The sequence below is a fragment of the Flavobacterium sp. ZT3R18 genome, assembly GCF_007097385.1.
Classification (GTDB): domain Bacteria; phylum Bacteroidota; class Bacteroidia; order Flavobacteriales; family Flavobacteriaceae; genus Flavobacterium.
Genome location: NZ_VJZS01000027.1, coordinates 1 through 50824, shown reverse-complemented (window position 1 = coordinate 50824; position 50824 = coordinate 1). Strand labels below are relative to the sequence as shown.

Sequence of the window (50824 nt, the reverse complement as noted above, 5' to 3'; positions counted from 1 at the left end):
TCCGTTTCTAAACTCTATCCTTCATTCAAATTTTTAGGCTATTTATCAGGTTTTGAACGCTCAATTGCGCACAACGTTCTCGCGCTCTTGCGATGGTGGGGATTCGAGAAGCCTTGTTTTCGGTTATTCACTAATTTTTCAAGTACAAAACCATCTTTAAATTCAGCCTTAAACCCCACTATTGCAAAGCGTGTGTTAGGCGATCGGCAAAATAGGTGTGATTTGAATCAAGTTCATTTTTTGTTTAGATCTTTTCAAGCTTAATTTCTGTTGTGTCTTTTAAACTTATTCTATAAAAAAATAAATTTCTATAATTTTCATATAAATCAGTGTTTAAGATTTTGTGTAATTTTTGAGGCTGTTTTTTTCTTAAAATTTTTATAATATTAATTTCATATTTTCCTTTTATAAATTCAATTGAATCCATCAAAAGATTATTTTCATAATTGCAATAGCATTTTATTGACATAGTGTCTTTATTTTGATAAAAAGTGTAAGTTTTTGGCGAGGGGATAATGCTTTTTTCTTGATTTAAAACAAGTTTTCCATCAATATTCAGGTACTCACTTTTTGCAAGAACGTTTTTATCCGTAAAACTAAATATTCTGACATCATTATTGTTTGTTGACTTTTTTATGTCTTGAGATTTACAAGATTGTGTAAACCAAATGATAAATATATATATAAATGCTTTTTTCATATTTAAATTCCTTTTATGCCTTCTTCAATACCTTTTTTAACAATATTCAATAATCGTTTAATTTCACTATCCTTCAAATCTTGTTTTGCTTCTTGTAGTTTTTCAATGTGAAAATGACCAGTTGCTAAAGTAGGTCTTATTTCACTGCGCATTTTTCCAACTCTATAAAAGATTTCATTGGAAAGATAATCTCCACCCGAACCTTCGTTTAATATTTGTTCGCTTTTAGGAATTGTATTTTCTGGATGTGAAACATTATCAAATTTCCAGTTAAATTTTACAAACGGAGCATTAGCAAATGTTTTTGGTAAAGTTGTTTGTATCCATTCAAACTTAGTAGAAACGGCTTGCGAACCATTTTCTCTTATAAAATTTTCATTATCGTTGAAACCTCCTCTTCTTGAGGTTCCAAACATATCAATAACATTTTCCTTAGGACGATATTGACTAACAGTAATAATCATATCAACTTGATTAATCCAAGGTTTTATATATTTTTCAATAATTCCTTCTCCTTGTCCTTTTGCATTATCTTGGTTTCCATCAAAATCTGTATACCTGACTGGTACAATCATAGTTTGAATATAACAATTTCCAATATTTATGTCATTTAAACTCAATGCAACACAACCGGAAGGGTTGGATTGTAAAATATTTCCAATAAAATTAGGATTGTCAAATTGATTTAGAATAAACGGGTCAAATCCAGTAATTAAAACTTTTTTCTTACCACCAGCTTTTGAGAAATCTATTCCGTTATAGTTTCTGCTTTTTTCTTCAAAAACCTGAATTATTTTCTCGAGTTCAGTTCCTTTTTTGACTGTACTTTTTTCAAAATCAATATCTTTCTCAAAAATAGGATGACGTTTCAAGATAACTTGCATAGTAAGTCTAGCCCAATACAAAGGACGGTCGTCCAAAAGTGCTGGCACTTTTGTTACTATCGTTTTTTCTTCTCCTGTTTTTGGGTCTTTGTTTTTTGTTGTAAGATCATGACCTTGAACTTGCCAAAGGGCTTCGTCCCAAAGTTTTTTTGCGCTTGATAGCACTTCTGTTCTAATTTGGTCAACGGTTAAATCTCGATTGTCTTCGTGAATGTATTCTGAAAAGCCATCGACAATGGTTTTAAAATCTTTTACGCTATCGATGAATTTGTTTTCATAGTTGGTAAGTAAGTCTTTTGTTCCAGGATTATCAGTATTGAATAATCCGATTAGTTCTTCGTAGTTCCGTTTGTATGCGATTGGTTTTAATCGTTGTCCTTCAAGTGGTAAATAAACTGGTTTTGCTTCAAAACTTATTTTAACATAAAATTCGTTTAAATCTTCTTCTTTTATTTTGGTTGTTTGCTCGTCATAATCGTAATATTCAAAATCATCGCTATACCAATTTGGGTTGAGTTCAAAAAGAGATGTTTCATATTGGTTATCTTTGACAGGAACAAAACCCCAACGAAACCCGCTACCGTTCATCATATCAAATTTTTGATTTTTACTTTTCGATTTGCCTTGTAGCGTGAGATAAATCATTGCTCCATCTTTAGCGTCTTTGGTAGTAACTTTTATTTTAAGCTTTTTGCCGTACCAAAAATCTTTTGTGTTTTGATTGAGTAATTTATTATTTTCGTCAAAGAATTCTACTTTTTCAACTTTTGGGTGTGTTGTGTAATGTTTTTCAGGTGGTACATAATCTCCAAAAATAAGTCCATTTTCTACCCCTGTCTCCGTAATTGTCCCACCAGCATTGTCTGTAATACTTTCGCCCCAAATATTATGGTTCCCTACAGTAGTTTTTGTGATTTTACCCCCTACAATTGTAGTCTTGCTTCCTCCTACAAATTCTTTTGTCGTTTCTCTCATTTTTTCTGCGGTTTCTGTTGTTATTGCTGTCGCCTAACTAGTATATATGCGAAACAAACCTTCGTGTATATATCCACCAGTTGGGTAGATTGGCGAAGGTTTCTTTCGCTTTATTTATTTTCCAAAAGTAATTAAAAAAGATTACAAATCATCGAATGGGCTTTTAATTTGTTGAATACTTTTCGTACTTACATGGGTGTAAATTTCGGTGGTTTTACTGCTGCTATGTCCGAGTAATTCTTGTATATAACGTAAATCAGTGCCGCTTTCTAGCAAATGTGTTGCAAAACTGTGGCGAAGCCAGTGCAATGTAACGGGTTTTAAAATTCCAGTTTTTTGCAATGCTTGTTTTAATATGAGTTGTAAACTCCTGGCGTCATAAGGCATTCCAGCTGTTTGTCCTTCAAATAAATAGGTAGTTGGTTTGTAATCTTTATAGTAATTCCGCAGCATTTCCAATATTTTGGGGCTTAACGGCGCAATTCTGTCTTTCTTTCCTTTTGCATTTTTTAACATAACCAGATTTCTTTTGGAATCAATATGTACCGGTTTTAGGGCTAGTAGCTCTCCACAGCGCAATCCACAGGCATAAATTAAACTCAACATGGTTTTGTGTTTGGTATTGCTGTGTGCATTCAGTATCAATTTTACTTCTTCCTTGCTCAAAACATTGGGTAATAATTTAGCGCGTTTGGGACGATGAATTTTATCGAGTTCTATTTTGGTTTCTCTTACGGTTGCGAAAAACAACTTAATCGCGTTAACGATTTGGTTTTGATAGGATGCTGATAAATTGTTATTTAATATGTATTCGTTGTTGTACCGTATGACATCGTCATTGTTGATTTCGGCTACTGGTTTTTCGTTGTAAAAGGTCAGAAAGGATTTTAAAGCTTCGGTATAGGTTTTTATGGTGCTGTCACTGTAGCGTTTAGATAATAACCAGTATTTGAATTTTTCTATTTGTGCGATTCCTTCTGCCGAAGGGTGCTTGATCGGGGTTTCGACAATCTGAAACTTCATTCGGTTCTCGAAGGTGTCGGGCAAATGCCAAACGCCAAGAGTTTGGCTCCATTGGGATCCTGCTTGTTGCTTGATTCGGTCTGTCCAATCGGGATTTTTTTCGAAATAAATGGCGATTCGGCTTTCGCCACGGCGTTTGATGAGTTGTGCTTTCCAGTTCATAAGGCGTATAGTTGAAGTGTAAATATAAGAAAAATATTTCAGAAGATGGGAAATGAAAGATGGAAGTTGGAAAATTGAAGTTGGAAGTTGGAAGAGGGAAGAGGGAAGAAGGAAGTTGGAAGACAGATGAGAGAGGGTAGAATTTATATGAAAATAAACGTAAAGTTTTCCACGAAATTATCATCTCAACGAAGGACAATATTGAGGGATTTCTTGAGACGATTCTTTCCTAATACTGATGATTTTGTTCTTGTATTCAAATAAAACTACATTTATCTCATTTCAAATTGTACCCAAAAAAACAAGCTGCAATCCCAAATTTTCTGGAATTGCAGCTTATATGATTTTTGAAAAGCAAAGCTTCTTATGAAAACGGATGCCCTAGCCCTGATGGAAGGGAAAATCCTTGTTTGCCGGGGTTCGGCAAACAAGATTGGAATGACAGCAGGAAATAGCTCCTTCCTTCGACACTTCGACTTCGCTCAGTGCATGCACAGCTCAGGATTCGAATAACGGAATTGTTTAATTTACTCTTTATTGCTATAATATTTTTTTCTGAACCAAAAGGCGACATTGACCAAGGCGATTAAAGCGGGAACTTCGACTAGTGGGCCTATGACACCCGCAAAGGCTTGGCCGCTATTGATGCCGAAAACACCAATGGCTACTGCTATGGCCAACTCAAAATTGTTCCCGGTGGCGGTAAAGGCAATGGCGGTTGACTTGGAATAATCGGCGCCAAAGTACTTACCGATGAAGAAACTCACGACAAACATAACGACGAAATAAATCACTAGCGGAATGGCGATGCGTACGACGTCCATTGGGATTTGGATGATTAATTCCCCTTTGAGGCTGAACATTAATACGATGGTGAACAGTAAGGAAATTAAGGTAATAGGGGAGATGAAAGGGACGTATTTGGTCTCGAACCATTCGGCTCCTTTGGTGGCAATTAAGGCGTAGCGACTGATGATACCCAAGGCAAAGGGGATACCGAGGTAGATGCCCACACTTTCGGCAATTTGTCCAATGCTGATGTTGACTTCAAACCCGTGATACCCAAAATAGGGCGGGAGTATGGTAATGAAAACATAAGCATAAACGCTGAACATTAGTACTTGGAAGATGCTGTTGAGGGCGATTAAACCCGCGGCATATTCTCGGTCTCCGTCGGCTAGGTCGTTCCAGACTACGACCATGGCGATGCAACGCGCGAGTCCGATGAGGATAACGCCAATCATGTATTCGGGATAACCGTTTAGGAATAATAACGCTAAGGCAAACATTAAAATTGGACCGACAATCCAGTTGAGAAACAGGGAGGCGCCCAGTACTTTGGTGTTTTTGAAGACTTCTCCCATTTGTTCGTACTTGACTTTGGCTAGTGGCGGATACATCATCAGGATTAACCCAATGGCCAATGGAATATTGGTGGTTCCGCTCGAAAACGAGTTGATAAATCCACTACTCGATGGAATAAAATATCCGATGGAAACGCCCATAGCCATGGCTAGAAATATCCAAAGGGTAAGGTTGCGGTCTAGGAACCCTAATTTTTTTCGCTCTAAAGCGGGAGCACAATTATTTGCTGACATAATTTATTTGGTTTATACGAAATCTAAAATTAGACACGAATTTCACTAATTTTCACTAATTAATTCGTGCCAATTCGTGAAATTCGTGTTTATAATTGACAGTTTTAATTCTTTATTTGTGAAAAAACATAAAACAGTTCGGTTGCAATTTGGATGCTTCGTTCCTGATATTTCTCGGCTTGTTGTGGGGTGTTGTCAAAGGCTTTTGGGTCTTCGAAGGTGATGGGGATTCGTTTTTCGGCTCCTGCTATGAATGGGCAACCTCCATCGGCGGATGAACAAGTTAGTATCGCTGCAAATTCACTTTGTGGGTTGAAAGTGTCATCGTATGTTTTGGAAAAGCAAATCAATGGATGATCGTTTTCGTTGTATTTTACACTATACACAGGATTGTTACCGTTGGAAAGGGTTTTGATTTGGAAACCGGTATTCGTTAATGTTTGGGCTACCATGGGGAATAAAGCGGTGGCTTCGGTTCCGCCCGAATAGCTAAACATGTTTTTTATGTTGTAATGAGCCGCTGCGGTTTGCGCCCATATTTGGGACAAATGGCTTCTTCGGGAATTGTGGGTGCAAATGAAATTGAGACGGATGTCTTGGTTTGTCGTTACTTTCGATTGGATGAAATCTACAAGCGGTTGCAAAATGGTTTTGCGTTCGGCTGAAATGCTTGCAAAATTAAAAGCGTCGATGGTACTGCTGATGTCAGTAAATAATGTGTTTTTGGTTTGTGTCATTTAGAATGTGTTTTTGGTTGGTATGCTAAAGGGCAGACTTCAATTATTTTTATCTTTTAAAATCTGCTGAATCTGAGTGAAAATATAGGCACGCAGATTAGACAGATTTTTTAAACTAGTGTAACTATTCAGCCTAACAAAAATTTTACACGAATTTCACGAATTAACACGAATTCAGGATCAAAATTGAATCTAATTTCACAAAAAATAAACAATCTCACAATGCAATTTGTGCAAATTTGTGTAATTCGTGTCTGTTTTTCTTTAAATCCTACGCTAATTTGGTGTAAGCTGAATAGTAATAAATTAGATTATTAGCAGCATCCTCCACCAGGAGTGCAACAACTGGATTCGGTTGCTATTTCGGACAGTTGTGTTTTTTGTTTTTCTTGCGGGGGACAGCATTGGTCTACTGCCAAACAGGCGGTTTGTTTGTTCAGTAATAAAAACGTCTCACCATTATAACCCAAATCGTATTTTCCGATGGTGGTGTCTTGGTATTCGACCTCGATTTCAAGATCTTCAAGCTCCAATGTTTTTTCGGATAAGGCGATAATGTTGATTAATTTTTGGGCTTTCAATCGGTGTTCAAAATCATTGGCATCCCACAATTGAAAATTCACAACGGATTCCTTGCGAACAGTTCCGCCGCAGTCAATAAAATTTTTGGTAATCATTCCAACCTCGGTTACATGGAAATGTTCCGGTACGAATGTGCCGTTTGGCAACTGAAAAGTTACTCCTGTTGCAGTACTTAAGTGTTTTTTAATTTCTGATAGTTTCATGTGGAGAGAGTTTAAGAGTTTAAGAGTTTAAAAGTTTAAGAGTTTAAAAGTTTAAGAGTTTAAAAGTTTAAGAGTTTAAAAGTTTAAAAGTTTAGGGGTTTAGATGTTTAAGGGTTTAGATGTTTAAGGGTTTTAGATTTTAGTACTTTTTTATTTTCTACTTTCTACTTCATCTTCCATCTTCGTGCTTCCATCTTCGTTCTTCGTTCTTCCATCTTCCATCTTCCATCTTCCATCTTTTCAACAACAATTATTTTTCTTTTTATCGATATATGAACTGATCAACTGAAAAAAGTCTTTGATTTTCTCAAAGCCCGCTTCGTTGATGCAATAGCAGGCTGTGTTACCCTCGACATTGCCTTTTATTAAACCGGCGTTTTTTAGTTCTTTCAGGTGTTGAGAAACGGTAGGCTGGGCCAAAGGCAATATATTTACGATATCTCCGCAAATGCAACTATCCATTTTTAATAGATATTCGATAATGGCAATACGGGCAGGATGACCAATGGCTTTTGCCAAAATAGCTAATTCGTTTTGCTCGTCTGTAAAGTGTTCTGTTTTGGTAATTCCCATTGTTATATATTTATATTGCAATATTACGATATACTTTTGAGATAAAAAAGTAAAATAGATTAAATTTTGCTTTTAAGGAATTGTTTGGTTAGTTTTCAGTCGCAGTTTTCAGTCCAACAAGGCGGGTACTCTGTGAGAGATTCGCTTTGATTCATATTGTTAAGAAAGAGAATTACAATTTTTGCAGACAACTCTGGAAACTGTGACTGTGACTGAAAACTGCATTGTTAAGAAAGCGAATTACAATGTTTACAGACAACTCTGAAAACTGCGACTGCGACTGAAAACTTTTACCTAAATAGTTACGAATTTTCAGTTTGTGTTAATACAACATTTGCACTAGTGGCGTTACTGCAGAAGCCGATTTTGGCAGTAAAGCAGTAAGTGCAGTAAATTGTGTTGGACTAATCAAATTCTTCATTTTTGAAGAGAAATCAGCTCTGTTTTCAGTCATTTTTGAAGCGTAACCCGCCTTATCGGTTGTCATAGTTGGCAAAATATTTTTCTTTTTGTTTAATGTTTCATTTACCAATGAATTTACAGCTGGTTTTTGCGCGTCGGTTAATTTTAATTTTGGAGACAATATTCCCATTACTTGGTTAGAAATACCCGCCACATCAAATGAAGTTGACGAGGCAGTTGCTGCTGTTTTACTCACGGTGTTGGCTGCTTTTGTAAGGTCTCCCATACTTTGTGCATTGGCAAATGAAATAGTTCCTAGAAGTAGTGTTGCGATAATAAGTTTCTTTTTCATGTTTTTTTTGTTTACATTTTGTCTTTGAATAAGTTGTTTTTTGTTTTAGGTTTCGAAAATCAATTTGGTTAGATAAAGATAGGAATTTTTGTGGTTTTTTTATGTTTTATTCTGTGGTTGAATTGCTATGAATCCATCTGTATTTTTATTCGACTTTAGATTGTTAAAGTTTGAAAATATATTCTATATTTGTTTTGTAAGTTATTTTACGATAATCAAAAAAATAATAATTAATGAAAAAATTTTTAGCATTCCCGGTATTGTTCATTTTATTGACTAGTACAAATTTTTTATCGGCTCAGGAGTCCGCTGACACAAAAAAAGCAGATGAAAAAGCTGCTAAAGTGGCAGAAAAGCAAAAGAAAGCTGCTATGGAGAAAGAATTATTTGACCAAGTATTTAGTAGTGTTTCTTCTAAAAAAGCATCCACCGTAGTATTGAAAAATGGTGAAACCCATATTGGTTATTGTGATGGTGTGAATAGAAAGAAAGGATTGATTTCTTCTTTTGAAATAAAAGATAGTATTACTGGTAAAAAAGACGAATTTGTAGCTGACCAAATAGCTGAAATATATTTGTATCCAACAGGATATGAGTCTGCAATGAAAATGGATAAATTATTGGGTAATACAAGTAATTGGGGAGGTAAAAAAGATCTAAGTAAAGTTAGTAATAAAGGAAGTATTCGTTTAAAAAATCAATTGGTTTCTTTGAATAATAAAAAAGAACCAAAAGAATATATAATGCAATTAATCAATTCTGATTTCAGTAGCGTAATTGAAGTATACGGAGATCCTGTAGCTAAAGAAACTGGAGGTTTTAGTGTTGGAGGAAGCCCACAGTTTGGAGGAGGCGTAATTAAATCATATTATGTAAAAAAAGGGGATAAAATAATTTGGTTAGAAAAATCGGAATTTAAGGATCGCTATAATGAATTATTTGGAGATAATGCTGATTTTATAGCACTGTATCCAGCGGATAAAATGAATTGGGACTATTTTAGTTTTTTGGTTTTGGAATATACTAAAGCAGTAGAAAAAGCTTAATTAAGATTCGATTTATTCTATAGAAAAAGCTCCATTTTGGGGCTTTTTTTTATGATAACTTGCTCTGAATTTTAAGTAAAAATAAACAAGAAAATATTTAATTTTTTTGGTTTTAAATAGAAATAGAATACTTAGTTTTACCAAAATTAAATTTTAAAAATATGAGAAAAATATTCTGCTTTTTATTTGTTATTTCTATTTCTTTAAACACTTATTCACAAATGAATATTGCTAAAGAGAAATCCTTTAAAGTAAGTGAGCCTTACAGAGTTTTTGATGCAAAAACTAAACTTTATTTTGCAAAAGGAAAGGAAGCTATGGCTTTAAAGTTTGATGGAGATAATATTGTGATCCAGAAATTTGAAATAGAGAAACCTTCTTTTGTAAAAGAAAAAAAATATGAAAAGTTCTTTCCAAAAAATTATGCTGTTGAAGAGATAACAGAACTAAATAATAAATATTACTTTTTCTTTTCGTCATGGGATGGAGATAATGAAAAAGAACAATGTTTTTCAATAGAAATAGATTTTGAAAAAGGAGAGTTTGTTGGGTCTCCAAAATTAATGTTTCAAGTTAATGGTAAGATTGCGGGAAATACTGTCATTTCTATGACTAGTGCCTATGGATATGCTATTAAACCCGGTTATAAGTTTAAGTTTTTAAAATCGAATGACAATAAAAATATTTTAATTGAATATAGAAAAAAACCCGAGGTAAAAAGGGATGTGAATAGTTTTGATATTATTGGGTTATATACTTATGATAGTAATTTGAATAAGATGACTAATAATGAATATACAATGCCATATACAGAAAGAAGAATGGATAACCTAGATTATCGTATAGATAATAAAGGGAATTTGTATGTTTTGGTAAAAGTTTTTCATGATGACAGTTATGATGATAAGAAAAAAAAGAAAGATACTGAATCAAATTATCACATTGAATTATTTGTGATTAAATCGGGTTCTAATAAAATTGAAATTTCAAAATTTGAAAATAAAGATAAGTTTATAAATAAAATTTGGTTATTTGATACCGATAAAAATTTTCTTGTTTGTGCTGGATTTTATAGTAAAGGTGGAGATGTGGATTCTTTAAAAGATATAGATGATATTGATGGAATAGTTACATTTAAACTAAAATCAGATGGAGTGATATATGATAAATCTTTTATTGAAATTCCTACCGAGATTTTGAATCAGTATGAAACCGAAAGAACAAAGAAAAAGAATGAGAAAAAAGAAAGAAAAGGGGAAGGAGCTCAGTTTAATGATTTGGAATTAAGTGAGTTAATTGTGAATAAAGACGGTAGTGTTCTTATTGTTGGAGAACAACATTTTAAAGTTAAAAGAGGATCTCGTTCAATAGGTCCTGGGGTGAGTATGGATTATTATTCCTATCATTATTGTGATTTGTTAGTGACTAAGATTACTTCAGATGGAAAAATTGATTGGATGAAAAAAATCCCTAAAAATCAAAAAGGAATGTTTGAATTAGGTGGTTTGTCTTTTAAATATTTTAACGCAAATAATAATCACTATTTTGTATTTCTTGATAATGTTAAAAATATCGATTTGCCTTTGGATAAAGCACCAGAACAACATAGTGATGGTCAAGGAGGGTATTTAACTGCCGTGAAAATTGCTGATTCAGATGGGACGTTAGTAAAAGAAACTATTTTAAATGCTAGAGAAGTAGAGGATTTTGAAATTTTTCAATATGCAACGAATAGAGTCTTTAAAACCGGTGAAAATTCATTTATGTTTGAAGCTTATAAAAAGAAGAAAGAAGATGTTATGATTAAAGTCAATTTGAATTAATAAATATAGAAATAAAATCAAATCATGATAATGTATAAAGCTCCATTATTGGAGCTTTTTTTTATAATGATATTTCTAAATTGAATTATTAAAATTTTAATTAACCATGAAAAAATACATTGTTTTATTGTTTTTGTTTTCTTTTTCGTTTGTTTCAGCACAACGATTTGATATTATTTGGGGAAAGATGAGTAATCTCAAAGGAATTCCAGCCTTCAATGTTATTTTTGATTATACGAATTTGCAAGTAGAAGGTTTTGAAACTGAAGAAGCTTTTCTTGCTGATAAAATGGAAAAAAGGAAAGATTTTGAAGGGAAACCGGAAAAATTCAAAAAGGATTGGTTTGAAAATAGGGAAAATAAGTATGAACCTAAGTTTATCGAATCCTTCAATAAGAGATTTGATAAAGGAGAAATAAAATGTGACAAGGACCGTGATTTAAAATACACGATGAACATTAAAACCACATGGATTTATCCAGGTTATAATCTCGTTGAATTTAGTCAACCAGCAAAAATTAGCGCTACAATAACAGTTATAGAAACAGCTAATCCGGATAATATCCTACTTGTAATTAAATTTGATAAATCAATTGGTTTGGCACAAGGTATATTTGAGTTTGATGAAGGATACAGAATTGCTGGCGCTTATGAAAAACTGGCAAAAAATATGACGATGCAATTAAAAAGATTTTTATAATAAAAAACCCTAGCAATGCGCTAGGGTTTTTTTGCTTTATGCTTTTTCCATATCTATAACATGAGCCATGTTTTTTATTAAGTTGTCATGTTTTTTGACAAAAGGATTTTCTTCATCCCAAACATAACCTGCTAGGACGGCACAAATTTTTCGTTTTACGTCTAAGTCAGCTGGTTGATGAAAAAAGAGTGTTTGTAGGTTCCCCGTGTACCATTCTTTTACATAAGTGGTAAAAACAGCAATTCCTCTTCTCATATACCCTGTAAATTCGGTTTCCCAATCGACAGTTAAGCCTTGTGATTCTTTTAAGAAAAGTTTGGCGGCAAGCATCCCTGATTCCGTAGCAAATGCAACACCTGATGAGAATACGGGATCCAAAAATTCTGAACTGTTTCCAGTAAGAGCGAAACCATCTCCGTACATTTGTTTTACAGAGCGAGAATAATTTTCTAATTTTACAGGCTCAAATAAGAAATCTACTCCAGCAAAACGTTTTATATAATAGTCTGATAATTGAATTGCATTTTTCAATGCTTCGGCATTGTCTTTGTTTTGGGAAAGCGAATTGATAAATGAAGTTGGTCCAACTACACCAAGACTTGTATTACCGTTTGAAAAAGGAATAACCCATAACCAAACTTCGGTTTCTAGAATGTCAAAAGAAATCATTGTTCCTTCTTCCCCTTGCGGACGATTGATGTCAACAACGTGGGTAAATATAGAGGAATGCGGATCTAGTTTTGAAGGAGTATCTAAGTCTAATAATCTTGGTAAAACTCTTCCGTAACCACTAGAATCAATTATGAATTTAGCATGTATTTCTTTTAAATTTCCGTTGATGTCTTTTACAACGGTAATTGAATTTTTTCCTTCAAAAGAAACAGAAATCACTTCCGATTCAAATTCTAAATCAATCCCTTTTCGGATCACTTCCTGAGCCATAGTGTTGTCAAAATCGGCTCTGGGTACTTGCCAAGTCCAATCCCAGCCTTCTGAAAATTTATCGCTAAAATCAAAAACGCAAATTTCTTCTCCTCTTATAAATCGGGCGCCCAATTTTTTTTCAAAATTCATGGCATCCAAGCAGTCAAATAATTCTGCTTCCGCAAAATGATCCATCACTCTCGGGATAAGGCTTTCGCCAACAACAATTCTAGGAAATTTTGTTTTCTCTACTACTTTTATTTTTATTCCGTTTTTATGAAGATAAGAGGCCGATACACATCCAGATGGCCCTGCTCCTATAATTAAAACATCTACGAATTCTTGTAACATTTTTTATTAAAATTAAATTTTTGTATTATTTTTATGTAAATTTTTTTAAAGTTTCTATCAAATATAGAATCCAGCAAATTCAAAAGAATTCTAAACTACGAAACTCTTTTTTTACACTTTATCAATGTGTGGCTCATTCCTATTATGTCATGCATTTCATCAACGACAAATCCAGCTTTTTCAATCACTTTTAAAATGTCTTCAGAATGAAACATTTGGCTGTTACCATTGGCAACTGCCGTAAAATATAATGAAGTGGCATGTAAGCTATATGTTGATGCTTGAAATTTTTGCAAATCCCAAAAAGTCTCCAAGATGTAAAAACTAGCGTCATTTGTCATAGCCTCATATGCTCTTCTAAAAAGACCGTAAATTTCTTCTAAAGAAAAACAATCAATAAATTGACTCATCCAGATAATGTCATTCCCTTTTGGAAACGGAATAGAATTGTCTAATAAATTGGTGTCAATTGCCGAAATTCTATCTTCAAATCCAGCATCGGCAATGTTTTTTCGCGCAACATTGGCTTGTCCAGGTAAATCTAAAATGGTAATTTTTACCGTAGGGTCATATTTTGCACATTGCATAGAGAATTTCCCCGTATTACCTCCTACATCCAAAAATGATTTTGGATTATTGCCAAATAAAATAGGCATTATTTCTGGAAAAGTATAATCTGAATAAAAATGATCAAAGTCAAACCAGCTTTTTTTAATTTTTTCGGGTAATTCAGAAAGTCCAATATAAACGGTATCCCAATCTCCTAATTCTTTTAATCCAGCAGGTTTTCCATTTACAATAGATTCTTCAAGATGATTAATAGCAAGATAATTTACATCTTGAGTAAAATCCATATTGATATTGGTCATTTTGTCTCTTAAAATAAAATAACCTGTTTTTGTTAATATGAATTCATTGTCTTTCAAATAAACCATTTCTAAACTTAATCCGGCTTCAAGCAAAACTTTTACACCATATATTGACAAATTCAATTCGGCAGCAATGGTTTCTATACTTGCTTTGTTTTTGTTAAATAGGTATTCTAATATACCTAAATTGCGTAATGATTTTGCCGCTTGAAACATAATTGGGGCAAAAGCAATCTTTTGTGCATCTAAATTTGCTTGAACGACATTCTTTTTATCTGAACCAAAATCTTTCATTATTGTTAATTTTTTTTGTTTTTTTTTAGAGGAATTTTATTTAAGTTATTGATTGTGTAGCTATTAAAAGAATAAATAAAATATTACGCAAAAAAGTGTTGTCATATACTATTGTAAGTGATATTATGTTACATTTGCGTCCGTCAAATTAACCACAATATATTCTAAATAAAAATTAATTTTGAATTTATTTAGTTATAAATAATACTTGTTAGTAATGAATACAATTAATGAATATTTAAGTTTAAAAGAATTCGAAGCTGTAATTTTTAAAAACGGCAAAATAGACATCAGTCAAGTTGTTCTTGATAGAGTAAATGAAAGCTTTGATTTCTTGAAAAATTTTTCGGTAAATAAAGTTATCTATGGTGTAAATACCGGTTTTGGACCAATGGCACAATACCGTATCAAAGATGAAGACCGTATACAATTGCAATACAACTTAATTAGGAGTCATGCTTCGGGTACCGGAAAACCTTTAAACGCGATATGTGTAAAAGCTGCAATTTTGGCCCGATTAAATACGCTTTCATTAGGTAATTCAGGTGTTCATCCTTCTTTAATTCAATTAATGAAGGAATTAATAAATAGAGATATTACCCCTTTGATTTTTGAACATGGTGGAGTAGGTGCTAGTGGAGATTTAGTGCAACTAGCCCATTTAGCTTTGGTCTTAATTGGTGAAGGTGAGGTTTTTTATAAAGGAGAAAGAAGACCTACTCAAGAGGTTTTCAAAATAGAAAAATTAGAGCCAATTCAAGTAGAAATTAGAGAAGGTCTGGCTTTAATGAACGGAACTTCGGTAATGACTGGGATAGGTGTAGTAAATGTGCATCATGCCAATAAATTATTAGATTGGTCTCTTAAGTTTTCTTGTGCTATAAATGAGATAGTTCAAGCGTATGATGACCATTTTTCAGAAGAATTAAACGCGACGAAACGCCATAAAGGACAACAAGAAATAGCATCAAGAATGCGTGCTAATCTTGCTGATAGTAGTTTAATAAGAAAAAGAGAAGACCATTTGTATTCGGGAGAAAATACCGAAAATATTTTTAAAGAAAAAGTTCAGGAATATTATTCTTTACGTTGTGTACCTCAAATTTTAGGACCCGTTTTAGAGACAATTAATAATGTAGCTTCTATTCTTGAAGAGGAATTTAACTCTGCAAATGATAATCCGATTATAGATGTAAAAAACAAGCATGTCTATCATGGTGGTAATTTTCATGGGGATTACATTTCTTTGGAAATGGATAAATTAAAAATTGTAATTACAAAATTAACGATGTTGGCAGAACGTCAATTGAATTATTTATTGAATTCAAAAATAAACGAAATACTTCCTCCATTTGTAAATCTTGGAACTTTAGGGTTTAATTTTGGTATGCAAGGGGTACAGTTTACAGCCACTTCTACCACTGCCGAGAATCAAATGTTGTCGAATCCTATGTATATTCACAGTATTCCAAACAACAATGACAATCAGGATATTGTAAGTATGGGAACTAATGCAGCGGTTATAACTGCAAAAGTAATTGAGAATTCTTTTGAAGTTTTGGCTATTGAATTGATAACTATAGTTCAAGCGATTGACTATTTGGAACAAAACGATAAAATTTCATCGGTTACCAGAAAAATCTACGATGACGTTAGAAAAATCATTCCAGTATTCAAAGAGGATCAAGTAATGTATCCTTTTGTGCAAAAAGTAAAAGACTATTTGATAAATAATTAGTAATTTGCTCGTTTTTTAATCCTTTAAATTATAAAACATGAAGAAATTAGTATTGTTTTTTGTAATATTTTCTCAGTATATCAATGCGCAAGAATTAGCATTAGTTAGAAAAGAAGGTAAGTTTGGTTATATCTCAAATGTGGGTGAATTTGTAATTCAGCCTAAATATAAGACAGCCAAAAACTTTTCGGATGGATTAGCAGCTGTTGAGGATAATGGAAAATGGGGTTTTATCAATGCCAAAGGAGAATTGGTGATACCAGCTACTCTAGACGATGCGAAATATTTTCATGATGGAATTTGCGTAGTTGCCAAAGATAAAAAATGGTTTTATATCAATAAAAAGGGAGAGGTTCAAACGTCGCCAAGTTCTGATAAAGTCTATGATTTTGAAAACGGAGTTGCTTTTATCAAACAAGGAGAAAAAATTGGATTGATAAACAATAAAATGGAGGTTGTTCTAAAACCAAAATATGATGTTATCAAGTCTTTTGAAAACGGTTATGCCAGAGTGAAAAACAATAATCAATGGGGAATAATTGATAGTACAGGTAAAGTTGTTGTAGAAGTAATTTACGATGAAGTTGGAAATTATTTTAAAAACACAACTTGGGCAAAAAACGGAAGAGGTTTTGGTATAGTTGTAGCTGGAAAATTCATTGATGTTGATGGAGCAGACAAAATTTGGGATTTCTTGGTTCAAGACGTTACTTATGCCAGGAAATATGACAAAGTAGGTTTTATCGATTTAAAAGGGAAATGGATAATTGAACCCAAATTTGATAAAGTAAAAGCATTTAATAAAAATTTAGCGCCAGTATTAGTTGGAAAAAAATGGGGTTTTGTTGATGTGAAAGGAGTTGTAGTTATTGAGCCTATATATAATGATGTAGAGGTTTTTAGTGCAGATGGATTAGCTCCTGTAAAAGATAAAAACTGGGGGTTCATTAATACTACGGGAAAATTAGTAATTCCAACTCAGTATATAATTTCGGCAGGAGGGCTTTTTTCTATTTTAAAGGATGATGAAAAAGGTTTCGTAAATGGTTTAGCAAGAGTAAAGAACGAAAATAAATGGGGTTTTATCAAACCAGACGGTTCTGTTTTAGGAAACCAATGGTTTGAAAATGCAGAACCTTTTCAAAAATAGCTTCGGCACGCTCAGCTACCGGCATCAAGTTTCGGCTATGCTCAGCTGCCGATGACCGAAGCAATTCGAAAATTAAGCTTCGGCTGCGCTCAGCTGCCGATGACCGAAGTATTCTGATAATCGAAGCATTTCGGTAGCTGAGCGTAGCCGAAGCTAAAATCTAAAATTATAATATGAAGTGTGTTTTAGTTACAGGAGGTTCAAGAGGAATTGGTAGTGCTATTTGTCAAAAATTAGCATTAGATGCCGATTACCATATTCTTATAAATTATCAATCTAATAAAGAAGCTGCCGAGAAAACACTTGAAGAAGTGATTAAAAATGGCGCTACTGGAGAGATTATTCAATTTAATGTAACCCATTTTGAAGAAGTAAAAGAAGCTTTAACACAATGGCAAGAGGCTAATCCTACTGCTATTGTAGAGGCAATAGTGAATAATGCTGGAATTACAAAAGACGGATTGTTCATGTGGATGAGTCCAGATGATTGGTCAAGTGTTGTGAATACTAGTTTGAATGGTTTCTTTAATGTAACCAACTTTTTTATTCAAAAAATGTTACGCAATAAATACGGTCGTATTGTAAATATAGTGTCACTTTCTGGGGTGAAAGGAACTGCTGGACAAACCAACTATTCAGCTGCCAAAGGAGCTGTAGTGGCGGCAACAAAAGCCTTAGCTCAGGAAGTTGCTAAAAGAAATATTACTGTAAATGCAGTAGCTCCAGGTTTTATTAGAACCGATATGACAAGTCAACTCGATGAAAAAGAACTCATAAAAATGGTTCCTGTAAATCGTTTTGGTGAAGCCGAAGAAGTGGCTGATTTAGTTAGTTTCTTAGTTTCTAAGAAATCCAGTTATATAACGGGAGAAGTTATTAATATTAATGGCGGAATTTATTCATAAAAAATTACATTACAGCAAATGAACAAGAGAGTTGTCATTACAGGGATGGGAATATATTCCTGTATAGGAACGTCGTTAGACGAAGTAAAAGATTCTTTATATCAAGGAAAATCTGGTATTTCTATTGATCCAGAGCGTAAAGAATTTGGTTTTCGTTCTGCTTTAACGGGTATGGTTCCTAAACCAGATTTGAAAAAGTTACTTTCAAGAAGACAAAGAATTAGTTTAGGGGAAGAAACAGAATATGCGTATATGGCAACCATAGAAGCCTTAAAAAACGCTAATATAGACGATTCTTTTTTTGATCAAAATGAAGTGGGTATCATGTACGGTAATGATAGCGTTTCTAAAGCTATTATTGAAGCTACAGATGTTATACGCGAAAAAAAGGATACAGCTTTAATTGGTTCTGGTGCTATTTTTAAATCCATGAATTCTACAGTAACGATGAATCTCTCTACAATTTTCAAATTGAGAGGAATCAATCTTACTATTAGTGCTGCATGTGCCAGTGGTTCACACTCTATCGGATTGGCTTATTTTTTAATAAAAAGCGGTTTTCAAGACATGATTATTTGCGGAGGCGCACAAGAAATCAATAAATATGCCATGAGTAGTTTTGATGGTTTGGGTGTTTTTTCTCCTAGAGAAGATGATCCGGCCAAAGCTTCAAGACCTTTTGACTCTGGTCGTGATGGATTAATTCCTAGTGGCGGAGGGGCAACATTAATATTAGAATCGTATGAATCTGCTATAAAAAGGGGAGCAACTATTCTGGCAGAAGTGGTAGGTTACGGGTTTTCATCGAATGGTGGACATATCTCTACTCCAAACGTAGAAGGGCCTTCAATAGCCATGCAAAGAGCGTTGGATGAAGCAGGTGTAAAGCCAAGCGAAGTAGATTACATCAATGCTCATGCTACATCTACACCCGTAGGTGACGAAAATGAAGCCAAAGCTATTTATGCCGTTTTTGGAGAAAGTAATCCATATGTAAGTTCTACAAAGTCAATGACTGGGCATGAATGTTGGATGGCAGGAGCTAGTGAAGTTATTTATTCTATTTTGATGATGCAAAACGATTTTATCGCACCAAACATCAACTTAGAAAATCCTGATGAAGATGCCGCAAAATTAAATTTGGTTAAAACTACGATAAATAAAAAAATTGATATATTTTTGTCGAATTCCTTTGGCTTTGGAGGAACAAATTCAGCATTAGTTATCAAAAAGTATAAAGAAAACAGTGGAAATTAGCATGTTATAAAATTGGTTGTAAATCAAATCTGACATGCGAATCGAAAATAGAAACTCTAATAAAAGTTGATATACGATCGGTTAATGTAAATAATAAAAATATATAAATTAATTCATGAATAAAGAAGAAATAATAGAGAAGATTAATGGGTTCTTAATTGAAGAATTTGAAGTAGATGGAGACGACATTCAGTTAGACGCGAATTTAAAAGACACCTTGGGATTGGACAGTTTGGATTACGTAGATTTAGTAGTTTCTATTGAATCTAATTTTGGTGTAAAATTAGTCGAAGTTGATTTTGTTGGGATCGACACGTTTCAAAGTTTTTATGACTTAATTGAAAATAAATTAAAAGTTAAAGCCTAATTTATATTTTTTAGATGTATCAAACCATCTAAAATCTATTCCCGTCCCGAAACTTCGGGATCGGGACTAAAATCTAGAATCTAAAAATGAGCGAATGGGATGGAAAATCAAAAGGAACTGTTTTAGGGTACAAAATCTTTGTTTTTTTTATTAAAAAAATAGGGATTAAGTCGGCCTACCTTATTCTTTATTTTGTAGCTTCCTATTATTTTATTTTTCTCAAAAAAAACAATGCCTCTATCTTTTACTATTTTAGAAAAAGATTGGGGTATTCCTATTTTAAATCAAAGCAAATGGTTTTCAAAAGTTATTATACTTTTGGGCAAACCATCATTGATAAAATAGCTATTGGAGCTGGATTAAAAAGTAAGTTTACTTACGAACATGATGGTGGTGAGATAATTATCAAATTATTAGAGGAAAAAAAAGGGGGTGTTCTTATTAGTGCTCATATTGGTAATTTTGAAATAGCGGAACATTTTTTTAGTGAAATTGATGTGAATTTTCAAATAAATCTCGTTACTACAGATTTAGAACATTCTACAATAAAAAATTATCTTGAAAGTATTACACAGAAACCAACTATTAAATTTATAATCATAGCAGATGATTTGTCTCATATTTTTGAGATTAATGCTGCTTTGGCAAGAAACGAATTGGTTTGTTTTACGGGAGATCGATACTTTGAAGGCGTAAAGTCTTTAAGTGAAAATTTATTAGGTCAGGAAGCTCTTTTTCCTGCGGGGCCTTTTTTAATAGCCTCTCGATTAAAAGTTCCTGTTGTTTTTGTTTATGTAATGAAGGAGCCTAATTTGCATTACCATCTTTATACAAGAGAAGCCAAAGTAAAGCATCGAGATGATAAAGCGCTCTTGAGAGAATATACAGAAAGTGTTGAGAAAATGATTGAAAAATATCCATTGCAATGGTTTAATTATTTTGATTTTTGGAACCAATTAAAGAATAAATAATTTAATATTTTAGTTAGACTACAATTCAGTTTTTTCATTGATTTTGTATTTTATAAAACAGCATACAAACTATGGAAGAATTCGATTCGATCATTATAGGATCAGGTGTTGGAGGATTGGCAACTGCAATTTGTTTAGCACGTGCCGGTCAAAAAGTTTTGGTTTTAGAACAACATTACGTTCCCGGCGGTTGGAGTCATAGTTTTACTTTAAATGGACAACGATTTAGTCCAGGAGTCCATTATGTGGGACTTATAGACGCGGGTCAATCTACAAATGAATTGTATCGAGGACTAGGTATTGCAAATGACATGGTTTTTTTTCGAATGAATGAAAACGGATATGAGCATGCTATTATTGGTAATGAGACTTTTCGTTTTCCTTCGGGGGTCGAAAATTTATCTAAAACTCTTGTTGAACGTTTTCCAAAAGAAGAAAAAAACATAAAAGAATATTTGACTCTTGTGCAAAGAGTGAGTAGAGAGTTGCAATTAATACCTAAGTTAAAAGGATTTTGGCAAAATATTACAGTACCCTTTAGAACCAAACACTTTGGTAAATTTTCTTTATTTCCATTAAAAAGAGTAATCGGTTGGCATATCAAAGATCCTTTGTTGAAGGCGGTTTTGAATGTACAATGTGGAGACCATGGGCTTTCGCCAAAGAGAGCTTGTTTTCCTGTACACTGCTCTGTAATGAGTCACTATTTTGATGGCGGTTTTTATCCCATGGGCGGCGGCGGTGGTATCGTAAAAGCTATGACCAATGGTGTGAAGAAGCATGGGGGCGAAGTTCGAGTGAAACAAGATGTCGAAAAAATAATAATAGAAAACAAAAAAGCAATTGGTGTTCAGCTTAAAGATGGAACGATAATTTATGCAAAAAATATTGTTTCAAATGCAGATCCAACTATTACGTATTTGGACCTTATTGGAAAAACAAATCTTAGTAAAGGATTGGTGAAGAAATTAGAGAAAACAAAGTATTCGGTTACTTCTCTAATTTTATTCTTGACTTTGGATATGGATGTCACTCAATTTGGGATTGATTCGGGTAATATTTGGATGATGAAAGATGAAAACGATGATGCAAATTTTGATGATTTAATGAATAATGATATCACAGAAGGCGATTTATTTCCAGCGGTATTCATAAGTTGTACCACAATTAAAGATCCAGTGAGTTTCAATGGTAGGTATCATAACTTTGAAGTAGTAACTTATGTGAATTATGATAATCTAAATGATTTTAATGGATTAGCCGATTATCATAATGCAGCATATACTATTTTTAAAGACAAAGTGATCAATAAGTTGATGAATAATATCGAGAAAATTATTCCTGGGGCGAAAAATAATTGTGTTCAAGCAGAGTTGGGTACTCCTAAGACAAATGAATTCTATGTTAATTCAACAAGAGGGAATGTATATGGAACCGAAAAAACGTTAAATCAAGTTGGCCCTTTCTCCTATAAAAACAAATCCGAAATCGACAACCTTTTTCTTTGTGGAGCGAGTACTCTTTCTCATGGGGTTGGAGGCGCTACGCATTCGGGAATTGCAGCAGCTTCGGCAATTTTAGGGTGTAAACCTGATGATTTAATAATTGAAGATGCCAATCAAAAGCTACGAATTTATGATGCAGAAGATGCTACAACATGGCCGGATTGGGTTCATGTTAAGAGAGATCATAAATCAAGAAATTTTAAAGAAATAAATGTCTATTAGGCTTATCTGTTAATATAAGTTATATTCGCTTTTTTAAAAACCACATATGAAAAACGTTCTTGTAATCTATTATTCCCAATCAGGACAATTAGAGTCTATTGCTAGGAATATTGCAATGCCTCTTTTAAATTCGAGTGTAGTAAATGTATTGTTTCACGAAATCGAGCTTGTTAAACCATTTCCTTTTCCTTGGAATAATGATGCGTTTTTTGGTGCGTTCCCTGAATCATTTTTACAGATTCCAACACTATTGAAACCAGTTCCAGAAAATATAATGAATACAAAATTTGATTTGATTTTATTGCATTATCAAGTTTGGTATTTGACACCTTCTGTTCCTGTAAATTCTTTTTTGAAAAGTCCAGAAGCAAAAATTCTTTTGAATAATACACCAGTTGTTACTATAAATGGTTCCCGTAATATGTGGATTATGGCCCAAGAAAAAGTCAAAGTGTTATTAAAACAAAACAATGCGTTATTGAAAGGGAATATTGCTTTAGTAGATAGAGTTGGCAATTTGATAAGTGTTATTACTATTGTAGAATGGATGTTTTCGGGTGTAAAAAAGAGATATTTAGGTATTTTTCCTTTACCGGGAGTTTCGGAAAAAGATATTAATGAATCATCAAAATTTGGGGAAGTAATTCTTTCTTGTTTGCAAGAAAATAATTTGGATACTTTACAGGAAAAATTGCTTGACATTGATGCAGTAAGGGTAAGTTCTTATTTGGTTACAGTAGATAAAACGGCGAATAAAATCTTTACCAAGTGGTCTAATTTTATTGTAAATAAAGGAGAATCAAGAAAATCTTGGTTGAAAGTTTTTAAAGTGTATTTGTTGCTTGCTATTTGGTTAATCTCGCCAATAGTTTATATATTGCACGTTCTTTTGTATCCGTTCAAGATTAAAAAAATAAAGAAAGAAATAGAATATTATAAAGGAATAAAATAAGAATACTATGTTTGATGTTTATATTACAAGAGCGGCTAAGTTTTTGCCAAATGAAGCTATTTCTAATGACGAAATGGAAGATTATTTAGGACTCATAAATGAAACCGCTTCAAAGGCTAGACGATTAATATTAAGAAACAATAAAATCGTAAGCCGTTATTACGCTCTTGATAAAAATGGGAAAAGTACTCATAATAATGCGGAATTAACTAATAATGCTATTCAAGGATTATTTGATGAAAGTTTTACGGCATTAGATATGGAATTGCTTTCTTGTGGTACTACTACACCCGATGTTCTTGTTCCATCTCATGCGGCTATGGTACATGGATTATTAAAAAACAAAACGGTTGAATTGAATTCTTCTTCGGGAGTTTGTTGTGCGGGTATGAATGCCCTAAAATTTGGTTTTTTATCTATAAAATCAGGAAGTACTAAAAATGCTGTTTGTGTTGGATCCGAAAAATTATCGAGTTGGATGCAATCCGTTAAGTTTGAAAATGAAGTTGTGAATCTAAAAAATTTAGAGGAACAACCAATTTTGGCTTTCAAAAAAGATTTCCTTCGTTGGATGCTATCAGATGGTGCAGGAGCTTTTTTATTAGAGAATAAACCAAGTGGTGCTATTTCCTTAAAAGTAGAATGGATGGAAGCATACTCTTACGCTTTTGAATTAGAGACTTGTATGTATGCTGGTGGAGATAAATTAGAAAATGGAGAAATTAAACCTTGGAATGATTATAATCCAGATCAATGGTTAAAAGAATCTTTATTTGCATTCAAACAAGATGTTAAATTATTGGATGAATTTATTTTGGTTAAAGGTGCTCAAAGTATGAGCGATGCTTTGGCAAAAAATAATATTACTGCAGATCAAATTGACTATTTTTTGCCTCATGTTTCTTCTCATTATTTCGTTGAAGGATTGTATAAATCGTTGGCCGAAAAAGGAATGGATATTCCAATGGAAAAATGGTTTATGAACTTAGCAACTGTTGGTAATGTTGGTGCGGCTTCTATATATTTAGCATTAGAAGAGTTAATGAATTCGGGTACCCTCAAAAAAGGGGATAAAGTACTTTTATCGGTTCCAGAAAGTGGACGTTTTTCTTATGCTTACGCTTTTTTAACAGTTTGTTAATGGAGATAGATATCACAAATAAAATGGGGGATAAGGATTTTGTTCAAACTTTAATACCTCAAAGATTTCCATTTGTAATGGTAGATGCGTTGTATGATTATTCAGAGACCACATTAGTCTCGGGATTTACGATTCAAAGCGACGCTATTTTTTTTCAAAATGGTAATTTTATAGAGTCAGGTCTAATAGAACACATGGCGCAATCAGTAGCACTTCATACGGGGTATCAGTTTTATTTAAGAAAAGAAACTGCACCTACGGGTTATATTGGTTCTATAAAAGACATCATTATAAGTAAACTACCTAAACTTAACGACGAAATAAGAACGACAGTTTCTATTTTACAGGAATTTGGCGGAATTACTTTGGTCGATGTTGTTACAAAATTAAACGATGTTGAAATTGCCAAAGGTCAAATGAAGACCGTTTTGGCTAAATAATTTAGGTTTAGATAATGAAAAAAACATCAAATCTTGTTGATATAAAAAGATATTTGCCTCACCGATCACCAATGTTAATGGTTGATTTAATTTTAAAATTTGACGATGAAAATGTAGATACCATTTTTGAAATTAAAGAAGGTAATGTGTTTATTCAAAATAATTTTTTTGTTGAAGCTGGATTGATAGAAAACATGGCTCAAACCTGTTCTTCTATAGTAGCAAAAGATTATTTGGTCGATGAAAACAATCAAGATATTGTTGGCGTAGATGTGGTGGGCTTTATAAGCGCAATCAAAACATTGAAGATTCATGTGCTGCCAAAAGTTGGTGATAGCATAATTGCCAAAGCTTGCTTAGTTTCTAAGTTTGTTACAGATACGTATAGTTTATGTACCATGAGTTGCAGTACTTTTTCTGGAGATGAATTGCTTTTAGAGGGAGAAATTAATCTTTATATACAAGAAAATAATTCAAAGGGATAATTACCACATTCGCATTTATGAGTTGAATGCACCAAACAAATATTTTCTTCAAATGAAATCGCCAAGATAGCGTTTGTCGCAAAAACCAATGAAAATCTGGCGATACCATGTTTCCTAAATTTAAATAGTAGCTACACATGAAACAAGACGAAGTTCCACAAGACAAAGGCAATCTTTCTAATAAAAACATGAAAGAACTGGTGTATGCCACTGATGAGAAAGGCAATTATACCACAGCGTTAAGTACAGGTTGGGAGCCTAAAACCATTGCACTTTCTAATTCAATTGATGAAATAAGCGAAAGAATTGCTGTTGCAAAAGCCCAAGTTGATGCTAATCAAGCAAGTCCTATTTTGTATTTTATGGAAGTAAGTAGAATGGATGTTGGGGTGCTTTCTAGTTATGTAGGTATGTGGCAATGGAGAGTAAAGCGTCATTTTAAGCCCAAAGTTTTCGCTGGATTAAGCGATTCTATTTTGAGTAAATATGCAGCATCATTTAATATAACTATAGAAGAATTGAAAAATTTTAAAACAAATTAATGGAAACAAACTTTACACATCATCAATCAGCTCATTGTGAGAATGGGGTAGCTTCCAATTTGTTGAAACATAATGGTCTAGATATAAGTGAACCCATGGTTTTTGGAATCGGCTCAGGCCTTTTTTTTGTTTACTTGCCATTCTTAAAAGTAAATTATGCCCCGGCGATTAGCTACAGACCTATGCCAGGTTCTATTTTTAATAAATTAGCCAAACGTTTAGGGTTAAAGATAAAAAGACAAAAATTTTCTAGTGAAGCTAATGCTATAAAGGCATTAGATGAGAATCTAAAAAACAATATACCATCAGGATTGCAAGTAGGTGTTTACAATCTTACCTATTTTCCAGACGAATACCGTTTCCATTTCAATGCACACAACTTGGTGGTGTATGGAAAAACGGAAACCGATTATTTAATTAGTGATCCTGTGATGGAAAACGTAACCACTTTGACCCACGCCGAATTGAATAAAGTGCGTTTTGCCAAAGGTGCTTTTGCGCCAAGAGGTCAAATGTATTATCCAATTCAGGTTCCTGCTAATGTAGATTTGAAAGGGGCCATTATCAAAGGAATCAAAAATACGTGTAGGGATATGTTGGCGCCAATGCCAATTGTTGGTGTTCGTGGTATTCGATATGTAGCCAAGCTAATAAAAAAATGGCCAGTAAAAGAAGGGACTAAAAAAGCCAATCATTATTTGGCTCAAATCGTTCGTATGCAGGAAGAAATAGGTACAGGAGGCGGTGGTTTTCGTTTTATCTATGCCGCTTTTTTACAAGAAGCTTCGGTTATTTTAGAGAATGCAGCCCTGCAAGAATTGTCCTTAGAAATGACGGCTATAGGCGATTTATGGAGAGATTTTGCTGTTGAAGCTTCTCGAGTTTACAAAAACAGAAGTACCAAAGTCGATGTTTACAATGCACTTTCAGACGAGCTTTTGGCTATAGCTGATAAAGAAGAAGTGTTTTTTAAGAAATTGAAGAAAGCAATAAATTAAAGATTCTATTTTGCACCCCATCATTCAAATATCAAATTTATCCAAAATTTACAAAGATGCCGAAATGTATTCTTTGAGCGATTTTACTTTGGATATAAATGAAGGTCAGATTTTTGGTTTACTCGGTCCGAACGGCGCGGGGAAAACTACTTTGATTTCCATACTTTGCGGTTTGGTAAAACCAACATCAGGTACTTTTACCATTGATGGTTTAACCTATGCTAAAAATGCCAATGAAATCAAGAAAATTATTGGAGTAGTTCCTCAAGAATACGCCTTATACCCAACTTTAACCGCAAGGGAGAATTTATTGTATTTTGGAAGTATGTATGGTTTGAAAGGGGCAGATCTTAAAGAAAAAGTAATCGATAGTCTTGATTTTCTTGGGTTATTAAAATTTGCAGATAAGCGAATAGAAACTTTTTCGGGAGGGATGAAGCGTCGTGTCAATTTAATCGCTGGTATATTACATGATCCGAAAGTACTGTTTCTAGACGAACCAACAGTTGGTGTCGATGTACATTCGAAAAATGTGATTATCGAATACCTCAAAAAACTAAATGCAACAGGAACTACTATTATTTATACTTCGCATCACTTGTCTGAAGCTCAGGATTTTTGTACTACTATCGCAATTGTAGATAGAGGAGTGATTTATGCAGAGGGAACGCCAAACGAATTGATTGCTGCAACAAAAGAGGCTAGAAATCTAGAGGATGTTTTTATTTCGTTAACTGGAAAAGAATTGAGAGATGCTATATAAACTTCTTAGGTCTGTTTATAAGGAATTCTTGTTGCTAAAACGAGATATGGGTGGAGTAGTAACGCTGTTTTTGATGCCTTTGGTATTAATAATTACGGTGACCCTGATTCAAGATAGTACTTTTAAAGCCGTAAACGATTCAAAAATCCCCATTCTTTTGGTCGATTATGATAATGGAAACGTTTCTAAAACGGTTTATGATAATTTGCAAAAAAGTAACGTTTTTTCGGTTGTTACCAAAATAGATAACCAACCCATTACAGAAGCTGTTGCCAAAGAAGCGGTTTTTAAGGGAAAATACCAGTTGGCTATTATAATTCCATCTCATTTAAGCACGGATTTACAGGCTAAGATTGATCAGAATGTACAAAAAATTGTAAGCAGTTTAGGTTTTTCAGATTCATCGACTACGAAGAAAGTAGCTGAAATTGTTAACCAAAAAGAAGTGAAACTGTATTTTGATCCAGCAGTGCAATTGAGTTTTAAGAGCGGGGTCATGAATGCAATTGATAAAATGATTTCTCAAATAGAAACCAAATCAATTTATGCCACTTTTCAAGAGCAGTTGGGAGAAGGAGATACTAGTTTTGAGCAAAAAAGTTTTATCACTTTCAAAGAAATTGTGCCAAGAATAAACAACAAAGAAGTTACACCTAACTCAGTACAGCATAATGTTCCTGCTTGGACACTTTTTGCCATGTTTTTTATCGTAATTCCGTTGTCAATCAATATAGTAAAAGAGAAAACACAAGGAACTTTTATACGTTTAAGAACTAATCCAGTTTCTAATATAATTGTTTTGGTCGGTAAAACAGTGATGTATTTGATCATTTGTATGATTCAATTTTATATGATGATTGCCGTTGCGATATTTCTTTTTCCACATTTAGGTTTACCCGCACTCAATGCAGAGGGGAATCTAATGTTAATGAGTGTTGTGGCTTTATTTTCAGGATTAGCGGCTATAGGTTTCGGTATTTTATTAGGAACTATTGCTAAGACACAAGAGCAATCGGCTCCATTTGGAGCAACATCTGTCATTATTTTGGCTGCCATAGGTGGTGTTTGGGTTCCTGTATTTGCCATGCCCAAAATAATGCAAGTTATTGCACAATCCTCGCCCATGAATTGGGGATTAGAAGCATTTTATGATGTACTTTTGCGCAACGCTAGATTATTGGACTTAGTACCAGAATTAAGCTTGTTGTTTTTATTTTTTATTGTTACCACAACCATTGCATTGCTGTATGAAAAGAAAAAAAGAGCAGTTTAACGAAGCAACCGCTTTGACTATTACCCAAGAAATTCGAGTGCGATTCAATGAAACGGATCCTCTCGGAATCGTTTGGCATGGGTATTATATTACCTATTTTGAAGATGGAAGAGAAGCTTTCGGGCGTCATCATGGGATTTCCTATTTGGATGTTTTTGATAGTGGCTATACAACGCCTATCGTAAAATCGACCTGTGAGCATAAACTATCGTTGCGTTATGGCGATGTGTTTCGTATAGAAACAACGATTGTAGATACACCTGCGGCAAAAATGATTTATAGATTTAAAATATTTGATGCCAATAACGAAATTGCTTGTACTGGTGAAACCGTTCAAGTGTTTTTGGATAAAAAAGGAGAATTGATGCTAACTAATCCACCATTCTATGAGGAATGGAAGCGTAAAGTAGGGTTATTGTAGGATTGGTAAAAAGTAAAAAATGATTAAAGAAGTCTATATAACCGAAACGAATTGCATTACACCCATTGGGTTTGATGTCGCTGCCAATATAAAAAATATTGGCAATGAAGTTTCTGGTATTCAATTGCATCAAAATACAACTTTGATGCCTACCCCTTTTTATGCCTCAATTATTAAGGACGAAGATTTAAATTCGGCTTTCGCCAAAGTGACGCTTTCTGAGCATTACACAAGGTTAGAAAAAATGATGATTTTAGCATTAAATCCTATTGTTAAAAAGGCGGAATTAATTTTAAACGAAAAAACAGCTTTTATACTTTCTACTACAAAAGGTAATATTACAGGTTTAGAAAAAAATACAGACGGCAATGTTGAACAAGCCCATTTGCATCAATTAGCGAAAACAATTGCTGATTTTTTTGAATTTAAAACCGAACCTATTGTAGTTTCAAACGCCTGTGTTTCGGGTGTATTGGCGGTTTCTGTTGCCAAAAGATTAATTCAGAGTGGTTTGTATGACCATGTATTTGTAGTAGCTGGAGATGAAGTTTCGGAATTTGTTTTGTCTGGATTCAATTCCTTTCAAGCCATGAGCGATTTGCCTTGTAAGCCGTATTCTAAGAACAGAACAGGGGTTTCATTAGGCGAAGCGGCGGCTGCGGTTTTGGTTTCTTCAAATAAAGAAAATGCCAAAATTAAAATCATAGGAGATGGTTCTATAAATGATGCGAACCATATTTCGGGACCTTCCAGAACTGGGGAAGGACTTTTTAGAAGCATCCAAAGTGCTTTGGCGGAAGCCCAAATAAACAGCAATCAAATTGATTATATTTCGGCTCACGGTACTGCAACTCCTTTTAATGATGAGATGGAAGCCATTGCACTCAATAGATTAGGACTCGAAAACGTGCCTGTAAATAGTTTGAAAGGCTTTTATGGACATACTTTGGGGGCTTCGGGATTATTAGAAACGGTAATCGGAATTCATTCTGTACAAGAGAATAAGTTGTTTGTGTCATTGGGTTTTGATGAAATAGGGGTAAGTCAAACGATTGCTATTATTGAAAAAAGCGAAAACAAAAATATTCGTTATTTTCTAAAAACAGCGTCGGGTTTTGGAGGTTGTAATACGGCAGTTTTATTCGAAAAAGTAAATTAATGAGGACAAATAAAACCTATATTCAATCCTATTGTACGATTCAGAATAATGAAATTATTTTGAATGGAGATGCTGTTTTAAAACTAGAATCAATCCCTTTTTCTGATTTTTCAAAAAAAGCCTATCAAAATTTTGAAATGAATTATCCTAAGTTTTTTAAAATGGATAATTTGAGTAAACTCGCTTTTCTAGGAGCCGAATTGCTTTTGAAATCAGAAAATGATTCGGATAAAGAGAATAATACAGCATTAGTTTTTGCTAATAAATCATCGAGTTTAGATACCGATGTAAAGTACCAGAATTCAATTTCTGACAAAGAGGAATATTACCCAAGCCCTGCTGTTTTTGTGTACACTTTGCCTAATATTTGTTTAGGCGAAATAAGTATCAGACATCAATTGAAAAGCGAAAATTCTTTTTTTATATTTGCGGACTTCAATCCAGTATTTATGGAGCAGTATAGCAACATACTTTTAGAAACTAATAAAGCAGATAAAGTGCTGTGCGGGTGGGTAGAATATTATAATGAACAATACACCGCTTTCCTGTATTTGGTAGCTAAGGAAGGCGATTTTTTACATAACGAACAAACATTAATAAAACTATATAATAAGTAAACATGGAAGCATTAAAACAAGAATTAAAAAGTAAAATCATTGAAGTTTTAAATTTAGAAGATATTACAGTAGCAGATATAAATGACAATGATGCCTTATTTGGCGATGGATTAGGTCTTGATTCTATCGATGCATTAGAACTTATTGTGATGCTAGACAAAGATTATGGAATTAAATTAGTAGATCCTAAAGAAGGAAAAACTATTTTTCAATCTATAGAAACTATGGGGGCCTATATTGCTGAAAAAAGAGTTAAGTAATTTTAGATTTTAGATTAACGATTTTTGATTTCAGAATTATTGGATTCAGATTTTAAGTACATCAATTTTATCTTTTATTTAAAATTTTGAGCAAATCAAAAATCGTTAATCAACATTCAACATTCAAAAATCAATGTATAAAGGAGTTGCCATAACAGGAATGGGTATTATTTCTTCAATCGGGAATACGGTTGAGGAGAATTTTAATGCCTTGTTGAATAGTCAAGTAGCGATTACTACTATCGAAAATATTTCGACCGTGCATGCTGATGTAATTAAGGTTGGGGAAATTAAAAAAACCAATCAAGAATTAATTGAAGAATTGCAATTAGAAAAAGACAATAATTTTTCTAGAACAGCCCTGCTAGGAACAATTGCAGCTAAACAAGCCGTGAAAAATGCGGGAATAACTTCTATTAATGAATACAAGACTGGATTGATTTCGGCTACGAGTGTGGGCGGGATGGATATGACAGAACGTTTTTATTATGAATATTTTGAAAATCCTGAGATTACAAAATACATTAGCAGTCATAATGCGGGAGATATTACCGATAAAATAGCAAACGAACTAGGCCTGCAAGGTTTGGTAACCACCATTAGCACTGCTTGTTCTTCGGCTGCCAATGCCATTATGTTGGGAGCCCGTTTGATCAAATCAGGTAAATTAGATCGTGTTATAGTAGGAGGTACAGATGCATTATCTAAATTTACAATCAATGGATTTAAGACTTTAATGATTTTGTCTGATGGCTATAATATGCCTTTTGATAATGATCGTAAAGGATTGAATCTTGGTGAAGCGGCCGCTTATTTGGTTCTTGAATCAGATCAATTAGTAAAAAAAGAGAATAAAAAAGTACTGGCTCGTGTTTCTGGTTACGGGAATGCTAATGATGCTTTTCATCAAACTGCTTCTTCAGAGAATGGCGATGGGGCTTATTTAGCGATGGAAAAAGCTTTTCAAGTAGCCCAATTAAAACCAGAACAAATTGATTACATCAATGTTCACGGTACTGCAACACCCAATAATGATTTATCCGAAGGTCGTGCGATGGTGCGTATTTTTGGAGAAAACAAAGCGCCCGATTTTAGTTCAACCAAACCATTTACAGGGCATACGTTGGCTGCAGCAGCGGCCATTGAAGCGGTTTATAGTGTTTTGGCGATTCAGAATAATGTGGTTTTCCCAAATCTGAATTTTAAAACACCAATGCAAGAATTTAATTTGATTCCGCAAACGGTATTAAAAAATGCAACTATCGAACATGTACTTTCTAATTCCTTTGGTTTTGGAGGGAATTGTTCGACTCTTATATTTTCAAAAAGCGAATAGTTTACAATATGAAAAAGACATATATCAACGGATTAGGTTGTATTTCGGCTCAAAAAACATTCGATACTGTTTTCTTAGAAGAAGGGGAGGTAAACGAAAAGGATACTATTTTACCATTAAAATCTCCTGTTTACAAAGATTTTATACCTCCTGTGGCTATTAGAAGGATGGCAAAAGGAGTAAAAAATGGTATTGTAGCTTCGACTCTTGCTTTGAGAGAAGCCCAATTAGATACCGTTGATGCTATTATCACGGGTACTGGAATGGGATGTGTTGAAGATTCTGAGAAATTTTTGAAAGCCATTCTGGATAATGACGAGCAGTTTTTAACACCCACTTCGTTTATTCAATCGACACACAATACGGTTGGTGGTCAAATTGCATTGGGACTGCAATGCAAAGCCTATAATTTGACTTACGTAAACGGTTCGGTTTCGTTTGAATCGGCATTATTGGATGCAAAAATGAAAATTGAAGAAGGAGAAGCTTCTTCGGTTTTAGTAGGAGGAATTGAGGAAACAGGCGATTTTACTATGTCATTGCTTAAACTTATTGGATTTATAAAGCCAGAAAATCAAAGCCCATATTCCGTTTTAAACACCACTACAAAAGGTGCTGTTTTTGGTGAAGGTGCTACTTTTTTTGTTTTAGAAAATGAGAAAAAAGAAAATTCATTTGCAGCCATTTTGGATGTTGAAATTCTTAATAAATTGAATGTAAATGAAGTTGAAAATAAAATTACTACTTTTTTAGATTCAAATAGTTTGACAATTTTGGATATTGACGCTGTAGTTTTAGGGTATAATGGGGATGTTGAATCTGATTTGTATTATAAAAACCTATCCAATAGTACATTTGCAAATACGCCGCAAGTATATTACAAGCATTTGAGCGGAGAATATGATACCGCTTCGGCATTTGGATTGTGGGTAGGAGCAAAAATTATTAAAACTCAAGCTATTCCTGAAATTGTAAAGATAAATGCTGCAGAGAAATCAGTTTACAAAACAATCTTGTTGTACAATCAACGCAACGGTATTGACCATAGTTTTACTTTAATTTCAAAATGTTAAAACATAAAATAGCCGCTATTTTTTTTATTTCGATTTTAGTACTACTGGCTTTATTAAGCTTTTTTGTAGTGGTAGAAATCAAGTATTTTGTTATAGTAAGTTGTATTTGGTTTATGGTTGTTTTGTTTGGTTCTTCTTTTATTTTTTCAAATTATCACATCAAAGCGTATTGCAGCAATCCATTAGAAACCAATAAAAAGATTGCTATCACATTTGATGATGGTCCACACGAAATGTCGGTAATGGTTTTGGATGTTTTGCGACAATACAATGCTAAAGCGACTTTTTTTTGTATTGGAAAAAATATTGAAACACATCCCGAAATTTTCAAAAAAATTATTGAAGATGGACATCTTATTGGGAATCATTCGTATAGCCATGCTGAATTTTTTGATTTTTATAGAAAAAAACAAGTAATCGCCGAAATTGAAAAAACAGATGCGCTTATAACGTCATTTTTAGGAAAGAAAACAACACTGTTTAGACCACCCTATGGCGTTACCAACCCCTCTATTCGAAGGGCTTTGGCTGTTACAAAACATAAAACTATTGGTTGGAATATTAGGTCATTGGATGGCATAATTAAGAACGAAAAGTTTATTTTTAATAGAATTGTATCCAGAATATCGCCTGGTGGAATTGTACTTTTGCACGATACCTCTATTGCATCTGTAAATGTCTTGGAACAAGTTTTGCAGTTTTTACAAAATAATAACTATACCGTTGTTTCATTAGAACAACTGTTGAATATTGAAGCTTATGAAGATTAAAATTTTTATAGTAGTACTGTTTTTAATGGGTTCTCCATTTAATTCATTTTCGCAAGAGCAAAAAATGTCTGAAAGTGAGATAGCTGCTTTCAAACAATCGGTTGCAGTAATGGCAAAAAAAATCAAGACATTGAGTACTGATTTTATTCAATACAAACACATGGATTTTTTATCGAAAGATATTGAGACATCAGGAAAAATGATTTTCAAAGAACCAAATACTTTGCTTTGGCAATACAAAAAGCCATATAGCTATTCTATTATTTTTAAGAATGGAAAAATTCTAATTAATGATGAAGGAAAAAAGAGCACCATTGATGTTGGGAATAGTAAATTATTTGGTAAAATAAACAAGCTAATTGTAGGGAGTGTGAGTGGTGATCTATTTGATGACAAAGAGTTTTCAATAACTTATTTTAAAACAAAAGAACAAAATGTTACCAAGTTTATTCCAAAAGATGCCACTCTTAAAAAGTATATCAAGCAAATCGAATTGACTTTTGATAAAGACGAGGCTACCGTAGTCCAAGTAAAACTGATAGAATCATCAGCAGATTATACCCGAATTGTATTAAAAAACAAAGTAATCAATGCCAAAATCGATGAAACTTTATTTACGAATTAGTTCTTTAGTACTGCTTTTTTTTACTTCATGCGCTACAAATACGATGGTAAAGGATTGCACGGTTGTAGCGCTTGATGCTCCAACTTTTGAAGTCCCTTATTTTTCAAATCCAGAAATGGATTATGTTTACAAAGCCAATATTACGGCTTATGGAAATGAATTATCAGGAATTTTTATAGCCAAAAAAATTAATGACACCACGCATAGAATGGTGTTTACGACCGAGTTTGGAAATAAATTATTGGATTTTGAAATTACTGAGCATGATTTTAAAGTCAATTCAATTGTTGCAGAATTAGATCGAAAGATACTGATTAACACATTAGTAAAAGATTTCAGATTGCTTTTGCGAAGTCATTATCAGATTGCAGCACAATTTGAGAGTAAAGAAAGTAAAGTTTATCTCTCAGAGGATGGGAAGAGGTTGAATTATCTTTTTGTTTCCAAATCAGATAATACTTTAAGTAAAATTGTACATGCCACTAAAAGAAAAGAAAAAATAAACCTTTTTTATACGGTAGAAAACAATATTTTTGCCTCAAAAATTATAATTCAGCATAAAACAATGCCTTTAATAATTGAATTAAACTATTTTAACAATAAAACTAATTAACCTTATGAAATTAAATAACCAGTTTGCTAAAGGAATACTTATTCTTATTTTTACTTTTTTCGGAATACAACAAGCAGATGCGCAGGTCACTTTTAGACCAGGATTAAGAGGAGGTGCCAATTTTTCTCATTTTACAAAAGGTAGTGATTATTATTATGATCCCTATAATTCATCAAATAATTATTCAAATAACATAGATTATGCAACCAAGACTGATTTTTATATTGGTTTTTATGGTGCTTTGAAATTATCAAAATATTATACTTTGCAACCAGAGATTGACTATTCAGCTCAGGGTTCTAACTATAGATCTTCGATTAAAAGTGTTGATTTAGATGTCGATTATTTGTCTTTTGAAGTGTTAAATAAATTCACTTTTACGAATAAATTTAATATTCATTTTGGACCAGCATTAGATTTTGTCGTTAATAGAAATTTCAATCCCGATGCCAATGTTGATATGGCTTTCGTATTAGGTATGGGGATAAATTTTACGCCTAATTTTGGAATTGAAGCAAGAGTGAAAAAAGGAATAATTCCTGTAATTGATTATAATGATAGCCATACGAATGTTGTTTTCTCTCTTGGTGGTACTTATACATTTGATTTAAAATAAAAAACAATGCTATTACAAGATTTTTACAAAATAATTTCATTAGAAAAAACGGCCGAATCAAAATATTTGGCTATGATTTTAATCAATGAAAATCACGAAGTTTTCAAAGGACATTTCCCTGGTAATCCAATAATGCCTGGAGTTTGCATGATGCAAATCATAAAGGAACTGACAGAACAGATTACCGAAAGTTCTTTGTTTATGCAATCGTTATCAAACGTTAAGTTTATGGCTTTGATTAATCCTTTTAACACGCCAGAATTGCGTTTAGAATTGGATGTTACTCCTACAGAAGATAACTTGATTAAAGTTAAGAATGTGAGTTACTTTAATGAAACTGTAGCCTTGAAACTAAGTAGTGTTTACAGAAAACTATAATGTTGCCATTTCTTAATTTTTAATTTCATTTAAAATGAAAATACTTTTTGCATTCATCCTTTTTTTTGAATTTAGTAGTAATCCATCTATTACGGAGGTGAGGAAACTATATCCTACCGTTACCAGTTCTGAAACGAATGCCAAAGAATTTGTAGAAAAATTGGCAGCTTTTTCCAAAGAAGATAATAAAACTTTAGTGGCCTACAAAGGAGCTTCTTTAGCCATAGTTTCTAAATTGGAGAAAAAGATTTCGAATAGATCCAAGAAATTTAAAGAGGGAGCTAGTTTAATTGAATACGCCGTTGCAAACGAACCTAACAATATTGAAATTCGTTTGGTTCGATTGAGTGTTCAAGAAAATGTTCCTAAAATTGTAAATTATAGAGGAAATAAAAAAGAAGATGCAACCTTTTTATTAGACCATTATAAAGAGCAAACCGGAGCGTTGAAAGTTTATGTGGGTAAATTTATAGAACAATCTAAAAGTTTTTCTACCACCGAAAAAGAATTGGTACAATAATTTAAGAATTAGAGTAAATGAGTGTTAGTTTTCTAGAAAAAGAACGGATTGATCGATTAAAGATTTGTGTAATTGTACCTACCTACAATAATCACAAAACTTTGCAGCGCGTTTTAGATTCGGTTTTATCCTACACATCAAATATTATTGTAGTCAATGATGGTTCTACAGATGCAACTGCTCAAATTCTTGAAAATTATGCACATTTAGTTCAAGTGGATCATCCTAAAAATGCTGGTAAAGGAATTGCCTTGCGTAATGGCTTTAAAAAAGCATTAGAATTAAATTACAATTACGCCATTACAATTGATTCTGATGGTCAGCATTTTGCTTCTGATATTGCTGGTTTTGTTTCAGTTTTAGAAAAAGAAGGAGATGCTCTTTTGATTGGGAGTCGTAATATGACACAAGAGAATGTGCCTAAAAAAAGCAGTTTTGGAAATAAATTTTCTAATTTTTGGTTTTGGTTTGAAACCGGAATTAAGTTAGTGGATACGCAGTCTGGTTATAGATTATACCCTTTGCAAAAAATACCAACTCGTTATTTTACCAATAAATTTGAGTTTGAAATTGAAGTTATTGTGCGATCTGCTTGGAAAGATATTGCAGTAAAAAATATTCCTGTTCAAGTGTTATATGATCCAACAGAACGTGTTTCTCATTTTCGACCCTTCAAAGATTTTACTAGAATCAGTATTCTAAATACAGTTTTGGTAACTATAGCCTTGTTTTATATCAAGCCTCGTGGTTTTTTTAGAAAACTTAAAAAAAAAGGACTTAAGAAATTTTTTTTGGAAAATGTCTTGGAAAGTAATGATTCGAATGCCAGGAAATCCACTTCAATTGCCTTGGGTGTTTTTGTTGGTATTTCTCCTTTTTGGGGTTTTCAAACGATTATAGTGCTAGGTTTGGCGGTTTTATTTAAGTTAAATAAAGCCATCGCTTTTACTTTTTCGAATATTAGTTTTCCGCCATTAATCCCTTTTGTGATCTATGGTTCTTTAAAAATTGGGAGTTGCTTTATTACGAGTGACAAGCCATTGCTTTTAAATACAACGATGACTTTTGCAGATATTCAAAAAAATATTGCTCAATATCTGGTTGGAAGCTTTGTTTTAGCGACTATTTTGGCGCTTCTTTTTGGTCTTACAAGTTATTTGCTCTTGACTTTTGTAAATAATTTAAAACATAAAAAATAGTAGCATGCGCAATTATTTATTCCATTTTTATACATTGATTACAAAAAATAAATTCCTTTCGATAGCTATAGCCGTTGTTTTGTTTTTGTTTCTTGGTTTTTTTGCAACTAGAATTTCATTTCAAGAAAATATCAACCAATTAATTCCTTCTAATGACCAATCTGGTATAACTTCGAAAGTATTAGAACAGGTTAATTTTGCTGATAAAATTACTGTAATTATCTCGCGTGAAAAAGGTTCTACCGATGATTTAACGCAATACGCCAATGCTTTTATCGATAGTTTAGATGTCAATTGTACCCCTTTTGTCGAAAAAGTGCAAGGAAAAATTGAAGATGAAAACATTCAAGAAACATTTGAGTTTGTTTATGCTAATTTGCCTCTTTTTCTAGATCAAAAAGATTATGCAGCAATTGAAAGTAAATTGCAAAAGGACAGCGTTGCAGCTAGCGTTGCTGCTAATTATAAATCACTAATCTCTCCAGCAGGGCTTATCTCTAAAGATTTTATCCTTCAAGATCCACTCGGGATTTCATTTATTGCTTTAAAAAAATTACAGCAGTTAAGTGTGGGTGATGATTTTGAATTACAAAACGGATTTGTATTAACCAAAGATAAAAAGAATCTACTGCTTTTTATAACCCCCAAGTTAGAAACCAATGAAACCGATAAAAACGCACAGTTTATTGCGAATTTAGAGCATATTAGAAATAACTTGAATGCTAGGTTTAAAGGTAAAGTAGGGATGATTTATTTTGGAGCGACCCCAGTAGCTGTTGCCAATGCCACTCAGATAAAAGCCGATGTAAAAAACACTTCTATTTTTGCTGGTGTTACCTTGATATTGATTCTTGCTTTTTTCTACAGAAGTTTTTCTACTCCAATTATTATTTTTATTCCCTCCATGCTAGGGGCTTTATTTGCTTTGACCCTTTTGTATTTTTGCAAAGGGAGTATTTCGGCAATTTCACTGGGGATAAGCTCTATTTTGTTGGGAGAAACGACGGATTATTCTATTTATGTTTTGACGCATTTGCGGAATAATAAAAATGTAAAACTACTTTATAAAGACATTACAAAACCATTGTTGCTTTGCGGCATTACAACGTCGATCACATTTTTATGTTTGTTTTTTATAAAATCGGAAGCTTTGCAGGATTTAGGGATTTTTGCTGCTTTGAGTGTTGTTTCTACTTCTGTTTTCTCGTTGGTATTGATTCCAATTTTATATAGCCCCCCAGCCCCCGAAGGGGGAGCTATGCGTGTAGCGCAACTTTTAAATCTCAATTCTGACTCCAATACTCAAGTTCCCCCTTCGGGGGCTAGGGGGCTTAATGTTATTGACAAACTGGGGGATTACGCATACCATAAAAATAAATATTTGGTAGGTTCAATGGTATTGTTGCTGCTAGTTTCTCTTTTTACCTATTCTAAAGTTACTTTTAATAATGACCTTTCGGCTTTGAATTTCATGAGTCCTGAGCTAAAATCAGCAGAGCAAAAACTAGATCATATTGCTAATAATGATTCAAAATCTATTTATTTGGCTACTTATGGTAAAAGTTATGATGAAGTGGTGGCCAATAATAATGCGCTGTTTACTACTTTAGAAAAAAATAAAAGTGCAAAGGAAATCTTGAATTTTAGTTCAATAGGTGGGATTGTTTTTTCTGCTGATGTACAACAACAAAAGATTCAAGAGTGGAATGCTTTTTGGAATACCCAAAAAAAATCTAATCTCAGGAGTGCCTTAATTCAGGAAGGAAGCCAATTTGGTTTTAAAGAAAATACCTTTTCAGGATTTTATGAATTACTGAATAAAAGTTTTTCTCCTATAAAAATGGAAGAATACCTAAAAGTAAAATCCTTTTTTCTGGAAGAATTTGTTTCTCAAAAAAATGGTTTTTATACCATTTCTACTCTGGTAAAAGTGCCAAATGACAAAAGAGATGCATTTGTAAATACAATAAAAAAGCAAGACCAATTAGTTGTTATTGACAGGCAGCAAACCAACGAAACTTTCCTAGGAACGTTGAAAGCTAATTTTGAAGACCTTGTTAATTATTCTTTTATTGCGGTATTTTTTATCCTATTATTTGCTTTTAGAAAAATAGAGTTGGTCATCATTACGATTATTCCAATTATGATTAGTTGGGTTTTTACCACTGGATTGATGGGTATGTTTGGGTTGCAATTTAATGTGGTTAATATTATTGTCTGTACTTTAATTTTTGGAATCGGCGTTGATTATAGCATATTTATGACATCGGCATTGCAAAAGGAGCATACTTTCGGGAAAATAGAATTGCCAAGTTACCGTACTTCTATTTTGCTTTCGGTGGCGACTACTATTTTAGGAATTGGAGTGCTTATTTTCGCCAAGCATCCTGCACTGAAATCCATTTCGTTAATTGCTATAATTGGTATATTTTCGGCATTGATGATAACCTTTATAATTCAACCCTTAGTATTCAATTTTTTTGTTACCAATAGGACTAAGAAAGGGAAAAATCCTTATGAAATTAAGCGACTCATTCATTCGATTTTGTCTTTTACCTATTTTGGTTTAGGAGGTTTTATTTTATCTGTATTTGGAAATGTTATGATGAAAATTTTGCCTTTTTCAAAAAAATCAAAACTCATGGGATTCCATTATTTATTATCAAAATTTATGGGTTCTGTGTTTTTGACTTACCCGTCTAACAAGCGTAAACTTATAAATCAATCGAATGTAGATTTCAAAAAACCAGCTGTAATTATTGCCAATCATTCCTCATTTTTGGATATCTTGGCAGTAGGAATGTTGAGTCCAAAGATTATATTTTTGGTCAGTGATTGGGTGTATAATTCTCCCGTTTTTGGTTTAGGAGTTCGTATGGTTGGGTTTTATCCCGTATCGAGTGGGATGGACAACGGAATAGAACATTTGCGTGCCAAAGTAGAGCAAGGATTTTCGATTATGGTTTTTCCAGAAGGCAGTCGCTCCGAAAATAATTCTATAAATCGTTTCCATAAAGGGGCTTTTTATTTGGCAGAGCAATTCAATTTAGATATTATTCCTGTTGTTATTCATGGCTATTCTGAGATGTTGCCCAAAGGAGATTTTGTTATCAATGGAGGAAGAACTACAGTAAAAATTTTAGATAGAATTCTTCCAAGTGATTTAACTTTTGGGAAAGATTATGCGGAGCGGACAAAGAAATTGAGCTCTTTTTTTAAATTGCAGTATAACAAAATGCGTTTGGATTTAGAAGGTCCCAATTATTTTAAAAAGATGACCCTCAACAGTTTTGATTTTAAAGAAATCGAAGTGATTCAGGCTGTCAAAAAAGATTTAGAGGCTCATTTAGAATTGTATTATGAGTTGGATAAATGGATTGATTCTAAGGCTAGAATTTTGCATATTGCGAATGATTACGGGCAATTGGATGTGTTGCTTTCGTTTCAACAATCACAAAGAAAAATAGAGTCGTTTATTGCTAATGATTTGAACAGAGCCGTAGCCAAAACCAATTATATACTAAAGAAAAGGAATATTCAGTACTTGGATTCGAGTGAAGCAATAGTTGCGAAAAAGTATGATATTGTTTTAATTTCTGATAAAAACACCAAAATCAATTTGGAATTAATTTGCGATTTATCTGAAACCGTTATTTTATTAAATGCAGAAAATTTAAAAGACACTATATTGAATCTGGGATTTGAAATTGATATTGAAATTGACAACTTGACTGGATTAAAGAAAAAGGTATTATGAAAGAGCAGTACGATGTAGTTATAATAGGTAGCGGATTGGGCGGACTGGTTTCTGCCATTATTCTAGCCAAAGAAGGATACAGTGTTTGTGTGCTCGAAAAAAACAATCAGTTTGGGGGTAATTTGCAAACGTTTGTTCGTGATAAAACCATTTTTGATACTGGGATTCATTATATAGGTGGGTTAAGTGAAGGGCAGAATTTGTACCGATATTTTAAATATTTAGGTATTATGGATGATTTGAAACTCAAACAATTAGACGAAGATGGTTTTGATATTGTTTCATTCGAGGATGGCAATCAAGAATTTCCACATGCGCAAGGGTATGAGAATTTTATAAATCAATTGGTAAAATCGTTTCCTGAAGAAAGAGAAACGATTCAAAGATATTGTAAAGATATTATTGAAACCTGTGACTCGTTTCCGTTGTATAATTTAAAGACAGAAGGTCAATATGATAATGCTATTTTATCAATCAATGCTAAGCAGTATATTGATGAATTAACGGAGAATAAAAAGTTGAGAGCTGTACTCGCAGGCACCAACTTTCTTTATGGTGGAATTGCCGATAAATCGCCTTTGTACGTACACGCATTATCCGTGAATTCCTATATGCAAAGTGCTTGGCGTTGTATCAATGGAGGGAGTCAAATTACGAAGCAATTAATAAAACAACTCAAAAAACACGGCGGCGAAGTGTATAAATACAAAGAAGTTGTAGAACTGGTAGTAACCGATAATGCTGTAAATACGGCTAAGATGAAAGACGGTTCTGCTGTTTCTGCCCAGTATTTTGTTTCTAATGTAGATCCAAAAGCCACATTAAAAATGGCTGGAGAAAACAACTTTAGAAAAGCCTTTGTCAACAGAATTTCGAGTTTAGAAGGGGGAGTTTCAGCATTTAGTTTGTATATCGTTTTTAAACCCGATACTTTTAAATATTTGAATCGTAATTACTACCATTTTAAGGATAGTAATGAAGTTTGGACAGCACATGAATATACCGAAGGGTCATGGCCAAAAGCATTTATGGCCTCTATGAATGCTTCTAAAAAAGATACTGGTTGGGCAGAGGGAATGACTTTTATAACCTACATGAAATTTGAGGATGTAAAAAAATGGGAGCATACCAGTAATACAACAGCCGAAAAAGAAGATAGAGGCGAAAGTTATGAAGATTTTAAATCCAGAAAAACAGCACGATTTCTACACGAAATAGAGCTCAAATTTCCTGGTATAAAAGAGTGTATTAAGTCGGTTCATACTTCGACACCGCTTTCGTATAGGGATTATATAGGTGGGCACAAGGGGAATATGTATGGGTATGAAAAGGATTCTAATAACCCCATGAAGACCTTTATAGCCTCCAAAACGAAGTTGGATAATCTTTTCTTAACAGGTCAAAGTATTAATATGCACGGCGTTCTTGGTGTTACCATTGGTGCGGTAGTTACGTGTTCTGAAATTGTAGGGAAAGAATATTTGGTCGATAAAATTAATTCAACTATAGCATCAAGATAGATTTAGTAAATGAAAAAGCAAATTGGGTATATTATTTTAATTGTTTCTATTTTTTTAGTTGCTTCTTGTGGTACATCCAATTCAATGCATCATCAACCAGATTTGACAGGATTTGAAAAAGCTGTTCCAATAGTAAAAAAGCAGTCGAATAGTGTTTTTTATACGGGTAATAATTTCCTGCTCAAAAACAAGTATGATCTGTGGGAACTTTATGTAGCCGGCGATCCTCTAGAAAGAGGTATGGCTATTGGGAGTTTGACGGATTCACTGTTGAAAAAACAGGAGTATGTTTTCTTTGATAAAATTAATGATATAGTTCCTTCTCATTTTAAAAAACAAGCATTACGAAGTTTTCTAAAATGGTACAATAGGAAATTATATCTCAATGTTACCAATGAATTTCAATCTGAAATTTATGGTATTTCTAGGTACGCACCGAAAGATTTGGATTATATAGCCCCTAATTTTTTAAGAGATTTATATTTACACGGTGCTCATGATATTGGGCATGCTGTTCAAGATTTGGCTATGGTAGGCTGTACTTCTTTTGCAGTTTGGGGAGATAAATCCGAAGATGGAAGTTTAATTCTGGGCAGAAATTTTGACTTTAATGCAGGCGATGCTTTCGCAAAAGATAAAATCGTAGCCTTTATCAATCCAAAAGAAGGACATCCCTTTATGATGGTAACTTGGCCGGGTATGATAGGGGTATGCTCCGGTATGAATTTAGAAGGATTAACGCTTACCATTAATGCCGGCAAGTCTAAGATCCCTTTAATAGCCAAGACACCGATCTCTATTTTGACTAGAGAAATTTTGCAGTATGCCTCAACTATAGACGAAGCGATTGCGATTGCTAAAAGAAGTAAAGTGTTTGTCTCAGAGTCCATCATGGTAGGAAGTGCCAAGGATAATAAAGCCATCTTGATTGAAATTTCCCCAGATAATTTAGATGTTTTTGATGTAGAAAATAGCAATCAGTTAATTTGTTCCAATCATTTTCAGAGTGATGCTTTAAAAGGGAATAAAAGGAATAAAGACCAAATTAAAAACAGTCATTCTCAATACAGATACGATAGAATGACGCAACTTTTAGATGAAAATAAAAAGATAAATCCCCAAATAGCCGTTTCTATTTTAAGAAACAAAGACGGCTTAAATAATTTACCTTTGGGTTACGGAAACGAAAAAGCATTGAATCAATTACTGGCACATCACGGAATTGTTTTTAAGCCAGCTCAAAAACTGGTTTGGGTATCGGCAAATCCGTATCAACTTGGGGAATTTGTTTGTTATGATTTGAATGCAATATTTAGTAATAGAAAAATTAACGATTCAATAGTTTCATTAGAAAACGAAAAGCTAAATATACCCAAAGACCCTTTTCTAGAAACGGTCGCTTACAAAAATTACGAATTGTTCCGAATAGAAGATCGGAAAATCGATGCTTTTTTAGCAGATGAAAAAGAGATACCAACGAGTTTTATAGAAAATTACCAATCGTTGAACCCAGATTATTGGATTGTTTATTACAAAGTGGGTCTATATTTTTATCAAAAGGCAGCATATAAATTGGCACAAGAGCAATTTGAAATTAGCTTAACCAAAGAGATTACAACGCTTCCTAACAAAGAAGAAGTGGAGAGATATTTAAAAAAAATTAAAAGAAAACTACAATGATTCCAAAGATAGAAACGGCTACTTTAGCTGAAATTAAAACGTTTCAAGAGCAAAAGTTAATGGAAGTTTTGAGCTATGTAAATGAACATTCTCCTTTTTATAAAGGGCTGTTTTCTAAAAATAATATTGATAGTAATAGTATAAAAACGCTGGAGGATTTGTCACTTTTGCCAATTACTAAAAAAGAAGATTTACAAAAATACAATGATGATTTTCTATGTGTTCCACCCAATAAAATTATTGATTATGCCACTACATCGGGCACTTTGGGAGATCCCGTTACTTTTGGGTTAACCGACAAAGATTTGGATCGATTGGCGTATAATGAAGCTATTTCGTTTGATTGTGCAGGGATAAAAGAAGGTGATGTGGTGCAACTGATGACTACAATCGACCGTCGTTTCATGGCAGGATTGGCTTATTTTTTGGGCCTTCGAAAAATGAAAGTGGGTGTCATTCGTGTGGGCGCTGGAATACCGGAATTGCAATGGGATTCTATCTTGAAATACAAACCAACCCATTTGATTACCGTCCCTTCATTTTTACTTAAAATGATTGAATACGCTGAGAATCACAATATCGATATCAATAATTCTAGTGTAAAAGGCGCTATTTGTATTGGGGAATCTTTGAGAAATCAAGATTTCACGATGAATGTTTTGTCTAAAAAAATAACGGACAAATGGGATATTAAATTATTCTCTACCTATGCTTCTACCGAAATGAGCACGGCTTTTACCGAATGTGAGCATGGAGTAGGAGGACACCATCATCCCGAGCTGATTATTGTGGAAGTATTGGATGAAAACAATAATCCAGTAAAAAATGGAGAATCCGGTGAATTAACGTTTACCACTTTAGGAATTGAAGCCATGCCGCTAGTTCGCTTCAAAACGGGCGATATTGTACAATTGCATACCGACCCTTGTTTGTGTGGTCGAAACACATTGCGTGTAGGTCCCGTTATTGGAAGAAAACAGCACATGATAAAATACAAAGGAACCACGTTGTACCCTCCTGCAATGAATGATGTATTGAATGATTTTGATGCAATCGAAAGCCATATCATAGAGATTTCTACCAATGAATTAGGAACCGATGAGATTCTGATTAAAATTGCGGTTAAGAACCCAACACCCTTTTTTCTACAGGAATTAAAAGATCATTTTAGAGCCAAATTACGGGTAACTCCCAAAATAGAGTTTACTACGAATGAAGCTTTAAAACCTTTAATCTTTAATCCGATGAGTAGAAAACCAATTCATTTTTTTGATAATAGAAAAAGCATGTAATAACCCGTTGGTTGTAATTATTTTCAATACATAGCAACATAGATTTTCTAAGTTCAAAAGTAGGTGTTTTACTTATTTTAACGCACATAGCTGTCTATGTGAAAGAAATGTGTTCTTTTTTTTACAAAATCTTTGTTTCTATGTGTTAGACCATAAATTAACAACCAAAAGCGTCTCAATGATTAAATATTCGGCAACCGATATGTACGGACAGGTTGTTGATGAATATTTGTAATTATTTGGAGTGTATGGTTATATGTGGTACCCTATTGCCTATAGGTATGACTATAGGCGTGTGGCGCGTATTTATGCCGGAACCAATGAAATCATAAAATACTGATTGCCCATAAATTGTTTAAAGATTTATAGCGGTTCTTTGATTTTTAAGCAATAAATGAATAGCCAACTAAATTTTTAAATTTCTAGCATGAACCTTAAAAAAAGCCCTCCAGAAAATATGAAGGGCTAATAACTAAAAAGGATCTTATTTTTTTGATTCTTCAACAGAAACTTTTCTAAACTCTTTTAACAATTTTTCTAAGTCTAAAGTTGATTTACGAGCTCTTGTTCCAGCTGATTTGTTTCCTTTTTCGATGTGTAGTTCGGCTTCTGTTTTTAATGTTTCAAATTCGGCGGTGATTTTTTCGAATAGATCTTTCATGATAATGCTTTATTAAATTAGGCTGCAAAAATAGAAGTTAGCTTATTAGTTAGGGACAATTTGTTGTTAAAATTACAATTGTTTTTTATAAAAAAATGTAATGCATTGGTGTTTATTGTTTTAAGTATTTTGTGCTTAAGCTGGATTTACAATAATCCTAATTTTTTAGCTTTATTTATTAAATCTCTATCACTGCCTTTCCCCATTAGTAGCTGTTCTTTTATATTCGCTTTTCTTTTTTCTATAGCACTCATAGAAAGAGGAATATAGTCGGGAAGATTAACCGTTTTAACTCCTTGTGAAATTAAGACTAAAATCTGACTATCGTGTTTATCCCAATTTATATTGCTTTTATGCAGTTCTCTCTGTGATTCAATTATAGTGGGGCTTCGGTACAGCTCTCCATCCATGATTTTTTTACAAATAATAGGAAATAATTCAAAATTAATATCACTTTTAGAAACAAAGCCTTCTGGGTTTATTTCCTTAATGATTTTATCTACTGTAAAGGGTTCACTGTGCATTGTAAGTAGAACGATTTTACAGTTTTTGAATTTTTGTCTAATTAGCGAAGCCAGGTCAATACCATTTTCAATATTAAACTCCATATACGGAGGCAGGCTAATATCTAATAAGGCCAAATCAATATTCGTATGTTGTTTTAGATTTAAAAGTATTTTGTTGTAAGCATCCTGACAATTATAGCTCTTTATAAAATTGGGCGTGTTCTCTTGAAAAGCGGTAACAGATAGAAGGTTACTATAGCTATCAACGGTCATTGGGTGGTCATCTACGATCAAAATAGTAAGGGGCATATTCATTTTGTCCAATTTCTTTCAAAATTAATTAAATATTACGGAATAACCGTAATATTTAAAGAAAGTAAAGATGTTAATTTGTAGTAGATGATGTTTAACTTTAACTAATATTTTCATGAAAAATAAATTATACATTGCCGGACTAGTTTTGATTGCTGTACTAACTTATTCATGTTCTAATGATGAGGATAATTATGATGTTCAGGGAGTTAAAACTAAAGAGTTTAATACACCGCAGTCTGTTTTGAAAAATGAATTAACTGCAAAAGGTGTTGATTCTACTGCTGTAAAAATGACTGAGGAAGATGGTGATCCAATTAATCCAATACCACCAAGATAGTTTAAGACATAATTAATTGTAACAAGAGTACCATATGATTTATTTGTAAATCATATGGTACTCTTGTTTTAAAATACTATATTTGAAAGTATAAAATAATAATAGCAATTTGAGTACTCTTACTAAAATAATCTGTTTACTGCCACTATTCTTTTTTTTTTCATGCCAAGAGAATCATTCGGGTGCTTATGTAAAAAGCAGCACGCCTTTATTTAATAAAACTTATTTAGAAGGTTTAGAAAAAAATAAAAAAGAAAACTACTTAGATTCAATTGGGGATTTATTAAAATCTAAAGAAAATGATTCCATCGTCAGAGAAATATATTTAAAAGTCGCAACGGAATATTATTACATTGATAATTTAGAAAAATCTTTATCTTTCAGTTTAAAGGCTTTGCAATTGTCTAAGCAGGCTAAGGATAGTGTCAGAATCCCTAAGGCATTATACTATGTGGGGGATTGCTATCGAAGCACAAAAAAGGATAGTGCATACTTTTATTATTTACAAGCTGAGAAATTATATTATAAAATTCATGATTATGATAATATGGGCAGAATGTTATTTAATAAAGCCTATGTTTTATTTTATGACGGAAATTATGTAGAATGTGAAGTTGAAATTTCTAAAGCATTGTTGTATTTAAAAAATTCTACCAATCACCGTTTGATTTATTCTTGTAATACATTAATGGGAAATTGTTTAGAAAAATTGGTCAATTACGATGAAGCCTTACGATATCATAAATTAGCTTTGAGCGGTTTAGAAAAAATTAAAAGCAATGGTAAAGACAGAAATGAAATAGATAATTACAATTTAATTTCTGTTATAAATATATGTAATTTATATGATTTAAAAGAGGAATATTCCAAGTCCATAGACCAATTACAACGGTTACTTTCAGAAGATTTAAAAAAGAAATCACCAATTTTATATGCTAATGTTTTGAGTAATTTGGCTTATTCTAAGATGAAAAGTGGGAATTATAAAAATGTTGATTCCATGTTTCTTGAATCCTTACGAATTGTAGATAGTATAGGTGTTGAGTCTGATGTTTTGTATAAAAAGATCCATATAGGAGAATATTTTTTAACTCAGAAGGATACACTAAAATCAATTAAAATTTTAAAGGAAGCGAATCAATTAGCTATTAAAATTAAAAACAGTAATGAAATTTTAGCTTCCTTAAAATTGCTGTCCGAATTGGATAAGAATAATAGGTTGTTTTATGCAAACGAATACATTAAAGTAAGTGACAGTATTAATCTAGTTCAAAAAAATGCTCATAATAAGTATGCCAGAATTGAATATGAAACTTCAAGAATAGAGGATGAAAATAAAGTTTTGACAAGAGAGAACTTTTATATTTTAATTGTTTCGTTTGGGTTAATTTTATTACTGGGATTAATTATTGCTTTGCGGTATTTAAAATATAGAAATAAAGAGTTAGAGTTTTTTAAGAAACAGAAAACTGCTAATGAAGAGATATTTCAATTATTGACAGAACAAAACAAAAAAATTGATATTGCAAAAGATAATGAGAAGACCAGAATTGCAAAAGAATTGCATGATGGCGTGATGAATAAAATTTATGGTGTTCGAATGAATTTAGGTTTCTTTAATACTTTAATAGACGAAGAAACAATTGAGAAAAGAAAAGTATATATTCTGGAATTGCAAAATATTGAGTACGAACTTAGAATGATATCGCATGACTTAAATAAAGGTTCTTTGTTTGATGGTAATGATTTTAATGTATTATTGACTAGTTTAGTCGAAAATCAAAAAGAGTTTACCAACACTCAGTTCAAATACGAAAATGATGGAATGTTTGAATGGGAAAGCGTGGAAAATATATATAAGATCAATTTATACCGTATCATTCAAGAGGCTATTTTGAATGTTAATAAATATGCAAATGCCAAAAAATGTGAGGTAAAAATAGAGAGAAAGGATAGCAATATTTTAAAAATGAGCATTAGTGATGATGGACAAGGATTTGATCTTATAAGTAAAAAAGGCGGTATCGGATTGAGTAATATGAAAGAAAGAACGAATTCTTTGAAAGGGCAATTTAAAGTTGAATCAAAAATTGGAGAAGGAACAAAAATTGAAGTTGTGTTTAATCTTCAGAAACTATCCCAATAGATTATCAAAAAAGAGTTATTGAGGTCAGTACCTAATCACATATTATTTCTTTATGGCAAATATTATCTGCCTTTACCATCCTTTTGATTAAATTGTTAAATATTGTGTCTTTGCTT

General features: G+C 33.0%; 50 protein-coding genes. 38 read left to right on the top strand and 12 right to left on the bottom strand.

What is annotated here, in order from left to right; genetic code table 11:
- Positions 1 to 264: hypothetical protein (locus FNW52_RS20995; protein ID WP_221933415.1), on the top strand; the 264-nt coding region annotated here is incomplete at its 5' end.
- On the opposite strand, the gene FNW52_RS18895 is transcribed toward FNW52_RS20995, so the two are convergent.
- The 8 genes from FNW52_RS18895 to FNW52_RS18860 form a co-directional block, all read right to left on the bottom strand.
- Positions 245 to 700 carry a hypothetical protein gene (locus tag FNW52_RS18895; RefSeq protein ID WP_143379030.1) on the bottom strand — a complete coding sequence of 152 codons (456 nt, stop codon included), beginning with the start codon at positions 698 to 700 and terminating at the stop codon, positions 245 to 247. The genes FNW52_RS20995 and FNW52_RS18895 overlap by 20 nt on opposite strands.
- Before the next feature lie 2 nt (positions 701 to 702).
- Positions 703 to 2559 (bottom strand): hypothetical protein, encoded by a 1857-nt coding sequence (locus tag FNW52_RS18890; RefSeq protein ID WP_143379029.1) that lies wholly within the window; start codon positions 2557 to 2559, stop codon positions 703 to 705.
- A 141-nt stretch (positions 2560 to 2700) separates the two neighbouring features.
- Positions 2701 to 3744 (bottom strand): site-specific tyrosine recombinase/integron integrase, encoded by a 1044-nt coding sequence (gene xerA, locus FNW52_RS18885; protein ID WP_143379028.1) that lies wholly within the window; start codon positions 3742 to 3744, stop codon positions 2701 to 2703.
- Positions 3745 to 4271: 527 nt separating this feature from the next.
- The gene (gene arsB / locus FNW52_RS18880) at positions 4272 to 5342 is read right to left on the bottom strand and encodes an ACR3 family arsenite efflux transporter (protein ID WP_143379027.1); all 1071 of its coding nucleotides are present in this window, start codon (positions 5340 to 5342) and stop codon (positions 4272 to 4274) included.
- Between the two features lie 104 nt (positions 5343 to 5446).
- The gene (locus tag FNW52_RS18875; protein ID WP_143379026.1) at positions 5447 to 6079 is read right to left on the bottom strand and encodes a low molecular weight phosphatase family protein; all 633 of its coding nucleotides are present in this window, start codon (positions 6077 to 6079) and stop codon (positions 5447 to 5449) included.
- 314 nt (positions 6080 to 6393) lie between these two features.
- Positions 6394 to 6864 (bottom strand): DUF6428 family protein, encoded by a 471-nt coding sequence (locus tag FNW52_RS18870; protein WP_143379025.1) that lies wholly within the window; start codon positions 6862 to 6864, stop codon positions 6394 to 6396.
- Between the two features lie 240 nt (positions 6865 to 7104).
- Entirely contained in the window at positions 7105 to 7437 is a 333-nt protein-coding gene (locus FNW52_RS18865) for a helix-turn-helix transcriptional regulator (protein ID WP_143379024.1), read from the bottom strand.
- A gap of 322 nt (positions 7438 to 7759) precedes the next feature.
- Positions 7760 to 8191 (bottom strand): hypothetical protein, encoded by a 432-nt coding sequence (locus FNW52_RS18860; protein WP_143379023.1) that lies wholly within the window; start codon positions 8189 to 8191, stop codon positions 7760 to 7762.
- Between the two features lie 233 nt (positions 8192 to 8424).
- Here FNW52_RS18860 and FNW52_RS18855 point away from each other — a divergent pair, with 233 nt between their 5' ends.
- The 3 genes from FNW52_RS18855 to FNW52_RS18845 all read left to right on the top strand — a co-directional run bounded on the left by FNW52_RS18855 (position 8425) and on the right by FNW52_RS18845 (position 11760).
- The gene (locus tag FNW52_RS18855) at positions 8425 to 9237 is read left to right on the top strand and encodes a hypothetical protein (protein ID WP_143379022.1); all 813 of its coding nucleotides are present in this window, start codon (positions 8425 to 8427) and stop codon (positions 9235 to 9237) included.
- Positions 9238 to 9398: 161 nt separating this feature from the next.
- Complete coding sequence (locus FNW52_RS18850; protein ID WP_143379021.1) at positions 9399 to 11060, top strand: hypothetical protein; 1662 nt, start codon at positions 9399 to 9401, stop codon at positions 11058 to 11060.
- Positions 11061 to 11166: 106 nt separating this feature from the next.
- Positions 11167 to 11760 carry a hypothetical protein gene (locus FNW52_RS18845; protein WP_143379020.1) on the top strand — a complete coding sequence of 198 codons (594 nt, stop codon included), beginning with the start codon at positions 11167 to 11169 and terminating at the stop codon, positions 11758 to 11760.
- 36 nt (positions 11761 to 11796) lie between these two features.
- Here the strand turns inward: FNW52_RS18845 and FNW52_RS18840 are convergent, their stop codons facing one another.
- Entirely contained in the window at positions 11797 to 13035 is a 1239-nt protein-coding gene (locus tag FNW52_RS18840; protein WP_143379019.1) for an NAD(P)/FAD-dependent oxidoreductase, read from the bottom strand.
- 95 nt (positions 13036 to 13130) lie between these two features.
- Complete coding sequence (locus FNW52_RS18835; RefSeq protein WP_143379018.1) at positions 13131 to 14198, bottom strand: class I SAM-dependent methyltransferase; 1068 nt, start codon at positions 14196 to 14198, stop codon at positions 13131 to 13133.
- 217 nt (positions 14199 to 14415) lie between these two features.
- Here FNW52_RS18835 and hutH point away from each other — a divergent pair, with 217 nt between their 5' ends.
- From hutH to FNW52_RS18675, 32 genes are all read left to right on the top strand, one after another.
- Positions 14416 to 15936, top strand: a complete 1521-nt coding sequence (gene hutH, locus FNW52_RS18830) for a histidine ammonia-lyase (protein WP_143379017.1) — start codon at positions 14416 to 14418, stop codon at positions 15934 to 15936.
- Between the two features lie 37 nt (positions 15937 to 15973).
- A complete protein-coding gene (locus FNW52_RS18825) occupies positions 15974 to 17086 on the top strand; it encodes a WG repeat-containing protein (protein ID WP_143379016.1) in 1113 nt (370 codons plus the stop codon).
- 173 nt (positions 17087 to 17259) lie between these two features.
- Positions 17260 to 17991, top strand: a complete 732-nt coding sequence (gene fabG, locus FNW52_RS18820; protein ID WP_143379015.1) for a 3-oxoacyl-ACP reductase FabG — start codon at positions 17260 to 17262, stop codon at positions 17989 to 17991.
- An 18-nt stretch (positions 17992 to 18009) separates the two neighbouring features.
- On the top strand, positions 18010 to 19248 hold the full coding sequence (locus FNW52_RS18815; protein ID WP_143379014.1) for a beta-ketoacyl synthase: 1239 nt from the start codon (positions 18010 to 18012) through the stop codon (positions 19246 to 19248).
- A gap of 115 nt (positions 19249 to 19363) precedes the next feature.
- Positions 19364 to 19615 carry an acyl carrier protein gene (locus tag FNW52_RS18810; protein WP_143379013.1) on the top strand — a complete coding sequence of 84 codons (252 nt, stop codon included), beginning with the start codon at positions 19364 to 19366 and terminating at the stop codon, positions 19613 to 19615.
- 86 nt (positions 19616 to 19701) lie between these two features.
- On the top strand, positions 19702 to 20586 hold the full coding sequence (locus FNW52_RS18805; protein WP_143379012.1) for a lipid A biosynthesis acyltransferase: 885 nt from the start codon (positions 19702 to 19704) through the stop codon (positions 20584 to 20586).
- Positions 20587 to 20657: 71 nt separating this feature from the next.
- A complete protein-coding gene (locus FNW52_RS18800; RefSeq protein ID WP_143379011.1) occupies positions 20658 to 22313 on the top strand; it encodes an NAD(P)/FAD-dependent oxidoreductase in 1656 nt (551 codons plus the stop codon).
- A 46-nt stretch (positions 22314 to 22359) separates the two neighbouring features.
- Entirely contained in the window at positions 22360 to 23265 is a 906-nt protein-coding gene (locus FNW52_RS18795; protein WP_143379010.1) for a dialkylrecorsinol condensing enzyme DarA, read from the top strand.
- Between the two features lie 7 nt (positions 23266 to 23272).
- The gene (locus FNW52_RS18790) at positions 23273 to 24406 is read left to right on the top strand and encodes a beta-ketoacyl-ACP synthase III (RefSeq protein WP_143379009.1); all 1134 of its coding nucleotides are present in this window, start codon (positions 23273 to 23275) and stop codon (positions 24404 to 24406) included.
- Positions 24406 to 24846: a hypothetical protein gene (locus FNW52_RS18785; protein ID WP_185966040.1), complete on the top strand. Its 441-nt coding sequence runs from the start codon at positions 24406 to 24408 to the stop codon at positions 24844 to 24846. The genes FNW52_RS18790 and FNW52_RS18785 overlap by 1 nt, the downstream gene beginning before the upstream one ends.
- 14 nt (positions 24847 to 24860) lie before the next feature.
- Positions 24861 to 25331 carry an ABC transporter permease gene (locus FNW52_RS18780; protein ID WP_143379008.1) on the top strand — a complete coding sequence of 157 codons (471 nt, stop codon included), beginning with the start codon at positions 24861 to 24863 and terminating at the stop codon, positions 25329 to 25331.
- A 137-nt stretch (positions 25332 to 25468) separates the two neighbouring features.
- Positions 25469 to 25873 carry a hypothetical protein gene (locus FNW52_RS18775; protein ID WP_143379007.1) on the top strand — a complete coding sequence of 135 codons (405 nt, stop codon included), beginning with the start codon at positions 25469 to 25471 and terminating at the stop codon, positions 25871 to 25873.
- The gene (locus tag FNW52_RS18770; RefSeq protein WP_143379006.1) at positions 25873 to 26871 is read left to right on the top strand and encodes a BtrH N-terminal domain-containing protein; all 999 of its coding nucleotides are present in this window, start codon (positions 25873 to 25875) and stop codon (positions 26869 to 26871) included. Before FNW52_RS18775 ends, FNW52_RS18770 begins: the two co-directional genes overlap by 1 nt.
- Positions 26872 to 26935: 64 nt before the next feature.
- Positions 26936 to 27634, top strand: a complete 699-nt coding sequence (locus FNW52_RS18765) for an ABC transporter ATP-binding protein (protein ID WP_185966041.1) — start codon at positions 26936 to 26938, stop codon at positions 27632 to 27634.
- Positions 27624 to 28907, top strand: coding sequence for an ABC transporter permease (locus FNW52_RS18760; protein ID WP_143379004.1), 1284 nt, complete (start codon positions 27624 to 27626; stop codon positions 28905 to 28907). The genes FNW52_RS18765 and FNW52_RS18760 overlap by 11 nt, the downstream gene beginning before the upstream one ends.
- Entirely contained in the window at positions 28882 to 29328 is a 447-nt protein-coding gene (locus FNW52_RS18755) for a thioesterase family protein (protein ID WP_143379003.1), read from the top strand. The genes FNW52_RS18760 and FNW52_RS18755 overlap by 26 nt, the downstream gene beginning before the upstream one ends.
- 19 nt (positions 29329 to 29347) lie before the next feature.
- Entirely contained in the window at positions 29348 to 30487 is a 1140-nt protein-coding gene (locus FNW52_RS18750; protein ID WP_143379002.1) for a beta-ketoacyl synthase, read from the top strand.
- On the top strand, positions 30487 to 31104 hold the full coding sequence (locus FNW52_RS18745) for a 3-oxoacyl-ACP synthase (RefSeq protein WP_143379001.1): 618 nt from the start codon (positions 30487 to 30489) through the stop codon (positions 31102 to 31104). Before FNW52_RS18750 ends, FNW52_RS18745 begins: the two co-directional genes overlap by 1 nt.
- A 2-nt stretch (positions 31105 to 31106) precedes the next feature.
- Complete coding sequence (locus FNW52_RS18740; RefSeq protein WP_143379000.1) at positions 31107 to 31364, top strand: phosphopantetheine-binding protein; 258 nt, start codon at positions 31107 to 31109, stop codon at positions 31362 to 31364.
- A gap of 133 nt (positions 31365 to 31497) precedes the next feature.
- The gene (locus tag FNW52_RS18735) at positions 31498 to 32700 is read left to right on the top strand and encodes a beta-ketoacyl synthase (RefSeq protein ID WP_143378999.1); all 1203 of its coding nucleotides are present in this window, start codon (positions 31498 to 31500) and stop codon (positions 32698 to 32700) included.
- Positions 32701 to 32708: 8 nt separating this feature from the next.
- On the top strand, positions 32709 to 33773 hold the full coding sequence (locus FNW52_RS18730; protein ID WP_143378998.1) for a beta-ketoacyl synthase N-terminal-like domain-containing protein: 1065 nt from the start codon (positions 32709 to 32711) through the stop codon (positions 33771 to 33773).
- The gene (locus FNW52_RS18725; protein ID WP_143378997.1) at positions 33767 to 34543 is read left to right on the top strand and encodes a polysaccharide deacetylase family protein; all 777 of its coding nucleotides are present in this window, start codon (positions 33767 to 33769) and stop codon (positions 34541 to 34543) included. Before FNW52_RS18730 ends, FNW52_RS18725 begins: the two co-directional genes overlap by 7 nt.
- Positions 34533 to 35168 (top strand): outer membrane lipoprotein carrier protein LolA, encoded by a 636-nt coding sequence (locus FNW52_RS18720; RefSeq protein WP_143378996.1) that lies wholly within the window; start codon positions 34533 to 34535, stop codon positions 35166 to 35168. Before FNW52_RS18725 ends, FNW52_RS18720 begins: the two co-directional genes overlap by 11 nt.
- Complete coding sequence (locus FNW52_RS18715) at positions 35146 to 35781, top strand: hypothetical protein (protein WP_255515653.1); 636 nt, start codon at positions 35146 to 35148, stop codon at positions 35779 to 35781. Before FNW52_RS18720 ends, FNW52_RS18715 begins: the two co-directional genes overlap by 23 nt.
- A 4-nt stretch (positions 35782 to 35785) precedes the next feature.
- Positions 35786 to 36397: an outer membrane beta-barrel protein gene (locus FNW52_RS18710; RefSeq protein WP_143378994.1), complete on the top strand. Its 612-nt coding sequence runs from the start codon at positions 35786 to 35788 to the stop codon at positions 36395 to 36397.
- A 6-nt stretch (positions 36398 to 36403) separates the two neighbouring features.
- Complete coding sequence (locus tag FNW52_RS18705; RefSeq protein ID WP_143378993.1) at positions 36404 to 36775, top strand: 3-hydroxyacyl-ACP dehydratase; 372 nt, start codon at positions 36404 to 36406, stop codon at positions 36773 to 36775.
- A 34-nt stretch (positions 36776 to 36809) separates the two neighbouring features.
- The gene (locus FNW52_RS18700) at positions 36810 to 37295 is read left to right on the top strand and encodes a hypothetical protein (RefSeq protein WP_143378992.1); all 486 of its coding nucleotides are present in this window, start codon (positions 36810 to 36812) and stop codon (positions 37293 to 37295) included.
- A gap of 17 nt (positions 37296 to 37312) precedes the next feature.
- Entirely contained in the window at positions 37313 to 38494 is a 1182-nt protein-coding gene (locus FNW52_RS18695; protein WP_143378991.1) for a DUF2062 domain-containing protein, read from the top strand.
- Between the two features lie 4 nt (positions 38495 to 38498).
- Positions 38499 to 42251, top strand: a complete 3753-nt coding sequence (locus FNW52_RS18690) for a 1-acyl-sn-glycerol-3-phosphate acyltransferase (RefSeq protein ID WP_143378990.1) — start codon at positions 38499 to 38501, stop codon at positions 42249 to 42251.
- Positions 42248 to 43771 carry an NAD(P)/FAD-dependent oxidoreductase gene (locus FNW52_RS18685; RefSeq protein ID WP_143378989.1) on the top strand — a complete coding sequence of 508 codons (1524 nt, stop codon included), beginning with the start codon at positions 42248 to 42250 and terminating at the stop codon, positions 43769 to 43771. Before FNW52_RS18690 ends, FNW52_RS18685 begins: the two co-directional genes overlap by 4 nt.
- Before the next feature lie 9 nt (positions 43772 to 43780).
- Complete coding sequence (locus FNW52_RS18680) at positions 43781 to 45451, top strand: C45 family peptidase (protein WP_143378988.1); 1671 nt, start codon at positions 43781 to 43783, stop codon at positions 45449 to 45451.
- Positions 45448 to 46743 carry a phenylacetate--CoA ligase gene (locus FNW52_RS18675; protein WP_143378987.1) on the top strand — a complete coding sequence of 432 codons (1296 nt, stop codon included), beginning with the start codon at positions 45448 to 45450 and terminating at the stop codon, positions 46741 to 46743. Before FNW52_RS18680 ends, FNW52_RS18675 begins: the two co-directional genes overlap by 4 nt.
- 484 nt (positions 46744 to 47227) lie before the next feature.
- Here FNW52_RS18675 and FNW52_RS18665 read toward each other — a convergent pair whose 3' ends face one another.
- Together FNW52_RS18665 and FNW52_RS18660 are read right to left on the bottom strand one after the other, a co-directional pair.
- On the bottom strand, positions 47228 to 47404 hold the full coding sequence (locus FNW52_RS18665) for a histone H1 (protein ID WP_143378986.1): 177 nt from the start codon (positions 47402 to 47404) through the stop codon (positions 47228 to 47230).
- Positions 47405 to 47550: 146 nt separating this feature from the next.
- The gene (locus FNW52_RS18660) at positions 47551 to 48225 is read right to left on the bottom strand and encodes a response regulator (protein ID WP_255515652.1); all 675 of its coding nucleotides are present in this window, start codon (positions 48223 to 48225) and stop codon (positions 47551 to 47553) included.
- Positions 48226 to 48337: 112 nt separating this feature from the next.
- Here FNW52_RS18660 and FNW52_RS18655 point away from each other — a divergent pair, with 112 nt between their 5' ends.
- On the top strand, positions 48338 to 48562 hold the full coding sequence (locus FNW52_RS18655) for a hypothetical protein (protein WP_143378985.1): 225 nt from the start codon (positions 48338 to 48340) through the stop codon (positions 48560 to 48562).
- A gap of 109 nt (positions 48563 to 48671) precedes the next feature.
- The gene (locus tag FNW52_RS18650; protein ID WP_143378984.1) at positions 48672 to 50708 is read left to right on the top strand and encodes a tetratricopeptide repeat-containing sensor histidine kinase; all 2037 of its coding nucleotides are present in this window, start codon (positions 48672 to 48674) and stop codon (positions 50706 to 50708) included.
- Positions 50709 to 50824 lie beyond the last annotated feature (116 nt).

What these genes read in the sequence shown, in the direction of transcription:
- FNW52_RS18895 (WP_143379030.1), bottom strand. Translation starts at nt 700, where the DNA reads ATGAAAAAAGCATTTATATATATATTTATCATTTGGTTTACACAATCT.
- FNW52_RS18890 (WP_143379029.1), bottom strand. Translation starts at nt 2,559, where the DNA reads ATGAGAGAAACGACAAAAGAATTTGTAGGAGGAAGCAAGACTACAATT.
- xerA (WP_143379028.1), bottom strand. Translation starts at nt 3,744, where the DNA reads ATGAACTGGAAAGCACAACTCATCAAACGCCGTGGCGAAAGCCGAATC.
- arsB (WP_143379027.1), bottom strand. Translation starts at nt 5,342, where the DNA reads ATGTCAGCAAATAATTGTGCTCCCGCTTTAGAGCGAAAAAAATTAGGG.
- FNW52_RS18875 (WP_143379026.1), bottom strand. Translation starts at nt 6,079, where the DNA reads ATGACACAAACCAAAAACACATTATTTACTGACATCAGCAGTACCATC.
- FNW52_RS18870 (WP_143379025.1), bottom strand. Translation starts at nt 6,864, where the DNA reads ATGAAACTATCAGAAATTAAAAAACACTTAAGTACTGCAACAGGAGTA.
- FNW52_RS18865 (WP_143379024.1), bottom strand. Translation starts at nt 7,437, where the DNA reads ATGGGAATTACCAAAACAGAACACTTTACAGACGAGCAAAACGAATTA.
- FNW52_RS18860 (WP_143379023.1), bottom strand. Translation starts at nt 8,191, where the DNA reads ATGAAAAAGAAACTTATTATCGCAACACTACTTCTAGGAACTATTTCA.
- FNW52_RS18855 (WP_143379022.1), top strand. Translation starts at nt 8,425, where the DNA reads ATGAAAAAATTTTTAGCATTCCCGGTATTGTTCATTTTATTGACTAGT.
- FNW52_RS18850 (WP_143379021.1), top strand. Translation starts at nt 9,399, where the DNA reads ATGAGAAAAATATTCTGCTTTTTATTTGTTATTTCTATTTCTTTAAAC.
- FNW52_RS18845 (WP_143379020.1), top strand. Translation starts at nt 11,167, where the DNA reads ATGAAAAAATACATTGTTTTATTGTTTTTGTTTTCTTTTTCGTTTGTT.
- FNW52_RS18840 (WP_143379019.1), bottom strand. Translation starts at nt 13,035, where the DNA reads ATGTTACAAGAATTCGTAGATGTTTTAATTATAGGAGCAGGGCCATCT.
- FNW52_RS18835 (WP_143379018.1), bottom strand. Translation starts at nt 14,198, where the DNA reads ATGAAAGATTTTGGTTCAGATAAAAAGAATGTCGTTCAAGCAAATTTA.
- hutH (WP_143379017.1), top strand. Translation starts at nt 14,416, where the DNA reads ATGAATACAATTAATGAATATTTAAGTTTAAAAGAATTCGAAGCTGTA.
- FNW52_RS18825 (WP_143379016.1), top strand. Translation starts at nt 15,974, where the DNA reads ATGAAGAAATTAGTATTGTTTTTTGTAATATTTTCTCAGTATATCAAT.
- fabG (WP_143379015.1), top strand. Translation starts at nt 17,260, where the DNA reads ATGAAGTGTGTTTTAGTTACAGGAGGTTCAAGAGGAATTGGTAGTGCT.
- FNW52_RS18815 (WP_143379014.1), top strand. Translation starts at nt 18,010, where the DNA reads ATGAACAAGAGAGTTGTCATTACAGGGATGGGAATATATTCCTGTATA.
- FNW52_RS18810 (WP_143379013.1), top strand. Translation starts at nt 19,364, where the DNA reads ATGAATAAAGAAGAAATAATAGAGAAGATTAATGGGTTCTTAATTGAA.
- FNW52_RS18805 (WP_143379012.1), top strand. Translation starts at nt 19,702, where the DNA reads ATGAGCGAATGGGATGGAAAATCAAAAGGAACTGTTTTAGGGTACAAA.
- FNW52_RS18800 (WP_143379011.1), top strand. Translation starts at nt 20,658, where the DNA reads ATGGAAGAATTCGATTCGATCATTATAGGATCAGGTGTTGGAGGATTG.
- FNW52_RS18795 (WP_143379010.1), top strand. Translation starts at nt 22,360, where the DNA reads ATGAAAAACGTTCTTGTAATCTATTATTCCCAATCAGGACAATTAGAG.
- FNW52_RS18790 (WP_143379009.1), top strand. Translation starts at nt 23,273, where the DNA reads ATGTTTGATGTTTATATTACAAGAGCGGCTAAGTTTTTGCCAAATGAA.
- FNW52_RS18785 (WP_185966040.1), top strand. Translation starts at nt 24,406, where the DNA reads ATGGAGATAGATATCACAAATAAAATGGGGGATAAGGATTTTGTTCAA.
- FNW52_RS18780 (WP_143379008.1), top strand. Translation starts at nt 24,861, where the DNA reads ATGAAAAAAACATCAAATCTTGTTGATATAAAAAGATATTTGCCTCAC.
- FNW52_RS18775 (WP_143379007.1), top strand. Translation starts at nt 25,469, where the DNA reads ATGAAACAAGACGAAGTTCCACAAGACAAAGGCAATCTTTCTAATAAA.
- FNW52_RS18770 (WP_143379006.1), top strand. Translation starts at nt 25,873, where the DNA reads ATGGAAACAAACTTTACACATCATCAATCAGCTCATTGTGAGAATGGG.
- FNW52_RS18765 (WP_185966041.1), top strand. Translation starts at nt 26,936, where the DNA reads ATGTATTCTTTGAGCGATTTTACTTTGGATATAAATGAAGGTCAGATT.
- FNW52_RS18760 (WP_143379004.1), top strand. Translation starts at nt 27,624, where the DNA reads ATGCTATATAAACTTCTTAGGTCTGTTTATAAGGAATTCTTGTTGCTA.
- FNW52_RS18755 (WP_143379003.1), top strand. Translation starts at nt 28,882, where the DNA reads ATGAAAAGAAAAAAAGAGCAGTTTAACGAAGCAACCGCTTTGACTATT.
- FNW52_RS18750 (WP_143379002.1), top strand. Translation starts at nt 29,348, where the DNA reads ATGATTAAAGAAGTCTATATAACCGAAACGAATTGCATTACACCCATT.
- FNW52_RS18745 (WP_143379001.1), top strand. Translation starts at nt 30,487, where the DNA reads ATGAGGACAAATAAAACCTATATTCAATCCTATTGTACGATTCAGAAT.
- FNW52_RS18740 (WP_143379000.1), top strand. Translation starts at nt 31,107, where the DNA reads ATGGAAGCATTAAAACAAGAATTAAAAAGTAAAATCATTGAAGTTTTA.
- FNW52_RS18735 (WP_143378999.1), top strand. Translation starts at nt 31,498, where the DNA reads ATGTATAAAGGAGTTGCCATAACAGGAATGGGTATTATTTCTTCAATC.
- FNW52_RS18730 (WP_143378998.1), top strand. Translation starts at nt 32,709, where the DNA reads ATGAAAAAGACATATATCAACGGATTAGGTTGTATTTCGGCTCAAAAA.
- FNW52_RS18725 (WP_143378997.1), top strand. Translation starts at nt 33,767, where the DNA reads ATGTTAAAACATAAAATAGCCGCTATTTTTTTTATTTCGATTTTAGTA.
- FNW52_RS18720 (WP_143378996.1), top strand. Translation starts at nt 34,533, where the DNA reads ATGAAGATTAAAATTTTTATAGTAGTACTGTTTTTAATGGGTTCTCCA.
- FNW52_RS18715 (WP_255515653.1), top strand. Translation starts at nt 35,146, where the DNA reads ATGAAACTTTATTTACGAATTAGTTCTTTAGTACTGCTTTTTTTTACT.
- FNW52_RS18710 (WP_143378994.1), top strand. Translation starts at nt 35,786, where the DNA reads ATGAAATTAAATAACCAGTTTGCTAAAGGAATACTTATTCTTATTTTT.
- FNW52_RS18705 (WP_143378993.1), top strand. Translation starts at nt 36,404, where the DNA reads ATGCTATTACAAGATTTTTACAAAATAATTTCATTAGAAAAAACGGCC.
- FNW52_RS18700 (WP_143378992.1), top strand. Translation starts at nt 36,810, where the DNA reads ATGAAAATACTTTTTGCATTCATCCTTTTTTTTGAATTTAGTAGTAAT.
- FNW52_RS18695 (WP_143378991.1), top strand. Translation starts at nt 37,313, where the DNA reads ATGAGTGTTAGTTTTCTAGAAAAAGAACGGATTGATCGATTAAAGATT.
- FNW52_RS18690 (WP_143378990.1), top strand. Translation starts at nt 38,499, where the DNA reads ATGCGCAATTATTTATTCCATTTTTATACATTGATTACAAAAAATAAA.
- FNW52_RS18685 (WP_143378989.1), top strand. Translation starts at nt 42,248, where the DNA reads ATGAAAGAGCAGTACGATGTAGTTATAATAGGTAGCGGATTGGGCGGA.
- FNW52_RS18680 (WP_143378988.1), top strand. Translation starts at nt 43,781, where the DNA reads ATGAAAAAGCAAATTGGGTATATTATTTTAATTGTTTCTATTTTTTTA.
- FNW52_RS18675 (WP_143378987.1), top strand. Translation starts at nt 45,448, where the DNA reads ATGATTCCAAAGATAGAAACGGCTACTTTAGCTGAAATTAAAACGTTT.
- FNW52_RS18665 (WP_143378986.1), bottom strand. Translation starts at nt 47,404, where the DNA reads ATGAAAGATCTATTCGAAAAAATCACCGCCGAATTTGAAACATTAAAA.
- FNW52_RS18660 (WP_255515652.1), bottom strand. Translation starts at nt 48,225, where the DNA reads ATGAATATGCCCCTTACTATTTTGATCGTAGATGACCACCCAATGACC.
- FNW52_RS18655 (WP_143378985.1), top strand. Translation starts at nt 48,338, where the DNA reads ATGAAAAATAAATTATACATTGCCGGACTAGTTTTGATTGCTGTACTA.